At 61.3% G+C, this 57671-nt stretch carries 47 protein-coding genes (1 of these 47 running past the window's edge); 12 read left to right on the plus strand and 35 right to left on the minus strand.

The window, feature by feature from the left end; genetic code table 11:
* The 5 genes from WKF55_13795 to WKF55_13815 all read right to left on the minus strand — a co-directional run.
* A partial coding sequence (locus tag WKF55_13795) for a cation-translocating P-type ATPase (protein MEJ7760652.1) occupies nt 1-1657 on the minus strand: 1657 nt, incomplete at its 3' end.
* Nucleotides 1654-4794, minus strand: a complete 3141-nt coding sequence (locus WKF55_13800; GenBank protein ID MEJ7760653.1) for an efflux RND transporter permease subunit — start codon at nt 4792-4794, stop codon at nt 1654-1656. The genes WKF55_13800 and WKF55_13795, both read right to left, overlap by 4 nt.
* Before the next feature lie 9 nt (nt 4795-4803).
* On the minus strand, nt 4804-6318 hold the full coding sequence (locus WKF55_13805) for an efflux RND transporter periplasmic adaptor subunit (protein ID MEJ7760654.1): 1515 nt from the start codon (nt 6316-6318) through the stop codon (nt 4804-4806).
* Entirely contained in the window at nt 6315-7622 is a 1308-nt protein-coding gene (locus tag WKF55_13810) for a TolC family protein (protein ID MEJ7760655.1), read from the minus strand. Before WKF55_13810 ends, WKF55_13805 begins: the two co-directional genes overlap by 4 nt.
* A 195-nt stretch (nt 7623-7817) precedes the next feature.
* A complete protein-coding gene (locus WKF55_13815; protein MEJ7760656.1) occupies nt 7818-8201 on the minus strand; it encodes a hypothetical protein in 384 nt (127 codons plus the stop codon).
* Between the two features lie 246 nt (nt 8202-8447).
* Here WKF55_13815 and WKF55_13820 point away from each other — a divergent pair, with 246 nt between their 5' ends.
* Entirely contained in the window at nt 8448-8615 is a 168-nt protein-coding gene (locus WKF55_13820; protein ID MEJ7760657.1) for a hypothetical protein, read from the plus strand.
* A 40-nt stretch (nt 8616-8655) separates the two neighbouring features.
* Complete coding sequence (locus WKF55_13825) at nt 8656-9660, plus strand: DUF4396 domain-containing protein (protein MEJ7760658.1); 1005 nt, start codon at nt 8656-8658, stop codon at nt 9658-9660.
* 15 nt (nt 9661-9675) lie between these two features.
* On the opposite strand, the gene WKF55_13830 is transcribed toward WKF55_13825, so the two are convergent.
* From WKF55_13830 to WKF55_13890, 13 genes are all read right to left on the minus strand, one after another.
* A complete protein-coding gene (locus WKF55_13830) occupies nt 9676-10530 on the minus strand; it encodes a DUF4198 domain-containing protein (protein MEJ7760659.1) in 855 nt (284 codons plus the stop codon).
* Nucleotides 10531-10618: 88 nt separating this feature from the next.
* On the minus strand, nt 10619-12112 hold the full coding sequence (locus WKF55_13835; protein MEJ7760660.1) for a copper resistance protein CopC: 1494 nt from the start codon (nt 12110-12112) through the stop codon (nt 10619-10621).
* Complete coding sequence (locus WKF55_13840) at nt 12113-13729, minus strand: hypothetical protein (protein MEJ7760661.1); 1617 nt, start codon at nt 13727-13729, stop codon at nt 12113-12115. It lies immediately after the preceding gene.
* A 46-nt stretch (nt 13730-13775) separates the two neighbouring features.
* Nucleotides 13776-14645 (minus strand): hypothetical protein, encoded by an 870-nt coding sequence (locus WKF55_13845; protein MEJ7760662.1) that lies wholly within the window; start codon nt 14643-14645, stop codon nt 13776-13778.
* A 102-nt stretch (nt 14646-14747) separates the two neighbouring features.
* Nucleotides 14748-15773 (minus strand): M56 family metallopeptidase, encoded by a 1026-nt coding sequence (locus tag WKF55_13850; protein ID MEJ7760663.1) that lies wholly within the window; start codon nt 15771-15773, stop codon nt 14748-14750.
* Entirely contained in the window at nt 15770-16237 is a 468-nt protein-coding gene (locus WKF55_13855) for a BlaI/MecI/CopY family transcriptional regulator (protein MEJ7760664.1), read from the minus strand. Before WKF55_13855 ends, WKF55_13850 begins: the two co-directional genes overlap by 4 nt.
* A gap of 285 nt (nt 16238-16522) precedes the next feature.
* Complete coding sequence (locus WKF55_13860; GenBank protein MEJ7760665.1) at nt 16523-17101, minus strand: VTT domain-containing protein; 579 nt, start codon at nt 17099-17101, stop codon at nt 16523-16525.
* A 266-nt stretch (nt 17102-17367) separates the two neighbouring features.
* On the minus strand, nt 17368-20520 hold the full coding sequence (locus WKF55_13865; GenBank protein ID MEJ7760666.1) for a CusA/CzcA family heavy metal efflux RND transporter: 3153 nt from the start codon (nt 20518-20520) through the stop codon (nt 17368-17370).
* A gap of 6 nt (nt 20521-20526) precedes the next feature.
* Nucleotides 20527-21879, minus strand: a complete 1353-nt coding sequence (locus WKF55_13870) for an efflux RND transporter periplasmic adaptor subunit (protein ID MEJ7760667.1) — start codon at nt 21877-21879, stop codon at nt 20527-20529.
* On the minus strand, nt 21876-23255 hold the full coding sequence (locus WKF55_13875) for a TolC family protein (protein ID MEJ7760668.1): 1380 nt from the start codon (nt 23253-23255) through the stop codon (nt 21876-21878). Before WKF55_13875 ends, WKF55_13870 begins: the two co-directional genes overlap by 4 nt.
* Before the next feature lie 543 nt (nt 23256-23798).
* Complete coding sequence (locus WKF55_13880; protein MEJ7760669.1) at nt 23799-24605, minus strand: transglycosylase SLT domain-containing protein; 807 nt, start codon at nt 24603-24605, stop codon at nt 23799-23801.
* Nucleotides 24606-24816: 211 nt separating this feature from the next.
* A complete protein-coding gene (locus WKF55_13885) occupies nt 24817-26946 on the minus strand; it encodes a TonB-dependent receptor (protein MEJ7760670.1) in 2130 nt (709 codons plus the stop codon).
* A 574-nt stretch (nt 26947-27520) separates the two neighbouring features.
* A complete protein-coding gene (locus WKF55_13890; GenBank protein MEJ7760671.1) occupies nt 27521-30247 on the minus strand; it encodes a DUF5916 domain-containing protein in 2727 nt (908 codons plus the stop codon).
* A gap of 167 nt (nt 30248-30414) precedes the next feature.
* On the opposite strand from WKF55_13890, the gene WKF55_13895 reads away from it, so the two are divergent.
* The 4 genes from WKF55_13895 (at nt 30415) to WKF55_13910 (ending at nt 37318) form a co-directional block, all read left to right on the plus strand.
* The gene (locus WKF55_13895; GenBank protein MEJ7760672.1) at nt 30415-33480 is read left to right on the plus strand and encodes a protein kinase; all 3066 of its coding nucleotides are present in this window, start codon (nt 30415-30417) and stop codon (nt 33478-33480) included.
* 427 nt (nt 33481-33907) lie between these two features.
* On the plus strand, nt 33908-35500 hold the full coding sequence (locus WKF55_13900) for an ABC transporter substrate-binding protein (GenBank protein ID MEJ7760673.1): 1593 nt from the start codon (nt 33908-33910) through the stop codon (nt 35498-35500).
* Entirely contained in the window at nt 35491-36462 is a 972-nt protein-coding gene (locus WKF55_13905) for an ABC transporter permease (GenBank protein MEJ7760674.1), read from the plus strand. The genes WKF55_13900 and WKF55_13905 overlap by 10 nt, the downstream gene beginning before the upstream one ends.
* A gap of 4 nt (nt 36463-36466) precedes the next feature.
* Nucleotides 36467-37318: an ABC transporter permease gene (locus WKF55_13910; protein ID MEJ7760675.1), complete on the plus strand. Its 852-nt coding sequence runs from the start codon at nt 36467-36469 to the stop codon at nt 37316-37318.
* 54 nt (nt 37319-37372) lie between these two features.
* Here WKF55_13910 and WKF55_13915 read toward each other — a convergent pair whose 3' ends face one another.
* The 15 genes from WKF55_13915 to WKF55_13985 are packed head-to-tail and all read right to left on the minus strand — an operon-like array spanning nt 37373 to nt 48340.
* Nucleotides 37373-38395, minus strand: coding sequence for a hypothetical protein (locus tag WKF55_13915; protein ID MEJ7760676.1), 1023 nt, complete (start codon nt 38393-38395; stop codon nt 37373-37375).
* The gene (locus WKF55_13920; protein ID MEJ7760677.1) at nt 38392-40437 is read right to left on the minus strand and encodes a PA domain-containing protein; all 2046 of its coding nucleotides are present in this window, start codon (nt 40435-40437) and stop codon (nt 38392-38394) included. Before WKF55_13920 ends, WKF55_13915 begins: the two co-directional genes overlap by 4 nt.
* The gene (locus WKF55_13925) at nt 40434-40838 is read right to left on the minus strand and encodes a hypothetical protein (protein MEJ7760678.1); all 405 of its coding nucleotides are present in this window, start codon (nt 40836-40838) and stop codon (nt 40434-40436) included. Before WKF55_13925 ends, WKF55_13920 begins: the two co-directional genes overlap by 4 nt.
* Before the next feature lie 45 nt (nt 40839-40883).
* Nucleotides 40884-41219 carry an AAA family ATPase gene (locus WKF55_13930; GenBank protein ID MEJ7760679.1) on the minus strand — a complete coding sequence of 112 codons (336 nt, stop codon included), beginning with the start codon at nt 41217-41219 and terminating at the stop codon, nt 40884-40886.
* Nucleotides 41219-41602, minus strand: coding sequence for a hypothetical protein (locus tag WKF55_13935; GenBank protein MEJ7760680.1), 384 nt, complete (start codon nt 41600-41602; stop codon nt 41219-41221). The genes WKF55_13930 and WKF55_13935 overlap by 1 nt, the downstream gene beginning before the upstream one ends.
* Nucleotides 41595-42110, minus strand: a complete 516-nt coding sequence (locus tag WKF55_13940) for a hydrogenase maturation protease (protein ID MEJ7760681.1) — start codon at nt 42108-42110, stop codon at nt 41595-41597. The genes WKF55_13935 and WKF55_13940 overlap by 8 nt, the downstream gene beginning before the upstream one ends.
* On the minus strand, nt 42110-43006 hold the full coding sequence (locus WKF55_13945) for a Rieske 2Fe-2S domain-containing protein (protein ID MEJ7760682.1): 897 nt from the start codon (nt 43004-43006) through the stop codon (nt 42110-42112). Before WKF55_13945 ends, WKF55_13940 begins: the two co-directional genes overlap by 1 nt.
* Nucleotides 43003-43560 carry a hydrogenase maturation protease gene (locus WKF55_13950; GenBank protein MEJ7760683.1) on the minus strand — a complete coding sequence of 186 codons (558 nt, stop codon included), beginning with the start codon at nt 43558-43560 and terminating at the stop codon, nt 43003-43005. Before WKF55_13950 ends, WKF55_13945 begins: the two co-directional genes overlap by 4 nt.
* An 11-nt stretch (nt 43561-43571) precedes the next feature.
* Nucleotides 43572-45470 carry a nickel-dependent hydrogenase large subunit gene (locus WKF55_13955; GenBank protein ID MEJ7760684.1) on the minus strand — a complete coding sequence of 633 codons (1899 nt, stop codon included), beginning with the start codon at nt 45468-45470 and terminating at the stop codon, nt 43572-43574.
* 46 nt (nt 45471-45516) lie between these two features.
* The gene (locus WKF55_13960; protein ID MEJ7760685.1) at nt 45517-45780 is read right to left on the minus strand and encodes a hypothetical protein; all 264 of its coding nucleotides are present in this window, start codon (nt 45778-45780) and stop codon (nt 45517-45519) included.
* Between the two features lie 10 nt (nt 45781-45790).
* Nucleotides 45791-46099, minus strand: coding sequence for a hypothetical protein (locus WKF55_13965; protein ID MEJ7760686.1), 309 nt, complete (start codon nt 46097-46099; stop codon nt 45791-45793).
* Nucleotides 46096-46416, minus strand: coding sequence for a hypothetical protein (locus WKF55_13970; protein MEJ7760687.1), 321 nt, complete (start codon nt 46414-46416; stop codon nt 46096-46098). Before WKF55_13970 ends, WKF55_13965 begins: the two co-directional genes overlap by 4 nt.
* Nucleotides 46413-46745: a hypothetical protein gene (locus tag WKF55_13975; GenBank protein ID MEJ7760688.1), complete on the minus strand. Its 333-nt coding sequence runs from the start codon at nt 46743-46745 to the stop codon at nt 46413-46415. The genes WKF55_13970 and WKF55_13975 overlap by 4 nt, the downstream gene beginning before the upstream one ends.
* Complete coding sequence (locus WKF55_13980; protein MEJ7760689.1) at nt 46738-47049, minus strand: hypothetical protein; 312 nt, start codon at nt 47047-47049, stop codon at nt 46738-46740. The genes WKF55_13975 and WKF55_13980 overlap by 8 nt, the downstream gene beginning before the upstream one ends.
* On the minus strand, nt 47036-48340 hold the full coding sequence (locus WKF55_13985) for a hypothetical protein (protein ID MEJ7760690.1): 1305 nt from the start codon (nt 48338-48340) through the stop codon (nt 47036-47038). The genes WKF55_13980 and WKF55_13985 overlap by 14 nt, the downstream gene beginning before the upstream one ends.
* Before the next feature lie 312 nt (nt 48341-48652).
* Between WKF55_13985 and hypC the strand changes: the two genes are divergently transcribed.
* From hypC to WKF55_14015, 6 genes are all read left to right on the plus strand, one after another.
* On the plus strand, nt 48653-48922 hold the full coding sequence (gene hypC, locus WKF55_13990) for a HypC/HybG/HupF family hydrogenase formation chaperone (GenBank protein ID MEJ7760691.1): 270 nt from the start codon (nt 48653-48655) through the stop codon (nt 48920-48922).
* A gap of 131 nt (nt 48923-49053) precedes the next feature.
* Nucleotides 49054-50592: an ABC transporter substrate-binding protein gene (locus tag WKF55_13995; GenBank protein ID MEJ7760692.1), complete on the plus strand. Its 1539-nt coding sequence runs from the start codon at nt 49054-49056 to the stop codon at nt 50590-50592.
* Nucleotides 50593-50596: 4 nt separating this feature from the next.
* Nucleotides 50597-51571 carry a nickel ABC transporter permease gene (nikB, locus tag WKF55_14000; GenBank protein MEJ7760693.1) on the plus strand — a complete coding sequence of 325 codons (975 nt, stop codon included), beginning with the start codon at nt 50597-50599 and terminating at the stop codon, nt 51569-51571.
* The gene (nikC, locus tag WKF55_14005) at nt 51540-52385 is read left to right on the plus strand and encodes a nickel transporter permease (GenBank protein ID MEJ7760694.1); all 846 of its coding nucleotides are present in this window, start codon (nt 51540-51542) and stop codon (nt 52383-52385) included. The genes nikB and nikC overlap by 32 nt, the downstream gene beginning before the upstream one ends.
* Nucleotides 52382-53950: an ABC transporter substrate-binding protein gene (locus tag WKF55_14010; GenBank protein ID MEJ7760695.1), complete on the plus strand. Its 1569-nt coding sequence runs from the start codon at nt 52382-52384 to the stop codon at nt 53948-53950. The genes nikC and WKF55_14010 overlap by 4 nt, the downstream gene beginning before the upstream one ends.
* 27 nt (nt 53951-53977) lie before the next feature.
* Nucleotides 53978-54661 (plus strand): nitroreductase family protein, encoded by a 684-nt coding sequence (locus tag WKF55_14015; GenBank protein ID MEJ7760696.1) that lies wholly within the window; start codon nt 53978-53980, stop codon nt 54659-54661.
* A gap of 46 nt (nt 54662-54707) precedes the next feature.
* Here WKF55_14015 and WKF55_14020 read toward each other — a convergent pair whose 3' ends face one another.
* Both WKF55_14020 and WKF55_14025 read right to left on the minus strand, forming a co-directional pair.
* Nucleotides 54708-56804: a cation:proton antiporter gene (locus WKF55_14020; protein MEJ7760697.1), complete on the minus strand. Its 2097-nt coding sequence runs from the start codon at nt 56802-56804 to the stop codon at nt 54708-54710.
* Between the two features lie 160 nt (nt 56805-56964).
* Nucleotides 56965-57671 carry the 3' portion of a RagB/SusD family nutrient uptake outer membrane protein gene (locus WKF55_14025; GenBank protein ID MEJ7760698.1) on the minus strand. Its footprint extends 649 nt past the window's final position, so 707 of the gene's 1356 nt are visible here — the last part of the coding sequence; its start codon lies beyond the right edge, outside the window; the stop codon is at nt 56965-56967.

A 57671-nucleotide genomic window follows, 5' to 3' on the forward strand; every position in this document is an offset into this window, starting at 1 on the left:
CCCGGCGCGCGAGTGCCCGCGCATCGGCGATCTTGTTGATGTCGTCAGTCATAAGCGCGATGTCCGCCGCCTCGATCGCCGCCTGCGTACCGGCTACCCCCATGGCGATTCCCACGTCCGCCGCCGCGAGAGCGGGCGCGTCGTTTATTCCGTCGCCAACCATCGCCACGAGCGCGCCGTTCTTCTGCAGATCGCGAATCACGCGGACCTTGTCGTCCGGCAGCAGGTCGGCCTCCACGTGATCAATGCCCAGCTCCGAGGCAATACGCGTGGCAGTTGCCGCGTTGTCACCCGAAAGCATGACTATCCGTTCGATTCCGCTCGCCTTCAGCCGCATCAGCGCGGCTTTCGCATCGGGCCGAATGGGATCCGCCAGATGCAGTACTCCCAGCACCTTGTCATCCGCCGCAACGATGACAACGCTCAGGGCATCGCCATCACTCAGCGCTGGAGGTACCAACCCGTTGTCAATCATGAACGCAGCGTTTCCGGCGAGAACCCTGCGGCTTCCGATTGTCGCACTCACTCCCCGCCCCGTTACAACGTCGAATTCCGATGGCTCTGGAATATCGACCCCGGCTGCCTCCGCGCGCTCAACGACGGCTTTCGCAAGCGGATGGCTCGAGCGGCGCTCGGCAGCGGCGGCCAGTGACAGAAGCTCGGCCTCAGTTGTAGCCGCATCGAGCAGCTCAATGCGCGAAACCTCCGGACGGCCAATGGTAAGGGTGCCTGTCTTGTCGAACGCGATGATTCGCACCTTCGCCAACTGCTCCAGATAAACGCCGCCTTTCAGCAGAATGCCAGCCTTCGCGGCCCGCGCGATCGCAGCAATTACCACGAGCGGTGTCGCCAGACCGAGCTCCGCGGGAGACGTAAAAATGAGGAGAGTGATGATCATCCTGAGGTCGTGGGTAACGAACCATACACCGAGCAGAAAAACGAGAACGACAGGGATAAGCCAGGCGGCCACGCGATCGGCCAGACGCTGCACCGGCGCCTGTGATTCTTCCGCTGTTTCAACGAGCGCCACGATGCGAGCAAACATGGTGTCGCCACCAATCTTTACTGTTTCGATGTCGAGCGCGCCAAGTTCCACCACTGTTCCGGCGAACACCTGTGACCCGTCATTCTTTTCCTGCGGCACGCTCTCCCCTGTAATCGGGGCCTGGTTTACCGAAGCAGTACCGCCACGAACGACGCCATCGACTGGAATCTTTTCACCAGCGCGTACGATCACCAAATCGCCCGCCTGTACCTCCGCAACGGGGATAGTGACGTTGCCCGCGTCACGCCGCACGAGCGCAGTTTGTGGCACGCTGCCGATAAGCGCTTTGATCGATGCGCGCGCACGTTCGGTGTTGAGCTCGGCGATGAACTCCGCGATCAGAATGATGACCATGAGTACAGCCCCGGCGATGTACTCCCGGCCGAGCATCGCAATCGAGGTCGCGATGGTCACGAACACTTCGGTGCCGATTTTGTGCTCGTTGATCAGATCCTCGACGCCCTTTTTTGCCAGCGGGTAGAGGCCGAACGCTACCGCTGCAAGAAGGAGCCAAAGCGGCACTCCAGCGAACCTGAACAGCATGATCACGATACCAACGGCTGCGATGCGGCCGAGCTCGAACCACCGACCCGCTGTCATGAGGGTCATCATGACGACATCTGTGCTGATGGCACGGTTCCCGGCGGGGGCCTGATGGCCACTTCCTCACGCACCTCGACAGTTCTGCCACCGAACATCCAGTAAAGCGCCGGCAGAACCAGCATGTTCAACGCCGTTGCGGTAAGAAGGCCACCGAGAATCACGATTGCCATCGGCGTCTGCAGCTCGTTCCCCGGCTCTCCGCCGCCAAGGGCAAGAGGAATGAGCGCGAGCCCTGCCGTCAGCGCCGTCATGAGAATCGGCGAGATACGCTCGAGCGAGCCTCGCTCAACGGCTTCGCGAAACGGAAGCCCTTCGCCAAGAAGCTGCCGGTAATGCGACACGAGGAGAATTCCATTCCTGGTGGCAATGCCGAACAGGGTTACGAACCCCACGAGCGATGCGATGCTGACGACGCGCCCCGTAAGCATGATGGCTATCACCCCGCCAACGAGGGCAAGGGGCAGATTGGCCATCACCAGGGTTGCTGTTCGCGCCGATCGAAATTCGGCGTACAGTATCAGAAAAATCGCCGCTATCGAAATCAGCGATAACGCCGCAAGTGTGCGGGTGGATTCGGCCTGTGCCTCGAACTGCCCACCGTACTCGACGTGGTAGCCCGAAGGCAAGGACACACGTTCATTGATTGCCGCCTGGATGTCGGCAACCGTGCTGCCAAGGTCGCGGCCGGCGACATTTGCCTGCACAACGATTTTGCGTTGCACGTTTTCGCGCGACACCGTGTTCGGTCCTCTGTCTGTCACAATCTGCGCAAGCTGCGAAAGGGGAACGCGCTGCCCGGTTGGAGTATCGAACATGACACCGCCGATCGCGTCGGCATTGGACCTCAGCGATTCCGGAAAGCGCACCACCAGATCAACACTTCTCCCTTCCTCCAGCACCTGCGAGACTACCTCGCCATTGAAGGCAACGTCGATAGCATCCCCAAGCCCACCGACGGTCATTCCGTAACGCGCGAGAGCGCCGCGGTCAGCCTGAATGCGAAGTTGCGGGACATCCATCTGCTGCTCGAGCTGCAGATCGGCGACGCCCGGCACTGACTGCATTGCGTCCCGTACCTGCGTACCCACCTGCCTCAGCTCATATAGATCGGGGCCGAATACCTTCACTGCGATATTAGCCCGCGTGCCCGATAGCATGTGGTCGATCCGATGTCCAATCGGTTGTCCAATGGTGACGTTGGTTCCCGGGATCGCCGCGAATTCGTTTCGAAGCTCCTCGAAAAGCGCTTCCTTCTCGAAATCCTTCCGGAGCGTCACATCGATTTCCGCGGCGTTTACGCCCTGCGCGTGCTCGTCGAGCTCGGCGCGGCCCTGCCTCCGGTCGGTGTTCTTCACCGCGGCGTTAGCGAGGAGGATCTGCTCCACCCGCTTGCCAATGCCATTCGACTCTTCGAGTGAAGTGCCCGGAACCGTCACCACGCTCACGGTGAGTGCGCCTTCGTTGAACTCGGGAAGAAATGCTGATCCGAGTAGCGGAACCATAGCTAGCGCCATTACCAGGGTAGCCGCCGCACCGGCAAGAACGCGTTTGGGGTGCTCAAGTACTGCGGCGAGAATTCCCGCGTATTGGCGCTTGAGCCACTGCACGAGGCGGCTTTCCTGTTCTGTCTGCACCGCCTTCGCGTTTGGCAAGAGATAGCTGCAGAGCACCGGCGTCACCGTTACCGCGACGAGCAGCGACGCGAGGATTGAAACGACGTAGGCGAAGCCGAGCGGGCGCAGCAGCCGCCCTTCCACGCCGCCGAGGAAGAAGAGAGGAAGGAACACGACGATGATGATCAGCGTGGCATTGACGATCGACGAGCGAATCTCGCGCGACGCGTCGTACACGACCGCAAGCGATCCGCGCCGTTCTGCCTCTGGCAGATGATGGTTCTCCTTGAGGCGCCGGAAGACGTTCTCCACGTCAATGATCGCGTCGTCCACGAGCGCGCCAATGGCGATCGCCATTCCGCCAAGCGTCATCGTGTTGATAGTGATGTCGAGAAGCTTCATCGCGAAGATCGCGACTACAAGCGAGAGGGGAATCGCGACTATAGAGATCGCCGTTGCCCGCAGATTCCACAGAAACAGAAAGAGGATGATGACAACGAAGATTGCGCCGTCGCGAAGGGCCTTTATCACGTTCGCGACAGCGACGGTGATGAAGTCAGCCTGCTGGAAAAGCTCGGCTTCCACTTTCATTCCCCGCGGCAGAGTGCGCTGGATCTCGGCCAGCTCGCTCTCGATGCGCTTCGTGAGCTCGAGCGTGTTGGCGCCCGGCTGCTTCTGTATCGCGAGCACAATTGCCGGCTTGGCGTTGACTGATCCATCTCCGTACTTCGGAGCCGCTCCTGTCCGAACGTCAGCCACCTGCGCCAGCGTCACCGGCACACCGCCGCGCATCGCGACCACGGTTGCCGCGATGTCTCCGGCGCCCTCGACGCGGCCAATGCCGCGGATCACATACTCCTGTCCCTTGTCCATGTACACGCCGCCCGACGAATTCTCATTCGAGCCTTCTGCGGCGCGCATCACGTCTTCAAGGCTCACCCCCGCGGACGCCATGCGAGCGGGATCGGCGATTACCTGATACTGCTTTACTTCGCCGCCAATCGGGATTACCTGTGCGACACCCGGGACTGCCAGAAGCCGGCGACGAATAGTCCAGTCAGCGACGGTTCTCAGTTCCTGCGACGACTGGGTTCCGGTGAGCCCGATCATCATGATCTCGCCCATCACCGACGACACGGGAGCGAGAACGGGGGGCGACACACCGGCTGGAAGTGACGCAGCCACGGTCTGAAGCTTCTCGGCTACGACCTGACGGGCTCTGAAGATCTCCATTCCCCAGTCGAACTCGACCCACACCACGGATATCCCCTGGGCCGTCGATGACCGGACGCGCCTGACCCCGGTAGAACCATTTACCGCCGTCTCGATTGGAAACGAAACCAGCGACTCGACTTCTTCGGGCGCCATTCCGTGAGCTTCCGTTATCACGGTCACTGTAGGCGCGGTGAGATCGGGAAATACATCCACCGGCATGCGGTAAGCGGTCCATGCGCCTGCCGCGAGCATCAGCGCCGCGGCAGCCAGGACGATCACACGATTGCGGAGCGCCCACGCGATAAGGTTGTTGAGCATCGCGTTGACTCAGTGCTCGTGTCCGTGCGCCGGCACGGATGTAGAAAGCGATGCCAGTTTCACCTGATATGGCGCGCCAGTGACCACGCGCTCTCCTTCTTTTATACCGGATAAAACAAGAACGTTCTCCCCTTCACTGCCTCCCAGCGTCAACTCGCGTTTCTCGAAACTCTCGCCATCGGGCTGCACATAGGCAACCGGGCGCCCGTTCTCGTCAAGAATCGCGGACTTCGGAACGGTTACTCCAGCCACTGTTTTACCCGTGCCCACCATGACCCGCGCATTGGCGCCCACTCTTATCGACCCGTCGCCATTCGCGATCTCGTAGATCACCGGCACCGTGCGGGAGAGCGAATCGATCACACTGCCCGTCGAGACCATCCGCTGGGCGCGATAAATCCTGGGGGAGCCTTCCGGCTGAAACGTCCCGACGGAAGCCTGGCCGACAGAAGGTGCCTGCGCTGCCGGAACGTTCGCTTTGAGCCAGACGAGCGCTGGATCCACAACCGTAAAGAGCAGTGCCCCGGCGTCTACCCGGCTTCCCGGTGTAATGCTTCGCGCAGTGATGACTCCGCTGATCGGAGCTCTGATCGCGACCTTGCCAGCGGTAAGCGCGCCCCCGCCGAGGCCTGCTAGCGACTCGCGTGCAGCCTGAAGGCGGATCTGTGCTTCGCGTACTCTTCGTTCCGGAACCGCTTCGACAGCAAGCAGACGACGCGATCGATCGTACTCATCCTGCGCTTCCCGCAGTCGCGCTCGTGCCTCTGCATATGATGCGCCCCCTTCGCCAAGCGACGGTGCGAGCAAGGCTATCGTCTCACCGCGGCGCACCTGCTGCCCGGGAGCCGGAGATCGTGCGACACTGCTCGCGTCGATCAGGCCACCGATGGGGGCGGCAACATCGGCTACTCTCCCCGCGGCCGGAATGATCTGTCCCGACACTTCGAATGACTCGACCACGTTTCCGCGTTTCGCGAATTCCGTTCTGAAGCCAACGGTTTTCCATTGCTGTTCCTTGAGGAACGGTATCCCGCTTTCCTCGCCGGCTTCTTCCTTCGGTGCCTGCTCCGCGCTGGCGTATACCTGCAGGCCCGGCACGGTAATGCTGTCGCGCGCCTGCGGGCTCTGAACTATCAATGTTAGATCATAGATACCGGCGCGCGTGAATTCGGGTGATGGTCCATAAATTCCTGGCGCCCGTGGCGTATCCTGGACAACTACTACCGGCTCTCCGCCCGCGCGCGGCCGGAATCGGAGCGTGATCCTGCCCGACCGAAGCGGCGCGAAATCCGTAATGTCCGTCAGGTGCACCGCGAACTTGTCGGGCGCGCCGACGATCAGCGCCGGGTGCTCCATGAAGAGCTCGGTCGAGTCAGTCCAGATGGTGATTGCGCCACCGGCGGGCTCGGGCGCAGTGGCTGGTTCGCCGTCCGATTTGCACGCCGAGAGAATCGCGACAAGGAGACCCAGTGCCAGACGGTGAGTTCCGTTCTTTCTGCTGGGTAATAACGATATCGTTTTCATCTTGCATCCTGGATCAATGTCGTTCCGACGGCTCGCGCGAGCGCCGCGGCGCGTACGAGATATTCGGACTGAAGGTTGGCGAATCCTGATTCGACTTCCTGAAATGCTCGCGCTGCGTCGAGCCATTCGAGCAGAGAGATTTCGCCTTCGGCGTATGCGGCCTGCGCCGCGCGAAGTGTTGCGCTGGCGTCAGCACTGACTTGCGGAGTCAGCCTCTCCAGCTGCTGCTCCGCTGTCCGCAGAGCATCAGCGGTTTCGGCGACTTCACGCTGCACGCGGCGGTTCGCCGATATGAGCTCGGCGGCCGCGCGACGGGTTTCTGCATCGGCGGCGTCGACCGCTCCGCGCCGCCTGTCCCAGAGCGGCAACGGCAATCGTAATGCGGCGACAATTCCGCCCTGCGAGGAGGCGTTGCCGACCGATTCGCGTTTGACCCCGGCCGCAAGTACCGGTATCGGGGTTCGTTCACGGCGGGCGATGGTCGCGTCGGCAGCGACGGCACGCCCCTCTAGGGCCAGAGCGACAATATCGGCGCGGCGGCCGAGTGCAATCGATTCAAGAGAATGGGCCGGCATTGCCGCGAAAGCGGCCCGGATCGCGGGCAGATTCAATTCGAGCGGGCGCGATCGATCCGTGTCACGCGGCAGCAGCGCCGAGAGCGCGAGTCTGGCGGTGCGGCTCGCGAGCAGAGACTCCGCGCGAAGTATCGAGTACCGGTTTGCTTCGAGGCGGATTCGGCGGGCGGTGAAGCCGGATACATCGCCTGCGGCGAGCCGCCTGGAAGCAACCCTCTCCGCCTCTGCGAACGACTCTCCCACCTGCGATGCCAGCACCGCGCGCCGCTCGGCGGCGATTGTGTTTGCGAACGCAACCGTCACCTCATACGCCACCTGGTATTCGGCGACTCTGACTCTCGCCTCGGCCGCCTCACGCCGGAGTCGCGCAGCTTCTGATCTTCCGCCGCGCAGTCCGCCGATCTCGAGGGGCTGTTCGATCTCCAGAATATTCTGCGAGTTCGCGGTTGACCCACTGCCCGTCTGTTCACGGCTGTACGACACGGATGGATTGGCTCGCGCGCCTGCCTGGCGCTCGCGTCCGCGGGCAGCGGCAGCGGCTTCGCGGGCTGCCACGATATCCGGGCTTGCGCGAACGGCTGTCGCAACTGCTTCAGCGAGAGTGAGAGGCGGGGTGGCAACCGGGGGCGCGATCTGCGCGTGCGCAAATACCGGAACGCCATGCAGCAGAATTGCCGCCGCGCCGAGGCGAGTGATGGCAACCACAAATGCATTGTGGAGCGAGTGCATAGTCGGATTGTTGTTGCCGGACGACGCAATTCACCGCGAGAGTGAATTGAGCCGGTCCCGGCTGAGTTTATGTGTTTTAAGAATATTCGGCTCTGGCATCAGCCCTTTCGGGCGTGTTACAGCGAGCCGATCTACAACGTCCCGGCGAACATCACGCGGCGCCAGTCAACGGGCACGAGTGGTTCGCGGGCGGCTTCAGGCGTCGGGAGGAGGAGAGCGCGGCCTGGAATCGTTGGGGGCAACGCGGCCGGGTGGCGGACGGGCCTGGAGGGAAAAACGCGTGGCGGATACCTCAAGAAGCCGCGTCGCCCACTCGACTGTGACCGCGACCGATCGCGCAGCCGGTGGTGTCGTCTGGAGCCGCTGTGCAACCAGCGGACTCGCGACCGGATGCGGATGGCCGGCCGGATGCTCCGCTTCCGTTATCTCAGGGATGCCAGACGCGCCATCGTCCTGAAACTGGGAAGCACCGTGAGCGAGTTCGTGATGCGCATGCCCATGAGCAACCGCGTTCGCCGGTACGAGGAGTATTCCGGCGAGACTGAGTATTGCCGCGACGCGCAGCATGGCTCTGGGCATCTGCGCAAACTATGCCCGAGGCCGCAAGGAGGGAATCCCATCGAGCGGTTTCGTGAGTAGCGGTGCCCCGTTTTGCCGCTGAATGCCACCGATCGGGGCGGGCACCCTTGAAGACCGGCGCTGCCCCCGCCCACTGCCGTCCGAGTTGAACGAGTCAGATCTTTTATGCGGCGTAAAACTTGCCGCTGAAATTGGCAGTTAACGCGAGCGAACGTCTGCCCGTCTCCAACCAGAGAGGCTACAAGGATGTCACACACTTCGCACCACGAATCCGGTCACGACGGCATGATGCAGGGCATGCAGAGTGCATCGACCTCTGCGGCGATTGCCGCGAAAGTTGCGATGAAGGCGTGTGCAGACGTTTGCGACCGGTGTACCGAGTCGTGCGCAAGAATGGCGAGCGCCGCGGCCTGACCACGGTGGCGCTGGCGCCGCGTCGCCGTCCGGCCTGCGGGTGAACCAGGCAGCGTTGCTCGACCTCGCATTGGTGATCTGGTTCGCGCTGACTGCGCTGTCAGTGATCTACGTAGCCTGGGACGCCTTCACCACAAACCCCGAGATGAGGGTCATGAAGTGGGGATTTCTGCTCATCACCCTCTTCACCGGGCCTGTCGGCGCCTGCGTGTACGTCCTGTCGTGCAAACCACCTGTACCCAGGGAACATGCGCAGTTCGTCAATTCGCTCTGGAAGCAGGCGGTCGGATCTACGGTCCACTGCGTAGCCGGGGATGCGACGGGAATCATCGCGGCGGCAGCCGTCACGATGGCGCTCGGTCTGGTGATGTGGCATGACATCATTGCCGAGTACGTTTCTGGATTCGCTTTCGGGCTGCTGATTTTTCAGGCGCTGTTCATGAAGCAGATGCTCGGCGGGTCGTACGTCGCTGCAGTAAGGAAATCGTTCCTGCCCGAGTGGCTTTCGATGAACGCTGTAATGGCCGGCATGATCCCTGTGATGGTCGTGTTGATGAGTCGCGACATGACCTCGATGCACCCTGCATCGCTTCGATTCTGGGGTGTCATGTCGCTCGCTACGATGGTGGGTTTCGCGTGCGCATACCCTGTCAATTACTGGCTCGTCGCGGTCGGCCTGAAACACGGCATGGGCACAGTGCTGGCACTTGGCGATGGCGGGCATTCAGTGAGCGCGGAGACTGGCGAGACGCAGCAACAGAGTGCGCTGCCATCCGGGCACGCGATGCCGGGGGACAGCGCGATGCAGCCGGGACATGAGATGGCGCACGGCACTCCGGCGCGGACAAATCCCGAATTGCCGGAGACAATCCATCAGTTGCCTGGAACAATCGCCAGCTCGCGCCCGCAGCGGGTGGCGATGAGCCTGCTTACCCTCCTCGCTCTTGCGGGCGGTCTGCTGATAGCGGCTCTGGGCGGAGATCTCGCAATGAGGGGTAATGCATCCATGCCGCGTGACGCAGCCGGCATGGAAATGCGAATGTAGCCGGGGCCGGTTTTGTCAACGCTGACGTGCGCGGAACACAAGCGACACCCAGTGGGTTTCCCACGCCGCCGGCGCCGATTGAGTGACGTGAATGGCGCGGATATACCAGAGTCCGCCTTTCGCGACCGGGATTCTTATCATCCCCTTGGCGTCAGACTTCAAATGCAGGTCAGCCTCCGCCTTCACTGCGGTATCTGCAACTGATTCGGGCGTGGCATGCGCTGATAGAGCAGGCAGCGGCCGACCCTTGAACATCGCTCGCACAGTCAACGTATCGCCCGCGGAAACGGTTGACGGATCCCGCTGAGGAATGAATTCGATCGTTTGACCGCTGCTCCGCCTGAAGACGCGCGGACCGCTGCTCCCGATGTCAATCAGCGTCTTGGCATGCTTCACGTCTGTTCGGGTGATGCTGTCAGCGAGAGGCAACTTGCCACCCTGACGGATCTTGCCGGCGGCATCCGCCGCTCCCTCGAGTTCGAGCCATCGTAGAAATGCCTCGCCGGTCTGACGCGCCGAACGTGGAATGAGCGTCACAGCGACTATTCGCTGTCCGGGAGCGTCGGGCCTGGTCTTGAGGACGAGAGACGTGCCGCGGTGTGACAGGTCGGTAACTGATGTTTCGCCGTTCGCGCCGATGATCACCGCGCGCGCAACGCGCGCTAACGCGATGGGCGCCACGCTTGACGGAAACCGTGAGCTGGTTTGCGCCATTACTTCAACATCGCCACGCTCTGAGAACGAGAAGGCGCCTGGTACGAGGAAAAAGTCGTGCGCGGAAAGCCACGATGCGCTTGTGAACACCAATACGGCGGCAACAACGGCAAGCGCGAAATGGCGTCCACGGTGTCGCGAGCGGTCGATCAGCAATTTGGAAACTCCGTTGTGAACATGGGTGGCACGAAGAAGAGCAATACTCCCAGCACCGGCAATTGGGAAGCGTCGGAATCGGTTCTCGTCAAGGCACCGCGAGCGCATCGTTTGTCGTTGACTCGATCACCATTCCCGCTTGGTCCATCGCTGGCGGGGTCGCAACCAGGATCGCGGTGATGAGCAGAACAACCGAGGCGACACCAACTTCGAAGGTCGCGGAACGTTTGATTTTCTTCACCCCTTCGAGCTCACCCAGCCGCGGTTTCACATACCGGAAATTCCAGGCTCCAATGCCGGCGACGATTGAAAGAATTACAAGCTTTCTGAACAGCATCGTTCCGTAATCGGTCTGCCAGAGCGCCGAAATGCTTTCGAGATGCAACCAGGCTGCAAACACGCCCGTGGACGCGGTGAGGCCGGCAAACACCAGGGCTGTCGGGCTGAACGCATTCACAAGTCGAGCAACGGCTTGCCCCCGGTCATCCTTGTCGAGCGCCATCGCCGCCGGAATTCCCGCCACGAGAAGCACCAACAGGCTGCCGAGCCAGCCCGACGCGCCGATGATGTGAATGCCGTCGGCCATGATGGCGAGCGGGCGCAGTGCTGGTGCGGCAGCAGCATGTCCCGAGAGGGCGGGCGCGAACGAGCCAAGTACTGCACCAACCGCCGCAATTATCCATCCTTCAGCCCGCTTTCTCCGCGCCAGGACGAATCCGGTTATCGCAACGACCGTCGCCACAACCTGCAGCAGCCAACCCCAACCCCAGGTTGTGAGACCGATCATCGACCACATCAGAGCGGGCGCGAAGCCGGTACCCGGGGCATGCATCGCATACGACTGCGCCAGCAGTCTGACTACCGCGACCATCGCAAGAAAAAGCGCTGCATATAGACCGACCAGTGCCGCACGCTGACTGGCGGGAAGCAGCATCGGCACATCCGGACCGTGCTTCTTCCTTATCAATCCGAGAACGAACACGTGGAATGCGACCGCTCCCGTCATGATGAGGATCGCGCCGAACTGGAGCCATCGGATGACAACGTAAAGCGGCGATTCCGCGTTGAATCCGCCCGCATCGGGGAATGTCTGAGCGTCGTGATGTACCCGCGCGGTTCCCTCGCCTGGCGCACCGCCGGAGCCGGCAGTGCCAGCCGCAGCCTGCACCGCTGAATCCCCGCCGCCCGGCGCTGAAGAAACCGTGCCCAAGCCCGACGCTCCAGCCTCGACTGAGAACGCGAAGTTCCCGCGAATCGGATGGCCATCCGCGCCTGCCATTTGCCACGTTACTGTGTACGGACCGGCCACTAGCGGCCCTTCGATACCGGCTTTCACCGCGCGCTTATCGCTGCCCGCGAACACCAACCCGGCCAGCGAGACCTTGCCGTCCGGTCCGGCAAGCTCCACTCGGGTGAAAACAAGCTCGACCGGCTCGTTGAAAACGAGAGCAATCTCTTTCGGCACCGCCGTGAGTTTGGTGTTCTTCGCCGGCGCCGAGCTCTTCAATGCGCCATGTGCATGCGCGGCGGATGGAGCCAGCAACATGCACACGGTAACGATTGCCGCCAGAACACGACCCATTTACATCTTCATCTTCGAGTGATCCATTCCCGCCATCGGATCCTTTTTCGGTGCGGGCTTTTTTGCTGCGGTCTTCTTCGCCGCGGGCTTCGCGACCGGTTTGGCCGCTGGTCTCCCTGCCGCAGCCTTCGCGGTCGCCGGCTTCCTGACGGCCGAAGGTTTCCTCAACGTGCTCGATCGGGACGACGCCGCAGCCGGCTTCGACTTCCGCATCATCATCTGGTGCTCGGCGGGCATCGCTTTCATCGCGTCATTCATCATGCGACGCATTCCCGGGTCCGCCATCACTCGCTTCATGATCACTGGATCGGCCAGCATCTCCATGTGCAGCTTCATCATCGGATCCCCCGACCCGTTTGCAGGCATTGCGGAATGATCCATCCCTGCCATGTTCGTTTTTGAATGATCCATACCCGCCATGCCATCAGCTTTTGCCCCTTGAGTTTTTCCGCCAGCGGCGGGCATCGCCATTTTCGAATGGTCCATGCCGGCCATCTTTCCCCCGGCCGCCATTCCGCCGGTCGCCCCATGGTTCATTCCCGCCATGTGTACCGCACCGCGCGCAACGGTTGGCGTCGGCAGCTCGGCGAGAAAGTTGACCGCTGCGCCGCCCATGTTGTTCACGCCCATCATGTTCGTCATCTCGAGCCACTCGGCCCTCGTCATGGCAAACGACGTGTTGTCCCTGTAAAGGGCCGCCGCTTTGAGGATCTCAGTGCGCTTCCGGTTCATCGGCACCTTTGGCGACGCGAGGACGTCTGACACGACGTCGTGCATCGAGTGAAGATTGTCGAAAATGATCGACGCTTCCGGATACCGTGCCGCAAACGCGGGGGCAACGGCGGCCGTCATCGGCATGATTCGCGGCATCCCGCTCGGCGGAGATTCCAGCATCTGGCGGAATCGCGCGACTGCGGCCAACACTCCGGTCTGGCGCTCTGCCTGCGTCTTCCCCGTTACCAGCGGCTCGTACAGGCCCACCTGCAGCCAGTGATACGCCCATATCAGGCCATTGAACTTCGGGTACTTGTCGCGGAACGCGGTCGAGTAGTACTGCCCTTCCATCAGCTCCATCGTTTTCGGTACCGAGCTGAACGCGAGCTCTGGACGCTTCTTGTAGTAGCGAATCAGCTCGGCGATCTTCGCGTCTTTCTGCGGAAGCGCCATGCGCTCGTCTGCCCACACATCGTAGATCTGCCGATGAAGAAGGTGAGCCCAGTCGAACATCATCTTCGCTTCGGGGGCCAGCTTCGCGTAGGCAACCTCAATCGCCGCTTCCTCGAGCGGCACATGAGGCGGATTTATAAGCAGCTTGCCAGTGATGAAATCGTATTCCTTGTTCTCCAGCAGCGAGGCTGGCGCGGTCGGCTTTGTGTAAAGCTTCTCGTAGAGAATCGCATGTCCGTAGTCGAACGCATTGAAAAGCCGGTCAGCTGCGGGGTATCCCTCGCGGAATGCCCAGTTGAATGATCCGGGGAGGTAGAACTGCTCATAGGTGGTCGACCACTGCGCCGAAGCCGGCGTAGCACCCACTGCCGCAAACGCGGAGGCGGCGGCGACAACGCCAAACCACCGGCGCGTGTTTCCCATCTTCGAGTTCTCTTGTTGGTTCTTCATTGTTGTTCTCAGTAAATTTTTCACGATCAGGGCCGGCGGGCGCCTGTCAGCGATCCCCGCCAGGAAAAAACGAGCGAATCGCGAACGCGTACGCCGTGCCGAAGGTCACGAACCAGCCTTGATCAGGGCCGTTAATTCGGCGGCCGAGGCCGCCATCGATGTTGAATTTCGGATTGACCTGATACCGGATTCCGGTGCCGATGTTGTAGTCGACATCTTCTGCGTCGGAGATCGGCTGGCGAACGAAGAAATCGGCGGTGACGAGCATCGCCCGTATCGGAAATGTCTTGTCCACCGCAGCTCCGACCAGCCAGCGGCTGACCTCCACGGCGCCAGCAGCCTCGGCAGTTCCATCAGGAACAGGCGATGTCAGTATGTCTTCGTCCGAAGATCCGAAAGTGTACTGACCGTTCACATGGAACCGCGCGATACTCAATGTCCTGGTGGCGATGCCCTTGAGCGATGTGTATGTCCGGTCCGGACCAAGCGGTCCCACCGGCAGCAGAACGTCAGCCCGTAATCCGAGCGCCGGCAGCGTTTGCGTCTCGGCATTGAGATTATGGAATGCCGAAAGCTCGACTCCCGCGATGCCCGACCTGCTCTGTCCGCCGCCCAGGTCGTTGTACGCCAGCGGAAGCCCGATTTCAATGTGCGTGCGCGGCAGGATTCCATATGCGATTTCGGGCTCGACCCCAAAGTTGTATACACCGCCGATACCGCGTTCGAGCCGCAGGGGCGCGAGCTTCAGCTCAAATGCGTAACGCTCCGTAGCGTACGCGTCCTCAATCTGTACCGGGCGTCCGGCATCGGTGTTGTAATAGTCGGTCTGGGCGCCAAGGAGCGGGGCGCTCAGCAGGATTGCCGCGACAATCCCCAGTGAGAGGCGGATGGGTGCCGCGCCGGCGGTTGGAGTCATGGATATTTCGTAAGAAAGTGTTGAGACCGGCACCAGTGCCGGTCCTGCTTTATTGTGCATAAAATGTGTGCACGTAACATACACTGATTGGTGCCGGATGTTTCACATCGCGTGGCGGCAGTGATCTGACGGATTCGACAACAAACACCCGCCGCAAAACAAGTGAGACAGCGGCGAATCTCCGCCATGCTCGCAATGCTCGGCGGACGTCAACGCGAATGGCGATTTACCCGGTCCGCCGGCAACCGCGCCCGAAAGAAGAACCAGCGCCAGCGCCGTTCCGGCCCACGCTACCGATAGTCGAGTCACATGTGTCGTCACCGCAGCCTCCTCGCCCGCCAGACGGCGGATCCTCCTATCGAGAAGGTCCGAGTTGCAGAAACCTGTCGTCCCCTTGGCACAGCGGGTTGGCGGCGACTCCGCCAGGCGCAGGATTGCCGATGCAAGGACGAGTGGACGCCCCGCTGCCGCGCGATCGTCCGCAACTATTTCCGCTTCGTCACCCATGTCCTCCGCAAGGCGACGCAACGCCGGAATCCAGAAGAAGGTGTAGCCGAGAAACCGGTAAATCGACAGCCTCAAAGGATCGCGCCGTGACACATGCGCCGCCTCGTGCGAGAGCACGCACTCCAACTCACCTGCCGTAAGACGAAGCGGAAGATCCTCCGCTACGTAAACTCGCGGGCGGACCATTCCAGCGGTAAACGCGGGGTTAGGGAGCCCGTGAACAATCCGAACGAGGCGCGGGTTCAGCCCCGCGGCGATCGCTGCCCGCCAGACAGGACTGCCCGGGATTGGCATTGCAGAATCCAGCGGCGTCATCGCGGCGCTGAGCCGCGACGACGCGCGCCACCTGTCCCACGTTGCGTAGGCCGCGCCGGCCCCAAGAGCCAGATGGACCGACCAGTGTACTGGTGCCAGAACATGCCTTAACGCCGTCATGCAAAAGGCGCCGAGATGCTGCATGCTCGCAAGAATCTCCGTGCTGGCGAGCGGCAGATGATGTCCAAACACCGGCAGGGTGCTCAGCAGGATGAGGGCGGCGATTGCCAGAACTGTAGTGCGTCGATGGGACCGCTCCCGCATGGCGAGCCGCGCCGAGCGATAGCCTGCTCCCTCGGGAATCACAGCTTCCCCTCCGCTTTCAGCCTGCGCCTGACGAGGCGTCCCAACTCGGCGAGCTGCTCCGGATCCCGCTCGGCCAGCACATCCACCAGCGACGCAGACACAGCCTCGGCGCCAAGCGACAGAATACCTTCGACGACTCTCCTGGATGCCATCGCCATGAACTCGTCCTCAGCGAAGCGCGCCGAGTAGTGAAGCAGATCGTCCTGTTTCGCCCGGCTGAGAATTCCCTTGTTCACCAGTTTGTTCAGTACTGTAATCACCGTCAGCAGCTCGACCTTGTGATGGCGAAACACGCGGGTGTGGACTTCACGGGACGTCGACGGGCAATCGAGCTCCCACACCGCGCGCAAGACACGGGCTTCGAGGTCGCCGAGTACCTTGGCGAGGCCTTTTGCCGAAAGTCTCACTGTGTCCTGCAGCCCGGGGGTGTGGCCCGGGGTGGCATCGCGCCTACGAACCGTCAAGCCGGCTCCTGAATTCGGGGTGCACAAATCGCTATCTAAGCGTAGCTCGACTTTTATACACCGTAAAGCCCGTTAATGGTAATCCCGTTTCTCCTTCCCGACTATTGACGGGTCACCACGCCTGACTGCATTTTATGCTGCGCAAAAGAGAGCTTTATGCTGCGTAAAGGCACACCTCACGTTGCGACGCCCGCCTCCGTATCATTCTCTCGTGATGCGGCTGCGGGCGATGGAGTTCCTGCGATGCGACTTCTCTGCACGCGTGATAAACGTGCTGGAGCGAAGTCACCTCGTGAGAAAATAGAGCAGCGTTCCAGCACCCAGCACAATTGCAACGGGGATCCAGCCGTATCGGCCAAGAATCTGTCGCACGGAAGGGCCAAAAAAGCGCGCAAGGAGCGCGATAGGCAGATATTTCAGCGCCCGTCCGACTAGCGAACCCACGATAAATCCAGGAAGCGGAAGACCGGAGGCCCCGGCCATTGCCGTGTAGAGCATGTAGGGAACCGGGGTGTAACCGGATGTCAGCAGCGCAAGCATGTAGTTCCGGAGATATACGCGCTGTACGAACTCGATACGCGATAGCAATCCATAGGAGTCAAACATCGGCTCCACGAGCGTCGCGTAGAAAGCCGAGCCGAGCCAGTAGCCGAACAGGCCTCCGACGACCGATGCGGCCGTGGCTAAGCCCGCCAGCAACCACGCCCGGCGAGGGCTGGCAAGGATCATCGCAATGAGCAGCGCTTCCGTCGGCGCGGGCAATATCGTGGCCTCGAGAAGAGCGAACACCATCAGTATGAGCAGGCCCCAACGGCCCGCGGCGAGGCGGACGAGCCTCGTTTCGGGCTCAGCGCTCGTTGTCAATTAAACCAGGATTGGTTGCGGCAACTGTGCCGAACGATTGGTTGATGGAGAGGCTGTCACATCAGCCATTTCCATTGCCGGCGGGGACCGCGGTAATCAGCAGAACAACGCAGCGACACCAACCTCGAAGGTCGCAGATTCGCCGCGGGCTTCGCGACCGGTTTGGCCGCCGGGGGTGTGGCCCAGAGTGGCGTCGCGCCTACGAACCGTCAAGCCGGCGCCTGAATTCGGGGTGCACAAATCGCTATCTAACCGTAACTGGCATTTTATACACCGTAAAGCCCGTCAATGGCAATGGAGTTTTTTGCCGCAAGGCTCCGCTCCTTCCACAACGAGTAAATCGCTGGAATCACCACCAGCGTCAGCACCGTACTCGAGACCATTCCACCTACCATCGGCGCCGCAATCCGCTTCATCACATCCGCCCCCGTTCCCTGACTCCACAAAATCGGCACCAGCCCCGCCATGATCGCCATCACCGTCATCATCTTGGGGCGCACGCGCTCGACCGCACCGTGCTCGACCGCCGCATCGACGTCGGTCCGATTTCGCAGCAGACCGGCCTCGCCCCGCTCCCGGTATGCCTGGTCAAGATAGATGAGCATGATCACCCCGGTCTCCGCTGCTACCCCCGCGAGAGCAATGAAGCCGATCGCCACCGCCACACTCATGTTGTAGTCCAGCAGCCACATCAGCCATACGCCGCCCACGAGGGAGAACGGAAGCGAAAGCATCACGATCGCGCTCTCGGTGACACTCCGGAAATTGAAGTAGAGCAGCATGAATATCAGTGCGAGCGTGATGGGAACGATCACTCTCAGCTTCTTGCCCGCCCGTTCCATGGCCTCGAACTGCCCCGACCATTCGATGCGATATCCCGGCGGCAGCGCCAGTCGTTGTCCGAGGAGCACTCTGGCTTCCTCGACATAACTGCCCACGTCGCGGTTCTGGACATCGACGTAGACAATATTGTTGAGCAGCGCATCCTCCGATTTGATCAGTGTCGATCCTCGTTGCACCTCGATCTTCGCGAGCTCGCCGAGTGGTATCTGAGCGCCAGATGGAGCGGCGACGAGAATGCCCGCTATCATCTCCGGGTTGTCGCGCAGCTCACGCTGATACCGCACCATCACCGAATAGCGCTCGCGGCCTTCAATTACCTGCCCGGCTTCCATCCCCCCAACCGCGGTCGCGAGTGCCATCTGTACATCTCCGGCCGTCATTCCATACCGGGCGGCGGCTGCACGGTCGATGGTGACATCGAGATACTTGCCACCCACAGCGCGCTCGGAAAAAACGGTATTGGTCCCCTGCACGGCCGGCAGAATCCCTTCAATCTTTTTCCCGATCGCATCGAGCGTATCGAGGCTGCGACCAAAAATCTTAATACCCACCGGAGTCTTGATTCCGGTTGCAAGCATGTCGAGCCGGTTCTTGATCGGCATGCTCCACATATTTCCCACACCGGGCGTTCGCACCTTGCTGTTGGCTTCACTGACGATTGAATCGTACGTCACTCCCGCTCGCCAGTCTTTTTTGTCCTTCAGTATCGCAATGGTTTCGATCATCGACATCGGCGCCATGTCCGTCGCCGACTCTGCGCGACCGATCTTTCCCATCACGGTCTGAACTTCGTGAATGCTCGCTAGTTGAGCGTCGCGTTGCTGCAGAATCTTTTTTGCCTCAGCCGTGCCCACGCCGGGGAACAGTGATGGCATATCCATGATCGATCCCTCGTTCAACGGCGGCATGAACTCGCTGCCAAGTCTCGACCAGGGAATGAATGTCACCACCATCACCACCAATGCGGAGATGATCGTTGGCCACCGGTGCCTCAATACGAGTTCTATGACCGGGCGGTACATGCGGATCAGAAGACGATTGACCGGATTTGCTGCCTCCGGCTTCACGCCTTTCCGGATGAACAATCCCATCATCACTGGTACGAGTGTGATCGAGAGCAGCGCTGCCGATGCCATCGCAAGTGTCTTGGTCCATGCGAGTGGTTTGAACAATCGGCCCTCCTGCGCTTCGAGAGCGAATACGGGCAGGAACGATATCGTGATGATAAGGAGCGAAACGAACAACGCCGGGCCAACCTCCTTCGATGCGTAGGCCACCAGATCCCAATGTTTGCGAGGGCTTTCCTCCGCCTCGTTTCGCTCCATGTGCTTGTGCAGGTTCTCCACCATCACGATAGCGGCGTCGATCATCGCGCCGATGGCGATTGCAATGCCGCCGAGGCTCATGATGTTGGCGTCCAGTCCGAGCAGCCGCATCGCCAGCAACGCCATCAGAATGCCGAGTGGCAGCGTGAGTATCGCGACGAGAGCGCTCGATGCGTGCAGCAGAAATACCACCGTCACGATGGCAACGATGACGGATTCTTCAATGAGCTTGCTCCTGAGCGTATCGATTGCCTTTTCAATCAGACCCGAGCGGTCGTAGCCCTCGACGAAGACGACTCCACGAGGCAGCGATCGCTCGAGGTCAGCCATCTTTGCCTTAACCCCTTCGATAACGGCGAGCGGGTTTTCGCCATATCGCATCACCACCCACCCTGTGACGACCTCCCCTTTCCCATTCAGCTCGGCAATGCCCCGCCGGATCTCCGGCCCGATCTGTACGTTGGCCACATCACCGACGGTAACCGGCACGCCACCCGGCCCAGTTTCCAGAGCAACATTGCGGATATCATCCAGGCTCTGAAAACGGCCTCGTCCACGTACGACATACTCGGAGCCGCTCATCTCCAGCACCCGACCCCCGACATCCTCGTTTGAGCCCTCAACGGCCGCCGTTACCTGCGTGAGGGGAATGCCAAAGGCGAGCAGCTTCGCCGGATCCACCTCGATCTGATACTGCTTCTCGAAACCGCCGAACGATGCGATCTCGGCCACGCCAGGCACCGAGGTGAGAGCGGGGCGAATCGTGAAGTCCTGCAAACCGCGCAGTTGTGCGAGGTTGAGTCGGCCAGTTGTGTCCGCCACGATGTATTGCATCACCCAGCCTACGCCCGTGGCGTCGGGCCCCATCATCGTTTCCGCGCCCTGCGGAAGCTTCGCGCGAACACCGTTCAGATATTCCAGAACGCGCGATCGTGCCCAGTACAAATCGGTGCCGTCTTCGAACACGATGTAGATCGCCGACAGGCCGAACTGGCTCATGCCCCTCACAAATTTCGTGTTGGGGACCTTGAGCATTTCGGTCGAGAGGGGATACGTCACCTGATCTTCGACCGTTTGAGGCGGCTGGCCCGGCCACTCCGTCATCACGATCACCTGTGCGTCGGAAAGATCGGGAATTGCGTCCACCGGTGTGGTGAACATCGCCCAGATCCCGGCAACCGTTATCGCCGCAGTGCCGAGTAGTACGAGAAGCCTGTGAGAGACTGACCAGTCGATGATGCGTTTGAGCATGACTGGCTACCTCTGCGTGGGAGCGCTGCCCGGCATTTTCATCCCCGGCATGTCCTTCATTCCACGCACGTCGGCACCCTTGTCGTTCATGTCGGACATCGGCTCGGTTTGCTTTGACATGCCCGGCATGTTTTCCATTCCCCGCGTGCCACCGCTCGAGCCCATGCCGATCATGGATTTCATGATCTCGCCAAGGTTCGCCTCGGAATCGAGTAGGAACTGCGCCGACGTTACCACTCTCTGGCCGGCGTCGACACCGCCCAGGATCTCGATGTACTCTCCGGCAGTTTGCCCCACTCGCACAACGTGTGGCATCAGACGTCCACCACCCATGTCGACGAATACGACGTCGCGTTCGCCGGTGCGGAGCACAGCAGAGCCCGGAACAGTCAATACCGAACGCGTCGGCGTCGTAATCCGGGCGGTCGCGTACATGCCTGGTTTGATGATGCCGTCGCTGTTGGATACGACAACGCGCGCTCGTATCGCGCGCGATGCCGAATCGAGTGTCGGGTACACGTAAGCGACGCGTCCCTTGTAACTTCTGCCGGGAATCCCTGACAGCACGATGTCGGCGCCGGAGCCCGTTCGCACCGTTGCTGCATCGCCGCCACGCAGTTGAAGGTCTACCCACACTTCTGACAGGTCAGCTATGGTATAGAGATCCATCCCGGGCGTTATTGCCTGACCCTGCACCACTTTTTTCTCGACCACGATGCCTTTTGCGGGAGAGTAAAGCGTCAGTGTCCGCTGTACTCGTCCGGTGCGCATGACGCGCTGGATCTGCGCGTCCGAGATATCCCACAATTGGAGCCGTCGCTTCGCGGCAGCCAGCAGATTCATGGAGCTGGCTGGCACGCCCGGCACGACGCTCTGACCAATCGTCCGGTCGAGGTTAATGGCGACAAGAAGATCCTGCTGAGCCGAGACGAGCTCCGGCGAATAGATCTCGGCGAGCGGCTGGCCGCGCCCAATGAGCTGACCCGTGGTCTCGACGTGCAGCCGCTCCACGAAGCCACCGAATTTCGGGGTTACTTTGGCAATTCGAGTTTCGTCGAAGGTCACTACGCCCGTGGTGCGTATCTCCATCGTCAGTGGCCGCACCTCGGCGGTGCCGAAAGTCACGCCGAACTGGCGGATCTGATCGGCGGTGAGGTGAGCGGACCCATCCGACGACATCGACATTCCTTCCATGCCGGCCATGCCTTTCATATTCTCACCCGCCGGCGTCGAGTCGGCACCGCTCGGCCGGCTCGCGGTTGACGAGCCCCGTCTCGCGAGGGCATACGCGGCGCCGATGACGAAAACGGCACCGAGCAGCGCTCCACCCAGCACGAATTTGCGCGATCGGTAGTTCATCGGAGCACCTCCGCGCCGACAACGCGCTCGAGTTCCGCAAGGCTTACCGCAAAATCCGTCAGATCGCGAAAGTATGCAGTCTCGTACTTGAACACCGATGCCTGCGCGTCCACAACCGATGCAAAATCGACCTTGCCTGTCTGGTAGCTCGCCAGTGCCGATGCCAGGGTCGCACGTGCCTGTGGCAGAACTGCTTTTAGTGAAAGGGCAAGCTGGGTTCGCTCGCGGTCAACGTCACTCGCCAGGGTTGCCACGCGCCGCCGAACTGAATCGACCGCCGATAAATGACCGGACTGCGCCGCCTCCAGCTCCGCACGTGTTCCGAGCACCTCCTGGTTCTGCTTTCGGCCGCGCTGCAGGCGGAGCGGAATCGACACGAAAAGAGACACGTAATCCGGAAACCGCGGGCGATGATCGTACTCCAGTGCAACGTCGAAATCGGGAAGATGAGCCTTGCGCGCAAGCGCCAGCCGACGCTCCTGAGCAGCAATTTCCGCCTCATGCGACCGAAGCATCGGACTGTTCCGCTCGGCGAGCGCCACGAGAGAGTCCAGTGGCAGAATCGGGGAATCTGCCGCCGATGAGCCAAGCGCGGGCGAAGTGAATCGAACACGGGATGCAGATTCGGCGATCGCAAGGCGTGCGATCCGGTTTGGAATCGTGGCAGATGGCACCGGCATGATGCTGGGACGGTTGAGCACTGCGTTCAGCCGGGCAAGTGCCGCTCGCTCCTCTGCAGCGAGAGAAGCGGCGGCGTCACCCAGGTGGGCAGCGTCTACACGAGCACGGAGCACATCCGCCAGCGAAGCGGTGCCGACTCCGTACCGCGCCTCAGAGACACTGATGAGTCCGCCAAGCACTTTCTGGTTCTGCTCGACGATCTGGCGAGCGCTCCGCACAAATGCGAGCTCATAGTAAGCGGTCTTCACGTCCGCGATGGCCTCGAGTCGCGTTTGAGCGAGGCTGGCCGAAGTTGCGGACACTTCATTCCGCACCACCTGTTCAGCGAGCGACAGCTTGCCGGGCCAGGGGACCGTCTGCGTGAGCCGCAGAATGTTCATCGTGAAGTCGTCGTAATAACCGGGTTGTTTGTAGGGAAGATTGAGTATCCCTGCCATGAGCATCGGATCGGGGCGTGCGCCCGCGGGGCCGATACGCGCGTGCGCTGCCCTCACCCGGGCTGCGGCTGCATGCACTGCAGGATTTCTCAAGAGTGCCTCGGAAATCAACGAGTCGAGGCCGGGGCTTTGAGCGGTTGCCGTTACGGGCGCCGTTACCGACATCAGCGCCAGCAACCCAAAGCCCGTCATGCCGCTTCGGCTACGTGAAATCCGGCCGCCCGCGCGCGCGCCGGCTGCTTCATTAGTGAAAATCATCGAGTTGTTCCAGTCCAGGACCACGCGCCTTGAGGACAACGAATTGTCCTTAAAAGCGCTCGCCGCGAGAGACATTCTCCGGGGTGGAGAATGCCTGCGACTACGATTGAGTTTTGTCCGGACTTACGCTCGAGGAGGGGGCGGCTCGGGCGGGAATGATCGTGATGTTGGGATCAGCACTACAACCTGCTGCGGTAGCAGGGAGTGAACCGCGGGAGAAACAGCACGCTCGCGCACGCTTTCGAAAACGCCGGTTACGCAGGGCGCCATCAGGTTGCACGCGGCTGCCGTTACGGGGGATTTGCAGGGCGTCTCTTTTTGCTCCGCATCAACTGGAGCGCCTCCACCATCGGGCATCGTCATGCCTGCCATCGCGTCCGCCGAACCCTTCATAATGCCTGCTTCACACGCAAGATCAGCGGCGCCCATTTGTAAATGGAAGCCGAGAATCGTGGCGACAAGCAGACTGGTCAGGCGCGAGCGGGTCATTCTTATTGCGAACCCTCTGCGATTTGGGGAAACCGGATCGAGCGTCGACTCAAACTACTCAACAAGAAGCTCTCGCGGCAGCAAAATGTTCCCGCGCCGTACCAGCGGAGCACCGTTGCGAACCTTGCGCGGCCCAAGTGAACGAACCGAGAACGGCATCAGATCCGGCGGGGTCCCGCCAGCAGCAGCACCCAGCCGGGCAAGACGAAACACCTTGCTCGGGTAACGCCAGCAGTCGGGCGTGTTGGTGCCCCGAACGCAGCCGTTGTATCCCAGCAACGCTTGGGGTAAGGTTTTCGCCTGACGAATATTCTGAGCGAGAATCGCGACGCCGTGGCACATGTTGGACTCGATGTCGAACAAATCGCTCGATGCACAGCCCCACTGTCCGGCATGGAACGGCATCACCTGCATCAGACCTCGCGCTCCAACAAAGCTCTTCGCGCGTGGGTCGAGCCAGGGATTCTCGGTGAGCAGAACGCCAACCAGGAGAGTAGACCCGACGTTGCGACGCCTTCCCTCCCGTACGAGAGCGGTTGCGATTCGATCTGCTCGGCGAGTGTCCTTGGTGTAGCGGCGAAGTACGCTTGCGACACGTTCCTCTTCACTGCCAAGCGGCAATGATGCTCCCTTGCCGGTGGCGAGGTAGCCTGCCGTCCCGCGGTCGCCGAGAATAATGTCGAGCAGTTCCGACACAGAAGGCGGGGTTGCGCGCACGACGGCAGCGGGCATCCGGATCGGCGCCACAATTCCCTGGGTCGATGGCGCGCGGCGCGCGTCAAAGCCGGAATGGCCCGCAACGATCGCAACCGCGACAACCGTCAGCGCTCCGTATGCGAGCGCCGCTCTGACTCGTTTCATGACTCTTATACTAACAGATGATGCTATTGTTTCTGCAGCTTGACATTTCGCGAGTTGAAGTTGCCAGTTTCAGTGATGACGCCGCTGAGACCGACTTGTCACCGCTTAAAATGCAAACCAGTAGGTGGCCTTCACCAGAAAGATGTTATCGGCCAGCACTTCTCCGGCTCTGAGAACGGGGATGGCGGCGAGGTTCGTTCCCACCGACTGATCAGAATCGGTATTCGAGCGAGACGCGAAGCTGTCGCGGTTCGACGGGGTGGAAGTGGACGTCTTCGATTCCGCCGGCCGGCTCGTTCTGGAGGCGGGACGCATAGAAATATTGAATGTCAGAGTCGCGCGAGTCGAGCACGTTCAGCAGGCTCGCCTGAAGGCGAATCCCTGACCTGAAATTGTAGCCGGCGTCGGCGTTGACAAGTGTGGTAGCATCGGCACGCACTTCATTGCTTTCGATAAGCGGGTACTCGCCAAAATGACGAAGTCGCAGCGCACCGAACGCGCCGAACTCGGGGCTCCAGGCGACGCCGCCCGCAAAGACGTTTTCGAGGGCGCCGGGAATCCGGTCAGCGCCCTCGGCCTCGTCCGCGAAGCGTGCGCGGGCGAAAGACACATCCGCGTCCAGCGAGAGGGACGGGATTGGGCGGTAGAAATTGGCCCACGTGACCCCGCGTCGCTTGCTGGTACCCGATGCTTCAGTCGCGCCCGCATCGCCAACGAACAGCAGCTCGCTATCGAGGTCGAGAGCCCAAAGCGTCAACGTCGACCGCAGGCCAGTTACCGGGCTGGCCCGAACGCCGATCTCACCCCCGCGCGAGCGCACGAGCGGATCGACCCGCTCGGCCGGCTCGGCCGGCTCGTCAGTGGCTGGGTCGATGGTGATCGTAGTGCCGCGCGCGTCATTACTGTGAAAGCCGAACCCGCCGCTAAGATAGAATTCCGTATCACGCGAAGGGGCGAACACGAGCGACGCCTTCGGGCTCACGATCGCCGCGCGCTCGTTTCCCGAATTTTCCGGCCGGTCGCTCTCGACGTCGAAAATGTAGCCGTCGCCCCTCACGCCGAGCACGCTCCGGAACCACGGGCTCCATCTGGAGACAGCTTCGGCAAAGAGGCCGGTTCCCCATTCCGTCACATCGTCCTCGCGCACCGTCCTCAGCCGTGAGCGCGCTTTGGTACGATAGAGACCGAGACCGTCGATGAAGTCAGCACGCGTCTGCACACCCAATGTCAGCGCGTGCTCCACGCCAAGGGCTTGCACTGCCTGTACCCGCTTGGCGTTTCCTCCAACGATGACACGCTTGTCACGCTGGTTGAACTGATCGCCGTTGACGGGGTCGTCGAGGAAATAAGTGAAGTTCGAATAGAGGTCGAGATCGGAGTAGATCGCGAACAGCTGCGCGTCCTGAACGGAGTTCCGGCCGGCCCGGTTCCATGATCCCGACAAGCTAAAACGCTGAGAATTTCCGCCATCGGTCGAGTCAATCTGTCCGAGCCGGTCGATGAGTCCGGATTGTACGGACCGATCCGGGATCTGGTCCGTCGAATTCCACTTGTTGCGGTAAGCCATCGCGAGGAGTGAGAACCGGGAGGCACCACGCTCGAACGAATAGCTTGAGATGCCGCTGAGCTTGCGGATTTCCTGGCCCCTTACCCACGGTCCATTGTATGATTTTGCCTCAGCGGCGCCGAGTAGATCTCCACCGTTCAGCCGCGTCGAGCCTCCAGCGACGAAGCGCGCCAGCCCGTTCTCGCCGCCGCCGAGGGTGACGAACGGCCGGTTCAACCTGCGCGCCAGGTGAAACTCAGCGCCCCCAGCGCTGCCGAAGTCGCCGAGCGAGGCGTGATAAACGCCGAGCCGGTAATCGAGATACTCGACGAGTTCCGGAATGAGAAAGTTGAGATCGGTCCAGCCCTGCCCATGCCCGTGGGTAGGCATGTTAAGCGGCATTCCGTCGATGCGCGTCTGGAAGTCGGTGCCATGATCCAGGTTGAAGCCGCGGACGAAATACTGATTCGCTTTTCCCTCGCCGGAATGCTGCGTAACAATTACGCCGGGGACGGTTTCGAGCAGCTCTCCCTCGCGCGATATCGGACGTGACCGCAGATCGGCGGCGCCAACGCGGCCTTCGGAGGCGGTGCCTGCAACCCCGATGAGATCGTCGATGCGCCCGGTAATCTTGACCGTATCGAGCCGGCTGCCCCGGGTCGTGTCCGATCGCACCGGCTGTGAAGGAACTGTCTGAGCGCACAGAACCGCGGGAAGGCATGTCAGCAGAATTACCGCAAGCGGGGTCGCGCTAAGTGCGATACGGACGAACGGACACAGCATTGGACGGGGCATTGGACGGGTTCAGTTGGAGGGCGAAAAGGCCGAATCGATATACGACCCGGTTAAGAGACCGGATCTCCCAGGACCGGACACCGGCGTCGAATCATGTCATATTCCTGAGGGCACGAGCGTGAAGACCGCTATGTCCATCGGTTCAGAGCGATGTTGCAACAGGCGAGCCAGTGACGCTGGAGCACTGGGCTCAGCCGGCGCCAGTACCGGCATGGCGTGGGCGTCGAGCGGGCTGGCGACATACAGGCCAGCCGGGAGCGGGGGTTAGGCGCTGTTCCATATGAAGGATTGCAAAGGCTGCCAGCAGAATCAGAAGTCGATGGCACCATGCGACGTGCCGCGCATTAACTATGCGGCATGTCCGTTTCCATTACACACTTCGCGCTGCTGTTCGGTGAACGCTTCAATCTCGAGGCACGAGCCATCAGCAATCAGATCTCACACACAGAAATCTGACAGCCTGCAAGCTGAAGGCTGCAGTCGTTGTTCTCCGCATTCAGCGTTCGCAGTATGTCCGCAGTCCGCCCGTTTTTTGTCCTCGGTCCGCACCAGTCCGCACTCCGCAGTCGACGCGTCAGAACGCGAACCAGTATGTCGCCTTCACCAGAAAGATGTTATCCGGCCGCGCCGAGAACAGCGCCTCCCTGTCTCTCGCAAAATTGAAGTTTCCTATTGGGTCGGTGTCAGACCTGTTCTGCTGCCAGACAAAGAAAAGCGTCGAACCCGGGCGATATTCCCAGCGCACCACAGCATTTCCACGTAGCGCACGAAAGTTGAAGTTCGGATCGAAGAATGAAACGGCCTGCGCCGGCCCTGTACCATCCGCATCGATACGATAGAGCTTTCCTCCGTTCACGATGCTCGACGTCACCTGGGTTCCAGGAGTGAATGTCCGGCGCGCCGACTGTCTGGGCGCAATAAACTCATTGAAGCTCGCGTAGTCGCCACTCGCAATCAGCGGCTGAGCGAACACCTCCAGCGTGAGACCCGGTGTGAACGTGACGTTTGCACGGGTGTTGAGCGACACCGACCTCTGGTGCAACTCGGCGAATATGTACCGGCGGCCGGCGAAATCGGTCGCTGTGGAATCTGTCCCTGACGTGACGAACTGCGCCGGATTAGCGGACTTCGAGAACGACGGCCCGAGAGAAAGCTGCACGTTGGCAGTCGGCTTATAGGTAATGCCGCCGTTGATATTGTAATTGTCGAGACTCTGATCACGGTTGGTGTAACTCGACTGGAAGCTCGCTGACACTGACTTCCGCGCATCACTCGCGACAAAGAACTGGCTGTGCCGGTAGCCAAGGCGGCGCAACGTCGGCCCCCCCCGAGTTAACCGGTCATCGTAAACCTCCGGCGCGCGGATATGGAACATGTTCAGCTGCCAGAAATTCTTCAGCTGTCCGAAAAGGCCGGACGAGAACTCGCGGTCGGTCAGGTCACCGTCGTAGTTGAATTCCTGCTGCATGCCTAGCACCGCGAAGTAACTGCGGTAAATCCTGCCCGGTTTCGTGACTGAGCGTGCGATGTTGGAATTGTGGTAGAAATAATCGGCTTTCGTGATGAACGCGATGTCGTTGACCTCGAAACCGGGGCTTCTGTAATTCACCATGTGCTCCCAGTTCCACAAACCTCCCTCCTTGGCGACTCGTGCATATCCCCCATATCCGGCAAGACTCGTCGCCGCGGGGTCGAGCTCGTCGGAGAACAGGCCGTTACCGCCCGCCTCTCGGTCGGGACGCTGGAAGTATCTCGCGCTCGACCGTTGAAGACGCAGCAATGCAGGCGCTGACCCGCGAACGTCGGACACCGCGTATTGGCCCATGAAGCTGTATGCACGGTTTTTCCAGGAGCTAAACCAGTCGATGCCCGCGCCGCGCGCGTGGCCCGGAATCCGTGCCTGCGCAAGCGAGTCGTCGGTAAACCTGTCTACCGAGGTAACGATTCCGCCAAACGAATGCGCGCCGCCCTTGAACTCCTTGCGCGCTCTCCCAACGAAATAGTTCGTGAACGGCTCGGCCTCGGCCCTGAACTCGTCGCGGGCGCCGGTAACCCGGTTGACCGCAACGATGCTCGCCCTCTCCTGACGGGTTACCGCGTTGAGGACGCCGACCGTAATGTTGCTCTGCGTTTTGCCGGTAACCTTGCCTGCAGCCAGAATCGTCGCATTCTCGGGCTGATCGACATATGTCCCGGAGGGTGACAGCTGCGGCGATCGTCCAATCCGCCTGGTGTAGAACAGCGACAGGTTGCTGACATTGCTACAGAAAAAACAGCTGAAATTGCCGAAGCCGAAGGCATTGCTGTTCTCGATGAAAAACGGCCGCTTCTCCTGAAAGAACGTCTCGAACGCCGACAGATTCACGACCGCCGGGTCGACCTCTACCTGCCCGAAGTCGGGGTTGAACGTCGCATTCAGCGTCAAATTCGACGTCAACCGGTATTTCAGGTCACCGCCAACCCGATAATCCGTTTCACTTGCCTGCGTAAACGGATTCGATGCATCGGTGGGACGGACGTATCGCGCGCGGCCGACAGTATAAGGAAGGAGCTCCATACCCCGGGGACGCTCAGTGATCTTTATGCCCTCGAGATGCCCATACCGCTGCGGCCCGCCCGGCTCGTTGTTCGGATGCCAGGCAAAATGAGTACGCTCGTTGAGACGGTGGGTGAAACGAATCACCTGAACTCCCCACGTCTGATCAGTGGCGCGTGAAAAATTGAGCTGATTGTACGGGATGCGCATCTCGGCAGTCCAGCCAAGTGAGTCAATACGTGTCGCTGTTTCCCAGACCGGATCCCATGAGGGGTCACCAGTTCCGTCGCGCTTCGATCCGGATGGATTCACAGAAAAATTGAATCGCGAGCTATGGTCGTGGTAGCTGTCGAACACAATGTTCAGCAGGTCGCTGTCGGTCTCGCTCAGGGCGTCGCGCCGGAGTAGTCGTGTTTTTACGCCCCTGGCACCGAGGCTGTCGAACATTCTAGCGGCAACGTAAACGGCCTCGTCATCGTAAGCGAACCGCACCTCGGTGCGCTGTGTGCCGGGCTTACCCTCATCCGGCTGTGACTGCCGGAATTCGGTGATCGGCTGCGCAGTACGCCAGACTTCCTCGTCGAGCCTGCCGTCCATCGTGACCGCGGCATTGAGCCGTGCCGCGTTGGCAACCGGCGCGGGCGTGCTGTGGGCGCCGCCGCTGCGCCCTTGAGCGGCAGCCGTTCCGCCGATGAAACTAGCCAGAACAACCAGCGACACCGCGGTGATCCTGACGGATTGTCTGACGACACAAGGGATTTGCATGCTGAAGGTGGTGGTGATGGTGGTCTGAATTGCCCGAAGGCCTGGCTTTCCCAGCGTGCAGATTAGATGCAGGAACCCGCGTAAGGGTTTGCATTGATCGATAACCAATTACGGGGGCAAAACTTGTTCGGTTTCGTAACGGTTATTGTCAGAATCGTGTAAGGCGTATGGCCAATCGGCGCGCATGCACGACTGCAACTCTGGCCAACGACGGCGCCGACAGGTATGTTGGCATTCCATTCGCCTGTCGGGAGAAGGCAGTGTCCAGGACTCCAGCGGGCCTCGCAGGCGTCATTGACGGCCGCTATGCGATCGAGCGTGAAATCGGTCGCGGCGGGATGGCGGCGGTTTATCTTGCCCGTGACAACCGGCACGGTGGCCGCGTTGCAATCAAGGTGCTCAGCGCCGATATCTTCAGCGCTGTAAGCGCCGAGCGGTTCACGCGCGAAATCCGGACGACGGCGAGTCTGCAGCATCCCAATATTCTCCCGGTATTTGACTCGGGGCAAATAAATGGGATCCCATATTATGTAATGCCGTATGTCCAGGGCGAAACCGTCGGCGAGCGCCTCTTGCGGGAGGGGCCTCTCCCCGTTGGTGACGCTCTCGACATCGCCTGCGAAATCTCCGATGCGCTTTCTTGCGCACACGACCAGGGTTTCGTGCACCGGGACATCAAGCCTGGCAACATTCTCCTGGCTCACGGCCACGCGATTCTTGCTGATTTCGGTATCGCTCGCGCGATGGAAGCTGTGGCCAGCGATAGCGAACTGACCGGTACAGGCATCGCGCTCGGCACCGTAGCCTACATGAGTCCCGAGCAGGCCGCGGCAGGTAAAGTGGACGGACGCAGCGATATCTACGCGCTCGGCTGTGTGCTGTACGAAATGCTGGCTGGCCATCCGCCGTTCGCTGCGGCCACCCCGCAAGCGCTCATGGCGCGTCATTGGGTCGACACGCCACCGAGTATCAGGACAATCCGACCATCGGTCAGCGCGACTGTCGAAGCATTGATAATGAAAGCGATGGCCAAGGCACCGGCCGATCGATTCCGCGACGCACGTGAGTTCCGAAACACAATCAGAGATGTCGACACTGGGGAACGGACGGCTGCAACTCCGCTCGTTGCAGCGTCAGCCTCCGGTGCTCTCGTATCCGGTACCGCGATCGGCATCGACCCCAGAACGCCGAGTAGCAGCGACCCTGGATCCACCGCCGTTGGCAGGGCCGCGCGGCTACCGCGATCGCGATTCCGCATTGCCGGGCTCGCTGCCGCCGCAGTGATCACTGTCGGGGCGCTCGCATGGCAGTTCGGCAGAAACGGCGATGTTGTCCTGGATGACAATCGCGTCATGGTCTACCCGCTCGTCGTTGCAACCGATTTCAAGGGTTCAAGAAGCATCGGCGAGGATGTGGCTACGATGATCGGCAGCGCTCTCGACCAAAGTGGACCACTCAAGCTCATCGATGCCTGGCCACTCCTGGCCCCGAGCCGGAGACAGGACATCCGGACATTGTCGGTCGACGAAGCGAGAGATCTCGCCCGGTTGAAAAAGTGTGCATACTACATGAACGGCCGCATCGTGCCGCGTGGCGATTCCGCCGAGGTAATCCTCGAGCTGAATGATGTCGCCGGAGATTCACTGGTCGCACGAGGCACAGCTTCGGGCAGGACGGTGGACGCGTGGCGAACGGGACTTCGTGCACTGAATGCGATGCTTCCCTCTGTGATTCCAGGTGGCGCTCCGGGAGCGATCGCTGAATGGAACGATCGCGATCCGGGCGCAATCGCGAGTTTTCTGCAGGGTGAAGCTGCATTCCGGCGCACTCGCCACAGTGAAGCACTCGAGCATTTCCGGAACGCGGTAAACGCCGACTCGACTTTTGCACTCGCCGCGATTCGCGGAGCGCAGGCCGCAGCAGGAAACCATCGCCTGATCGAAGCGCAGTCGCTTATTGCCACTGCGCTCCGGCAGCGGATGTCGCCGCGCTATGTGCATTTCGCCCGCGCCTATGAATCTTTCCTGCTGGGCAGGGCCGACTCCGCGATAGCGGACCTCAACCGCGTATTGTCTGCCGACCCGGAAATGTCGGCTGCATGGATGCAGCTTGGAGAAGTGTACATGCACCTGCTCCCATTCGGGGGCAGCCCCGATCGCCTTGCCAGGTCCGCATTCGACTCGGCGCGCCGGCTCGACCCCGGAGCGCCGAACCTCCTTTACCACTCGATCGAAATTCGGCTGCGCGAGGGCGATCTCAGGGAGACGCCCCCGATGATGCGACGCTTTCTCGCGGCGCGGCCTGACTCGCTGTACGCGGAGCAACTGACGTTGATGGAGTCGTGCGTCAGGAACGGTCCGGCAAACATGAAGTGGAGCACGTCCGTTCGAAAAAAACCCTTCCCTCTGCTCGCCGCCGCCAACGCGCTTAGAGGCGGCGGAGCGCAACTGCCGTGTGCAAAGCTCGCGTACGACGCGGTGCTGCGGGGAGCCGAGGGCAATGATGAAGCGATCGAGGCGTTGCGGTGGAATTCGATCATCGGGTTGCAGAGCATTCTGCTGGCGGAGGGAAGAACGGACGAAGCCACACGCCGCATCGACGAATGGATTGCCCGCGGACAGGGCGGGACATCGCTCTATCTGCTTGACGCACCGTATTATCCAGACCTTCAGCAGCGTGCGAGACAGGTAGCGGAGGAGGACGCGATGAAGTTTGGCGCCGCGTACGAGCGTTGCCCGTTCCCGTTGCGATTATGGCAGCTCGGAGTCTGGGAAGCGCGATCCGGTCGTGTTTCCGTCGCGGAGGCGATCGCGAGAAATCTCGAAGCGCGCGCGGCGAAGAGCGGCGAGATCCACGAACGGCTGCTCGCGAAATCGATGGCGTCTCATGCAGTCCTTGCTCGCGGCGATAGCGCGAACGCACTGCGAATGCTGACTGAGCTCGTCGGCGAGGAGCTTCCGAGCGCAGATCTGAGCTGGAATGTCGCGACTTCGCGCGGTACGGATCGTATCGCGCTTGCCGAGCTCCTCCTCGCTCGAGGCGACTACAGGAAGGCGATCGATGTTGCCGATGTGTTCGACTCGGCGTGGCCGCAAATCTACATCCTATATTATCCCGCAAGTCTTTCGGTGAGGGCCGATGCTGCCTCGGCCCTCGGAGACAACGAAGCGGCAGCGCGTTACAGAAACCGTCTGGCCACACTTCGCAGTGGTCGGCCGGTTGCGGTTCGGTAGAAACCCTGAACAAGGAGATCGGCCATGGCTGGACAAGGAGGAAGGAAAGGCGCATCCGGGGGCGGGGCCAGGAAACCCGCGGGTTCGGCACGCAAATCAGGGGGAGCTGTGACTGGCGGAACCCGGAAGTCGGGCTCGCGCGCCGCCGCCGATATCGTGACACCGCCGCGCCCGCGACCGCCGGGAACAAAGCCTGCTCCGCCCAAACGTGACAAACGCTTCGCGGAATCCGAGGGCCCCCCTCCTCTACAGGCCGGGATGGATGCGCCGGCTCCCCCGCCGCCAAAAGGTGGCGGCACCTGAGAACAGCTGCCTGCCAGCGGCTGTCGCATCATCGGGGCGGAGAGCGGTCCGCCTCGATCCGCCTGGACGATGCGCCGCACGATCCTCCGACATCAGACAGGCACGACATCCCGGCGGTGCACCCGTGAAGGGTGTCATCGCCCTGATGTTCGCTCCCGTGGTGATCTGCTCGAACGGCTGTACCAGCGAACGATCACAGCGGAATGACGGCACTCTCGTTGCCGCGATCAGCACCGATCCCGGACATCTGAATACGGCGATCACGACCAACGGCAGCGTGCACAACGCGGCCGGACTTCTGTACAACGGACTCGTTTCACTCGATGAAAACCTCAAGCCAGTGCCGGAACTGGCCGAGCGCTGGGAGGTGGAGGATGGCGGCGCTCTCTACCGCTTTCATCTGAGAAAGGACGTGCGATGGCACGACGGACGTCCGTTTACCGCGGCCGATGTGAAGTTCACCTTCGACGAGCTGCTCGTAAAATTCCATGCGCGGACGCGCGCCTCGGTCGCGCCGGCGTTACTTCGCATCGATATCCCCGATAACTACACGGTCGAGTTTCGGTTTCGTCGTCCATATGCGCCGTTGTTGCTTCAGCTCGATGTGGAAGAAGCGCCGATCATGCCGAAGCATGTGTTCGCCGGCACAGACCCGCTTCAGAATCCGGCAAACACGGCGCCCGTCGGCACAGGTCCATTTCGATTTGTGTCCTACCGATCGGGCAGTGAAATTCGCTACGCCGCCAACCGGCAATACTTTCGTGGCGCGCCCAAACTAGCGAACGTGGTGATGCGAATCGTGCCGGACGCCGGCACCCAGATTATCGCATTCGAAGCGGGCGAAGTCGACTGGTTGTTCGGGGTGCCCGGTCCCGAACGGGCGCGCATCCGTCGCGATCCGCGCTTCAAACTGATTCAGACGTCTGGGGTCTCCGGCGGAAGCAACTGCGTCACGACGCTGGGCTTCAACCTCGACCGTCCGTTATTCGGCGACGTTCGCGTTCGGCGCGCCATCGCACATGCGCTCGACCGTCGCCAGTTTCTCGACCGCGTGCTCTTCGGCGAAGGCCGCGTAGCGGAAGCGCCTGTTTCCTCGAGGATCGCGTTTGCGCATGCATCGGGACTCAGGATGCCGGCGTTCGACACTGTGCGCGCAGCCCGACTGCTCGATTCGGCCGGCTGGCGGCGCGCCGGCAACGGCGTCCGTGCGGCCGGCGGGGTGCAAGGGGTGAAAGACGGAACGTCGCTGGTAATTGGCTTCAGTGCGATGCCGAGCCAGGGAACGTACGGCGATCTTCTCCGCGCACAGCTTCGAGCACTGGGCATCGATCTTCGGGTCGAGCTTCTCGAACCCGCCGTATTCGGCCAGAAAATCTTTACCGCGCGCGACTTCGATACGGCAATCGTGGCGTACTGCAATGGAACCGATCCGGAGATCGGCGTGCGACGCCAGTACGTGTCGACGAACATCGCGCCGGTTCCCTTCTCCAATCTGGCTGCCTACCGTAACCCGGTGATGGACAGCCTGTTCGATTACGCCGCATCCGCGCTGGACGTTAGCGAGCGCCGGCGCGCATATCGCGAGATTCAGGAAATCGCGGTACGCGATCAGCCATATGTGTGGCTCGTCGAGACTCTGTCGAGCTACGCCTACAACGTGCGCTGCACTGGACTCTCTACATCGTCGCATTTCGCCGCGACGGCACGGTGCATGTGAATCCTGGCTTCGTGCTTCGTCGCCTGCTCCAGGTAATACCGACAGTGGTCGGAATCGTGCTGGCGGGGTTCCTCCTGATCCATCTGGCTCCTGGCGATCCGGTGCTGGCGCTCGCTGGGGAGAACGGCGACGCCGCGTACTATGCGTTCATGCGGACGCGTTTTGGATTGGATAAGCCGCTGCCCGAGCAACTGATCACGTACTTCGCCCGCGTTGCGTCAGGTGATCTTGGTGTGTCGTACGTGCATGGCCGCGGCACGCTGGAGCTCATCGCGGAGCGGGTGCCCGCAACTCTGCTTCTCACCGGGACGGCGTTGCTGCTGGCCATTGTTGTCGCGATACCCCTCGGAGCGATTGGTGCGCAAAGGCCGCATGGCGCCAGAGACGTCGGCATCAACGCGGTCACGCTGTCGTTGTTTTCTGCGCCGGTATTCTGGCTGGGGCAGCTCGCGATTCTCGGCGTTGCCCTCGGGCTCGGCGTTCTGCCCGTTCAGGGCATGGCGACTGCGGGGAGCGGAGCAACCGGCTGGCGGTATGGCCTCGACGTCATGCGCCACCTCATCCTTCCGGCGTTCGTCCTGGCGTCGCAGGAGCTCGCGGTCCTCGTCCGCCTCACGCGAAGCGGTCTGATCGACGAGCTGGCGCGGGACCACATCCGCACTGCACGGTCGAAAGGCATTAAGGAAACAATGGTTGTCGTGCGCCATGCCATGCCCCGTGCGCTGATGCCGGTCATCACCGTTGTCGGGTCACGAGTTGGGCAGCTGATCGCCGGGGCGGTCGTCACTGAAATCGTTTTCGGCTGGCCCGGGCTGGGACGGTTGCTCCTCACGTCGTTGCAGACGCGGGACACACCATTGCTGCTTGCGCTGTTCATGGCGATTGCCTTTGCGGTAACGCTGTCCAATCTCATCACCGATCTGGTCCATTCCGCCGTCGACCCCCGCATCCGTCTCGGCTGATCGCATGAGGTCTGAGCGCGGGCGCACGTCGCGCGTTGGCTGGCGTCCCGCCATGAGCGGCACCGCAGGCAGGCGTGCCGGCGCGTTCGGATTTGCGCTGCTGAGCGTGATGCTCCTCGCTGGACTGCTCGCGCCGGTGCTTGCGGTTGCTGATCCTTTCGCCCTTACCGGACCGTCACTGTCACCGCCGTCGGTGGATCACCCAATGGGAACCGACGCGCTCGGACGCGACCTGTTCAGCGGCGTGCTTTATGGGACGAGGACATCGCTGTTAATCGCGGCTGCAGTCGCACTTCTCGCGTCAGCCTGCGGCGTCACTGTCGGCATTGTTGCCGGTTACCGAGGGGGCCTGGTTGACGATCTGCTGATGCGCATTACGGAATTGTTTCAGGTGATGCCTCGATTCATCCTCGTCGCCGTGATGATTGCACTGTTTGGACCGGGTCTCGACCGTGTCGTTCTGACGCTGGGGCTGACATCATGGCCGACACTGGCGCGCGTCGTCCGGGGTGAGATTCTCGCCACGCGTAACCTCGAGTTCGTCCTGTCCGCCGAAGCACTGGGAGCGACGCGGACCCGCATTTTCTGGAGGGTACTCCTGCCCCAGGTTTTGCCCAGCGTGCTCGTGCTCGTCGGCCTGATGCTGGGGCAGGTATTGCTTCTCGAAGCCAGTCTGGGCTTTCTTGGACTTGGTGACCCGAACACGCTGACCTGGGGGTCCCTCGCCGGGCAGGCTCAGGGATACCTTCGGGTGGCGTGGTGGCTCCCGCTCTTTCCCGGGCTCGCAATTACGCTGACGGTGCTCGGCTTCAATCTTTTCGCGGATGGGTTGGCCGCATTGACGCAACGGCGTTGAGTCACCTTCGGCCCGCGGTTCGACGATATCTATGTGGGGGCAGAATACCGGTTATCAGTGTCGCTCTTTCTTCACGCCTCCAGAGTTCTCCGCACGATCCGAAACCCCTTCCACCATGGCCTGGTCCGCCTCGGGCCGCGCCTCTCCCCAGATGAGCAGCAGACCCATGATACCATAAATCGGGAGATGCCCGACGAGCTCTGACCAACCGAGCAAGGGGAGCGTGAGATTGAACGGCAGCCACAGCGCCAGAATAATCAGGCGAACAAAAACGCCGGACATGAGCAGCAGCCCAAACGTCAGCTCCACTACCCCCGCAATGAACAGGAACTCCGGATCGCCAATCGCCGACAACCCTAACGCGGGAAAAAAGTTGAACGGGTGCTCGGCGAGAAACGCGAGCCCCATCGCGGGGTTCCACAGCTTTTCTGTGAATGCGACCACAACGATGCTCAGCCCCGTGAGAACGCGGAGGACCGTGACCGCGTGAGGCATGAGTCGCTCCACCGGCTTGTGTAGCCGCTCAAGCGACATGTCGAACGCCAGCGGACCACGGCCCGCGGCGAAAAGGAAAAAAGCTATGCCGAGGAACAGCGAGTGCTCGAGCAGGCGCACCGGGCCGAAGAAAATTGCGCCGGCCAGCCAGACTCCGGCGAGCGCAACCGCGCCGAACCGGGTGAGCGCACCATATATGAAGCTCAGCGCAATGGCAATCTCGGCCAGACCCAGGATGGCACCGAGAAAGTTTGCGGGCAACTCAAGGTTGGGGACGAAAAGCCGCAGACCGATTCCGCTTACGAGCAGCGTTACGGCGGTATGAACGCCGATCACGAGCGGCATCCATGAAAGCAGGTCCTGATAGTTCTGCCATTTCATGCCGAGCTCGATAGGCCCTGGGACCAGGGGCCGCCGGCCCCGCGCGCGCCACACTACAACCGCGAGTGCCGTGATGCCAACGGCGACGGCGAGCGGAAGCCACGTCCTTGGCGTTAACGCAAGGTCGTATTGAACCGGAAACCTGGACTCCTCAGTAAACCAGCGCTCATGCAGGAGCATCAGCGCTACGGGTCCGCTCACCTCGTGTTACGAAGCGCGATGATGTTCTCTCGCCGCGCGGCTGGCCGCGTCACAACCCACGGTGCCTCGAGCACGTACAGGCCGGAGTTTACGTCGCTGAGCACGACGTATTCCTGCGCGCCAGCTCTACGGTTCCCGCCTCGCTGAGGCAATATCGCAACGCTGACGACGTACGCCTTGGCCGGCAGTACACCCGTCGGATCGGCCACATCAGGCGGCACGAACGATCCAACTTCGCGGACGCCCCCCGATGAAAGATCGATCACTCGCGCGCCATCCGAGTTCCACGGCACCACCGCGATGTTCCCTCTCACTGCAGCGCGCTGCGGTGAGAAAACACTGAGGTCGCTCGGCGGAAAAATGCGCGAGCGCGGGGTTCGGTGCACGCCGACCTCCCGCGGCGACGCGGGATCCGTAACGTCGACCACGCGTAACGCGCCCCATTCTCCGGGAGAATCCCGCATCGTCGCTGTCACGCGTGCGCCGGCAACGCAACGTCCTTTCACCACCGACGGACAAAGCGCTGAGCGCAGCGCGTCACCGTCTTTCTTGTCGATCATCATCACCGGAATCGCGATCCCGTCGGGATCGCCGTCAGGTGAGAATGCCTCGGGTGCCGTTGTGCTCGTCTGAAGCATTACCACGGCGCGTGCGCCCGCCGCCTGAGCAAGGCGCACGCGGTCGGCTACGGAACATCCGGCGGTATTTGCCGGGGCTGGCTGGGTGGGTTGGCGGCCGCGGTCAACGACAGCGATCCTGCCCCGCGTGTTCGACAGATACGAACCGGTATCCATGGACATCGATTTCGTCTTTGCCGCCGATGCCACGCCGTGTTGCATGGCACCCATGTCGGCGTGCATATCCGCAGCGCCAGCGGGACAGCCCATGCCAATGTACGCGAGCTCGCCGCTCACACCGCCTGGCTGCCGGTAAAGTTGCGCCTTGTTCTGAGGATCATAGAGCGTGAACACCGCCTCGCATCCGAACTTCGATCCCGCAACGGCTGCCGGTCCTTCTACGACCAGTGTCGTGGTTGGCGCAATGAAATCCGCCTCGGAAATCAGCGCCAGATCACGGCCGTTGACGCGAGCTGCCGCAACGTATGCCGCGCTCCCTTCGAACTGGCGGTCGGTGGGATACTTGAACTGCCCCAGCTTCGCGGGCTTGCCTGAACGAGGCAAATCGACGACAAAGAGTCCGCCGTCATAGAACGCAAGCATGCCCCGCGTTCCGTCATGCGAGAACCCTGCTCCATGGCCGGCGCTGAAGGGACGGCATCCATTGGTGGAAAAAATCGGCATGCCTGGCGGGGGGAAAGCGCCAACCTGCACCGGCCAGCGGGGATTCGTGACATCAACGACGCGCAGGTCTCCCGACGCAAATTTGCCCGCCGACGCTCCCGGCTCGAGCGACAATGAGAAGACGCGCCCGTCCGCGCGTTGAACGAGTGAAACGGAATGCTGCGACGATGCGCAACGAGCGGAGCTCTTTGCCGGCGGCAGCCCACACGGCGGGATGCTGTCCGCGTGGACGATGTCGGCGTCGGCCTGATAGCGGCCCAGAAAAACGGGTACGGCTGGCGTGGTGACATCGTAATACGCGACGCCGCGCTCGACTGTGCTGCCACCCGCACCACAGGTCTGCAACGCGACAGCAGCGAGATCTCCAGTGAACGCCGCCGTGCGAACGCGAGCAGCAGCCACACCGTGCGCAGCTACACCGGCCGGCACCGGTATGGTCGCAACCACCACCGGTGTTTGCGGCCGCGAAAGATCAACGATCTTGATCGTTACAGCTTTGCACGGATAAGGGTTATACAGATGCGCGTGAACTCCGGCGGCGGGCATCAACCCCGCGCCGACGATACCAGTTGTGCCGACTATCGCGATGTCGCCGTTAAGTCCGCCGCCGCCGAGGTTGCTCTGGCCCACCAGGCGCATTGTCTGAGCGCCGAGCATCATTGGACAGGCCAGCATGATCGAGAAAGCGATGTGCGCGTATTGCCGCACATGATTCACTCGGCCAGAATGCGATGTTCTCATGGAGGTATCGGTGCGCTAAGCGTCGCGGCAAGCTGCTCGATTGCCTTGACCGCCGGCGCGTCCGGATTGTAATCGACTGGCGTTTTACCAGCGCGCTCGGCCTCCAGCAGCGATGGATCATACGGGATCTCGCCAGCCAGCTTCAGCGAATGCGCCTTGCAGAACTCGGCAATTGCTTTCCGGTCACCATCGTCCCGCACCTTGTTGGCAACCGCAAGCACTTCGCCGATACCGAGTTCCGCCGCGAGTGCCGCAACCCGTTTCGCGACCTCCATCGATCGGTAATACGGTTCGATCGTGGCGACAAAACGCGACAGGCTCCTTCCGGTTCCCCGGGACAGATGCTCGAGTCCCGCTTCCATGTCGACGATGATATCCCGATCATCGTCGTCTTTTCTCACCAGCTCACCAATCAAGCCGCGGACCGCGGCGTGGGCGCTGCACAGTCAACCAGCGCCGCCATGGTTCACCTTACCCATCACCAGCAGACGGATGCCGTCGGGCCCCGGCGCGGAGTAATTGGAGATGATGTCGTCGGAATTCGCGGTGAAAACCGTTTTTGTAGTACCGTCCTCCTGCTGCTGACGCTCCATCATGTTGCGCGGGAGGTCCATCATCTCCTGCGCCTTTTCCGGAGGAACACCAAGCGTGACGGCGAGGTTTGGCGTAGTATCGGCATCAATTGCCAGCACCTGCCTCCCCTGCCGCGCGAGAACCCGGGCAAGAGTGCCCGAGATTGTCGTCTTTCCAGTCCCGCCTTTTCCCGCAATCGCTACTCGCATCAGTGTTTGTGCCCTCCGGCAGCGCGGACCGCGTGACATTCGGCCGCGCCCGCTGGGTTGTCGTGACAGTCGCAGCCGGGATCGCTGCATTCGCCGTGCCCCTGAGACAGCAGCTCGGAAAACTCATCCTTGAACCGGCGCGATGCTTCGCGGCGTCCGACTTCGGTCAACCTGTACTCGGCGATGCTTCCGCCAAGCTCGACCACGTAATTGCGTTCCATCAGATCGGTCAGCGTCGCGCGCACAAGTGCCTCTGGATGCGCAAGAAACCGCGTCATGCCAACCAGGTTTGCGCTCGCCTGCAAGCCTTCGCCTTCGAACCAGAACAGCAGCTCGAGCATTTCATCGCGCCGCGCGATCTCCAGCCCCGCGTCATCACTCATGAACTCCAATCTCCTCTTCCGCGGTCGCCGAAAAAACTTTCTCACTCGCCAACAGATGATGGATGCGGCGCACGGCAACGTCAACCGCGGCCCGCACCGGAGGCGTGAGCTCGCCGGTAAGGTCGCAGGTCATCTCATCGACTTGCATCGGTTCACACCCCACGAGAATCACCCTCGGCGGCAGTACGTTGAGCGCCTGCGCCACCGAGAGAGCGTGGGACGGAATCGCGACATGCATATCCACCCGCTGGACCTGCTCCACACCGTCGACTTCAAGCACATACACCGTGCCAGGCTCGCCGCCGCGCGTCATCGCGTCCGCAATAATCAGCAGGTCGCACGGCGTGAGCAGGTCCTGCGCTAGACGTATCCCGGCAGTGCCGACCTCCATCAGGTCAACACCCGGCCCGGCAACTCCTTCGTCCCCGAGCCGGCGCACTACTTCGACACCAAAGCCATCGTCACCGCGGAGAGTGTTGCCGAAACCAGCTATCAAAGTCCGCGGCATCAGGAGGTCCCGGTTCGCGGTACTGGCTCGACACCCACGGCGACCTCGACATTCCCCGCTTCGACTCTCACCGGATAAACGCGGATTCTGTCCCCGCCAGATGAATCTGCCCGCGCCCCGGAGCGCACATCGTACCGGCAACCATGCCAGCTGCAGACGAGAACCGCATCGTCGAGCGAACTGTATGCCAGCGGCAGCGGACTGTCTCCGCAGTTGGCCGCAAGTGCATAGTATTCGCCGCCAACGTTGGCGATCAGAATTGATTCAGCACCGGCTTCGATTGCCCGCGTTTCGCCGGGCTCGAGATCCGTGGCGGGGAACGCGGAGTGGTAAACCGGCCGGTTGGCTCGGCGCAGCCCGCCCAGTTTCACAAGCTCCGCGGCTTTCGGCGCACGCTGCCGCTCGCCAATGACGAGAATCTGAAAACCGATCAGCCCCTCTCTGAGAGCCGACTCGATATCGCGTCGAACCGCGTCGACGGAAAGCCCGCTCTTCTCTACTCCGTGCAGCTTCACGAAGACTTCGCTGCCCCCCACATCCAGCAGCTCGACGTCGACTCCGTGAGAATGCAGGTGGCCGCGCACGGCATCGAGCGCTTCCTCGGTGTTGATTCGCCGATCCACCGCCAGCAGATCGTACGACATGAAGAGCAGCCGTATCGCCGGGTCCGCGGTCAGGCGGTCCATGAACTGCTCCCCCCCCATTCCCACGATCGCGCTGAAAAGGTGCGTGAGCGCTGTTCTGTGCACAGCGTCGATGCCTTCCAGCAGCGCCGTCACCTGCGCCCGCACGTCAGGGTCAGCGTGACCCTCGAGCGCCGCGATAATATCCGCGATATAATCGAGAAGATCGTCGTGCGGCTGGACGACGTCGGGCTCGCTGCCTGTCCCCGTCATCCGAATCTGAATGCCGGCACGGCTGTCAATACAAGGGATCCCATAGGTAATTGGGCGGAGGCCCCGTCGTCAGTAGCGAGGGACCATACGAGATCGCAGATATCGTCGAACGCCGCTGCCACTTCACCGCTCAGGGCCGCGCCGAACTCGTGAGTCTCCGGCTCCACCTCCACCACGACGACATCGTCCGGCAACGCCTTGAAGTAGCGCGCGATCACTAGCGTATTCTCGAGCGCGATTATTCCGGTCACGGCATCGGTGACCATGCGCTGAATCTCTTCGTCAGCGGGCAGTCTGCCGTCCCATCGATAAGCGCGGACAGTGCCGGCCGGCCGATCTCCCCGTTTGACTGCAGAGACGACTACGATCCGGTCGAAGCGGGTTTCAGGTTGCTCGTCCTGCAGCCGCTGAATAATCGCGATCGGGTTGTAGCTCAGATCCTCGACTACGACATTCGCCGGAGCGTCACGCCCGGACAGCCGCTCCTGAACCTCGATCCCGATCGAGTAATCACACAGATCGGGATAGGCGACACCCCCCACCAGAACCCGCACCGCCTACGAGCTCAGTCGTCGAGGCCGCAGGCGCAGGTGTTCACTTCACGCGTAATGAGGCCGCCCTCCGACTGAATGTGGGTCGTGCACGGCATGCACGGATCGAAGCTGCGAATTGCACGGAGCACGTCCAGCCCGCGGAACTTCGCCGGATCATTGGACTCCTCCAGCAACGGCGTGTTCAGCACCGCTTCTTCGTACGGACCCGGCTGTCCCCAGCGGTCAGTTGGCGATGCATTCCAGGTCGACGGCGTGACGATCTGGTAGTTGGACACTGCGCCGCGATCAAGCGTCAGATGGTGGGTCAGATAACCCCGGCCCGCTCCCCAGAATCCAACCCCCTGCTGAGTTCCGCGCTTGGGGATCTCGAACTTCGTGCTCGTCTTCGTGTCACCATCCTTGAGCCTTTCCATGGCACCCCGCCATTGCTCGAACGCAATGAGCGTCGTGAACGCCATGCAGTAGGCGCGCGCACGATTCCGCTCAAACGCGTTCCACACCTCGGGCACGTGCCACTCGAGCTCGGTCTCTGGCAGTGCTCCCGCCGGCATCCGCATCTTCAGCGAGTGCCCGGTGGATTCCATGAAGGGACTGTCGGGCATCTTCTGGGCGACGGCGGAATTCCAGAGCCGTGCGTACGCGCCACCTTCCATTGCCTGCCGATCCCACCGTGGCGTTGTATCCCAGGTGTACTTCTCCTTCCAGTTTTGTCCCTGCGGACGCGGACGCGTGACCTTGTTCCACGGATGGTATGGCGACAGGGGGTTGCCGCTGGGATCAGTCGGGAAATGCTGCTGCTGTCCCTCGCCGGTCCAGTCCTCGTAATAGGAATGCTCGACGAATTCCTCGAGGCCGATGTTGATCGTCTTCAGATCGGTGGTGACGAGCTTGCCATCGACGATCGCACCCGGAGTCGCCCACCGGCGGTTCCCCCACTCATTGCAGTTTTCGTACGTGGCGTCATACGCATCAGGATGATCGAAGATACCAGTGTCGATCATGTTCGCCCGGCGCGCGCCAACTTTCTTGTACTCTGGATTGGCCTCATAAAAAAAGGTCGTGATGTCATCCCAGATGAGCGCGAGCTTCTTGGAGTAATCGAAGAACTGCGACAGGCGGACGAACATCTCGTTCATCACCGTCAGGTTGATCGTCGAGCTCATGCCTCCCGGCACGATGGTCTGAGGATGCGGATACTTGCCGCAGATCAGCACATATGCCTCGCGCGCGACGCGCGTCATGTGGAGCGCCTCGAGGTAGAGTTTACCCGTGAGCGGATTCAGATCAGTCATCAGATCGGCAATCGTCCTGTAGCCATGGATCGCCGTGTGATGAGCCTCGGTCGTGGTGGCGCGGGCGTAGAGTGACGGGTTGGTGGGCTCGACGATCACCTGCGAATAATCCGGGCCCGCCAGAAGATGCAGGTGAAGCGGATGGTCGTACAGAAACTCGAGCGCCAGCGCGAGGTTGCGGATGAGAACGCCAAGCGGGGGCGGGCAGCATCCGATCGCCATCTCGATGGCAAGCGCGGAACACGTTGAGTGGACGCCGCCGCAAACGCCGCAGGCCCGGCTCGTTATGTAGATGGCGTCGCGCGGATCCCGGCCAATCATGATGACTTCATAGCCGCGAAAAAGCGTTGCGACAGAACGCGCCTCGATGATCTTCCGGTTCTCGAAATCGGCGACGGTATGGAACGCAAGCGCACCGGCAACGCGCGTGACTGGGTCAAAATCCACATTCTTTATGTGGCCGTTCCGCTTGAGCAGGTCCTCGATCTTGTCCGAGGTCAGCTGTCTCGGTCCCTCTGGCGGCGTCGCGGTCGCCGTAGCATATGGATCGCCCACCCCATTCCGCAGGAACGGCTTGCCGCTGGCGTCGAACTCTACCGGTAGATTTTTAAAGCACATGTCGGTTCGGATTGGTTAGGTGAGCCTGACCACAGTTGGCGCGTGACTAAGTAAGCCTGAAAACGGTTGCCGCGCGGCCGAGATGCCCGTCGGCGACGCGCAACCCGCCAAGCAGCGCAACGAGGGCTCCGTTGATCGTCGTCAGCTTCTCGGGCAGAGGCGCCGTGTGACCGGCCACGGCTTCGAGGCCGTCGGCAATCGCGGCGACGCTCTTTTTCGCGGAGAGCAGAGCCCACGCAATCGCAATGAGAAAACCCGCGAGCGCGATAACGACGAGCGCTACAGTAATCAGGGTAAGTGTCAGCAGCATTATTGTATCCTCACCCGGCTCTCTGCTCGAGAACGTTGGCGACGGTGTCGAGTTTTCCCGCTACGTTCCCGGCGGTTCCGAGAATCTGTGTGGCTACTTCAATTGTTGCATCCAGGGCGACGATATTTGCCGTATTTCCGGCGATACCACCCGCCGCCGTCAACGCTTCTGCCGCGAAGTGCTGGATAGACCTCGCCGCACGCCATGTGCGATGCAGATAATAAACGGCCAGCGGAACGAACAGACCGAGTGTAAGAATGAGTCCCGTCCACCAGATGGCGAACACGGCGTCAGGAAACATCTCCGCGGATGTCGTCATTTCGCCCCCTGCGCCGACACCGCTGTGATCACTCCACCCAGATTCCTGTCGATCGCGCCCATGCCGTCGCGGACCGCCGTGAGCCCCCCGTTCAGCTTGATCACTTCCGGAGCGAGACCGCCCGTCTGGACCTCGATCGCTCGCACACCGAGCCGAATCTTCGATAGAAAGCTGGCAGGATTTCCGTAACCGGCCTTCTTGCTGCCGCCAATCTTTTCGAGCTCGGTTGTAATAGAGCTGAGAAACAAAACAAGCGCGATGAAAAGCGCGGCAGCCGCAACAAGCGAGATCAGGGCAAGCAGCGTCATCGTATTCATCGGAGCCACTCCGGTCCAATCACACACGTGGGACACATCGAGCATTCCTCGGCATGCGAGTGCACGCCCGCCGTGGCATTCACCACCCCGACCGCCGACCCGAGAATCTTCCCCGCGACGAGATTGGTTCGCTTGAGCAGCGCGATGTGGATGGTGTTGTTGGCGATGCGCTGCCCCACGTTCCAGATCGCGGACACTCCGCCGGTGATGTCGCGGGCGGTGCGCAGTATCAGCGTGAGCAGGATCGCTACGACAACGAGAACCGCGACGAAAACGCCAAGCGTTATCATCCAGATCGTCTGAACTGTTTCCGGGGTTATCTCAGACACGGGAAGGCCCTCCACTCGCTCCCGCATGACTCTCCAGGGCCGCCACCAGCGCACCGCCCTTTGCCTCTATGCTTTGTACTGTTTCGAGAAGCTGACCCGCCACCTCGTTAGTCGTCTCGAGTGCCCAGATCGGCATCGTGCTCTCGCGAATTTTCTCCGCCGCCGCCAGCGCCCGCCGCGCGTGAGCAAGAATGCTGCGCGCGGTGAGCCAGATTGTTATCAGCAACACTGCGGCAATCAGAATCACCACCACCGCCAGCGCCATCCAGAGTCCCCACGATCTCCACAGCTCAGTGTCTGTCACGGGTGTCCTCTATCGTGGAGTTGTCATCCAGATAATCGCTCTTCGAACCCGGTCGGTCACCGCCCCAGAATCTATCTTCGGTACCCCTGGGACGGCCCGGCGCCTTCGCCCCCCAGAACTGCCATTTCTTGTAGAAGAACTCCATAAGCTTGAGTGACGGAGTGGCGGTATTCACGTTTGCCCACCCGCTCGGCACTGCATTGAGCTTGTCCCAGCGCACTTCTGAGTTCGCGTGCCGGTTGCTCAGCCGCCGCGCGCGCCGGATCACCGCCCCCACCCCACGCGACATCGTCGTCGAGATAAGTCCGCCCGGGGGCTCCTTATAGAATGGCGAAAACTTGTCGGGGAACCCCGGCATCGTGCAGGCAATGCAGACCCCGCCGGCCTCCATGCACCCTCCCATGTGGTTCAACGCGCCGCGCTTCACGATGTTGCAGTTGACCACCGGCCCCCAGCATCCGAGCTCGATAAGGCACTCGGGGTCGCCATAGTTCTTGGCGAACACTCCTTCCTCATAGTACCCGGCGCGCGTGCAGCCGCGGTGAACACTCTCGGTGAACAGCCACGATGGACGGCCAAGCTCGTCAAAGGAAGGAAGCGGTCCGAGGCCCTGCAGAAAAAGCAGTACGGCAAAAACCGTCTCGGTGAAGTTGTCGCCCTGTGGCGCGCAACCCGGGATGTTGATCACCGGGAGGCCGAAAGCGCTTCTGTAGTCCTTACCGAGAAAGTCCATCAGGCTCATCGAGCCGGTGGGATTCCCGACCGCGGAGGGGATACCTCCCCACGTGGCGCATGTGCCGATCGCTATGGTGGCAGCCGCGCCGGGAGCGAGACGGGAGATCCACGTTGCCGTGGGAACCGGTCCATGGCCATCGGTTCCTTCAATTGCCTGGCTACCCATCGCCGAGAAATAACCCCCGGTGCGCGCAGCGATGCGCTCGTCCGCGATCGAGCCTTCAGCTACGATGACATACGGATCCTCGAGCTTCCCTTCCCACGCATCCAGCATCGGCTGGATGAACGCCTCGCCGTGCTCGACCGAAAGCACCGTGTGGTGAAGCAGGACCTGAGGCATCGTGGGCACCGTGCCGAGCAGCAGCCCCTCGATGCCCGGGTTCGTGGCTCCGGCGACGGCCACGGTGCATCCGTCGCAGCTCATTCCGGCTATCCAGAAAACGTGCACAGTCTTGATTGGGCCGAGCGGCAACCGTTCGGGCCGGGGATGAGGGAGCGTCGCCGGAATAGGTGGCTGCGTGGTCTTGATTGTATCCTGTTCAACCGCTGTCGCCATGACGTGCTCCTTTCGCAATCCGGGAAGTATACGCCGCCGCCTGCCGCCCGGATCTCGGTTGGGCAGCCGACGCGGACGCCGTTTAGCTGTTTACAAGGGTTACAAAACAAATACCTTCAATTCACATGCCGTTGACGGCCGCACACACGTCCCGCACACAATGCAGGTTGCGCGTTCCGATACAGCGTATATATCACTTAGTCGACAACGGTGAAAGGACGAACTGGCCTGAACCGGTGAAACGACCAGTCGCTCGAACCCGCAGCGGCTTGTTCGGCTGCGGCCGTTTTCCACTCCAGAAGGGAGGCAAAAGTGTGTCTAGCGATTCCTGGACAGATCGTCGACTTCGTCGACGGCCATCCGCATCTGGCGGTCATCGAAGTGTCGGGCGTTCGTCGCAAGGTGAACATCGACCTGTTGCGCGAGGATGGTCTCACGCTGTCGGACTGGGTTCTGATTCACGTCGGGTTCGCCATGAGCAAGATCAGCCCCGAGCATGCGCAGGAGCAGATCAGCCTGCTGACCATGCTCGGTGAAGAGGGTGAAGCGGTCCGCGAGCTCGAAGGCTATCAATTTGGCTAGCGGCTGTAAATGAGCAGTTTGGAGGACATTCGCCACAGGAGATAGCGCGTGCATTCCATCGGGGCCTCGCTCGCGGAATCGCCAGTGGGATTGAATGGCTGGCCGATAAGTATGGCGCGGCAACGGCCGGTTTGCTGCTCGCACTCGCCATGCTGTCCGCGTGCGGGCCCGCCGAGCAATCGACCGGGAAATCGAGCGACGCCGCCGCGGATTTGCAGGAGTTGAAGGTCGGCGCCCTTGAAGATGAATTCGGTCTTCAGCTCAACAGGCCCCGGCTTGGTATGTATCCTCTCAATACCGGCATCTGTGAGCCGCTGTTCAGGCTCACTAACGACCTGCAGGCCAAGCCATGGCTCGCGACGAAGGTCGAGTACCGCGGCGATAATACCTTCCGTTTTACCCTGCGCCAGGGAGTGGTTTTCCACGACGGCAGCCCACTCGATGCAAATGATGTGAAGTTCACGCTCGACCACGCTGTGCGTGTAAAGACGCAATACAGCTTTCTGTCCGACCAATCCGTTCGCGTCATCGATGACTCGACGGTGGATGTGCGGCCATCCGTTCCGAATCTGCGTCTGGCAGACCAGATCGTGCATTCTCTCTGGAGCGTAATCGCGACGGGCAACGATCCGACCACTCGACCAAACTGCACCGGTCCCTTCCGATTTCTGGAGTACTCGCCACAGAGCCACTTCACGGTCGTTCGCAATGATTCCTACTGGGGCGAGAAAGCGAAACTGCAGCGGATCACGTTCCGCTTCTTCCAGGACGACAACACCCGGGCGCTGGCGCTCCGAGCCGGCGAAGTTGATGCAATCTTTGACGTCAACCGGGGGACAATCGCCAGCCTTCGCGAAACGCCTGGACTGAAGATTCTTGCGGCACCGCCGGGTTCGACGATTCTGATGTACATCTCGACGCGTGGTGCACCACCGTACACGATCATGGCTGATCAGCGAGTCCGTCGCGCAGTGGCCATGGCCATCGACAGGAAAGTTCTGGTCGATCGGGTGCTCGGCGGATACGCCGCCCTCGTCAACTCGGTCAACCCGCCAGCCGCACTTGGCAGGCACGCGGCGGCAATCAATGGGGTCCCATACGATCCGGCAGGAGCCCGACGACTGCTCGACGCAGCCGGATGGAAATTATCGGGAGATCGCGTGCGGATGAATGGCAGCCGGCGGCTCGCACTGGTCATGATCATGCAGCCCGGCAACGTCGATCGAGTGGTTGGAGAGTTCATTCAGGCGCAGCTTGCTGCTGTAGGCGCCGAAGTGCGAATCGAGCATCTGGATCCGGGCGCGTTCTCGGCGCGGATCAATTCAGGCACGTTCGATCTGGATATTGAAGTCCCCAGCCAGAATGACGCGAACCCCGCGTTTCTTCTGTCACTTCGCTGGTACTCCCGATCGCCCATCGCCAGTGCCCGTTTCATGCCGGTCGGCCCGCGCTTCGATTCACTGGTTACTGCCGCGCTCACGAGCGAATCCCGCGACGACACGCAGCGACGCGCGTCCGAGGCAATGCAGGTGCTGGTGAGCGATGAAGTGGCGGCGATTCCCCTGGCGGGGATATATCGCATCTACGCGATGACGGACAAGGTGAGAGGGTTTGACCCTCACCCATCGCGCAACAATCAGTGGTGGAACACAGTCTGGCTAGCGAGGTGAGCGTGTGTCGCTGCACCTAGCCCGCTTCATTTCCCGCCGCCTCCTTTATCTCGTTCCCGTGTGGCTCGGCGTTTCCCTTCTTGCCTTCAGTCTCGCGAACCTCGCTCCCGGTGATCCAGCCGAGCTGATGCTCGTCCGGCAGACGGGACAGTCGCCCAGCGCGGAGGCAGTCGCTCAGCTTCGTGAAGAACTCGGGTTGAACGGTCCAGCGCCGGTGCGCTACGTTCGGTGGCTCGCGAAGGTCGCAGCCGGTGATCTTGGCGAATCCTATCGCACGGGCGCGCCAGTGCTGGAACTGCTCGTCGCCCGGTTTCCTTCCACGCTTGAGCTGGCGCTGTCGGCAATGTTGCTGGCCATCCTTATTGCCCTTCCTCTGGGCGCTGTCGCCGCCATCAGACAGGATTCGATTACCGATCACTTTGCGCGACTCGTCGCGCTGATCGGGGCCTCGGTTCCAGGGTTCGTGGTAGGTTATCTGCTGATTCTTCTTTTTGCTGTGACACTCAGGTTGCTTCCCGTGGCTGGATCAGACGGCTGGCGGTACCTCGTCCTGCCGGTTCTTACACTCGGTATCGGGGAGGCAGCAGCATTGGTTCGTCTGACACGGGCCAACATGCTCGAAGTTCTGACTGAAGATTATGTGCGCACTGCCAGGGGAAAAGGCGCACCCAGTCACACGGTGTTCGTACGACACGCACTGCGCAACGCGCTCAACCCGGTCATCACACTCTCGGCTGTTCGATTTGGACGCCTGCTTGGCGGGGCGGCAATCGTCGAGACCATCTTCGCGCGGCCCGGGGTCGGGAAAACCGTCGTCGATGCAATCCACGACCGCGACTATCCCGTCATCCAGGGGTTCATTCTCTTTGCCGGAACGGTATTTCTGCTTGCCAATCTGCTGGTTGACGTCATGTACCCGTTACTCGATCCGCGCGTAAGGCTGAGCGGTGCAGAGAGAAGATATCGTGCATCGCTCTGACCGCCTTGCCACGATTGGCCTTGCACTTGTGGCTGTCTTCGCATTGGGCGCAGTGGCCGCACCGATTATCGCTACTCACGACCCGACTGCGATCGACGCGGCGCGCCAGCTGGAAGAACCGGGCTGGGCGCACCTGCTGGGAACGGACAACCTCGGCCGTGATATCTACAGCCGACTTGTTTACGGGTCTCGCTGGTCGCTTGGCACCGTAGCCATTTCCACCGCCCTGATAATGTCGATTGGAGTGGCCGTCGGAACAGCGGCAGGTTATTTCGGCGGTTTGATCGACGAAATTCTCATGCGGGTCGTAGACGTTCTGCTCGCGTTCCCAAGCCTGCTGCTCGCCCTCGCCATCGCGGGCATGATCGGGCCGGGAATCACCAGCGTGATAGCTGCGCTCGTGAGTGTCTGGTGGGCGAGCTATGCCAGGATTGTTCGTGGACTGGTACTGGCTTTGCGCGAGCGGGAGTTCATTACCGCGGCGCGCGGCCTCGGCGCCCGTGATTCGCACATCGTCGTGCGCCATGTGCTTCCGAACATCCTCGCGCCCGTCGCGGTACTTGCGACAGTCGAAATGGGCGAGCTGATACTGGCGGTAGCCGCACTCGGTTTCCTTGGGCTGGGCGCGCAGCCGCCTGTTCCCGAGTGGGGGACGATGGTGAATGATGCGCGACCGTTTCTTCTGTCTACGCCCCGGTTGATGATCTACCCCGGACTGGCGATTGCTCTTGCAGTGATTGGCTTCAACCTCCTTGGTGATGGCCTCAGGGACCGGCTTGATCCGCGAACGCGGCGGGGGTTTCCAGTGCAATGAAGAGGCAAATTTGCGGACTGGCGAAGCCGGCATTGCTGGCGCTCTTGGCCGTCCAATCCGGTTGCAGCGCGAACGACCTGCCCCCCGGGCAAACCGATGGACTTTCTGCCATAACCATCGGAGCGGGCGCGGACAACGGGCCGTCCGGTGCCTTCCAGGCGCGCCTTGGTGTCTATCCGCTCAACGCGAACGTTGCTGAGCCGCTCACGCATGTGGGATCCGACTTTCAACTGGAGCCGCTGCTGGCGAAACGCTGGGAGTATCGCGGCCGGAATACTTGGCGATTCCACCTGCAGCAGAACGTGACTTTCCACGACGGTCAGCACCTCTCTGGACGCGCTGTGGCAGAATCAATGACTCACGTGGCGCGCGAGAGAATGGGGAACAGCGGGCTGGGTGAGCATTCCGTCCGCGTCATCGATGATTCGACGGTGGACATCACGCCGACAATGACCAACCTGAATCTTCCGTTCAAGCTTGCCCATCCGAATTATTCCATCTTCGCCCCCGGTACCAATCCGGCAATCCGTCCGGTTGGGACAGGACCTTTTCGGTGGGTAGAGTACCGCCCTCACGATCGGATCGTCGTCGAGCGCGATGAGCGTTACCGGGGTACGCCGCCGCGGCTGTCGCGGATCACGTTCCGATTCATGCCGGACGCGAACACCCGGACCCTGGCATTGCTTGCGGGGGAAGTAGATCTGATCATGGACCTGCCCCGTGAGCAGATCACCGAGGTAAATCGTCGCGGCGGCTTTCGTATCGAGCGCGCTGCCCCGGGACAGGTTCTGGCTCTGCAGGTCAATGCTCACGGCAAGCCCCCGCACGATCTTCTGCGCGATCGAGCGCTGCGCCGCGCGATCGCGCACGCAATCGACCAGCGCCAACTCGTTCGCGAAATGTGGCGAGGCGAGGCAAAGCTAAGCCGCACCATGACAGTCCCGGCAATACTCGGAATGTATGCTGATTCGGTTCGAGGACTGGCGTTCGACATGGCGGCCTCACAACGACTGCTTGACGGCGCAGGGTGGCGACGGGGACGGGACGGTTTACGGCGCAGTCCCGGCGGGCGAGCGTTGCAGATAGAACTCGTTGCTGGAGTTGAAGTGGAAACAGCAGCGATCGAATTGATACAGGCACAGCTCCGGCGGGTGGGAATAGATGCGCGCATCACGCGACTCGCCGATGCAGGCGCCCATAGCACACGGCTTGCAGCAGGATTGTTCGACCTCAATCTGTCTACTTCCAATCAGAACGATGCCAATCCGCTGTTTCTGCCAGCGCTCGTGTTCTACTCAAAATCCGAGCGTCCGTTTGCGCGGTGGTATGCAGCCGGCCCTCGATTCGATTCAATCGTGGAGCAAGGTCTGGCCACGGCGGATCCCGAGGAGACGCGGCGGCTTGCGGCAGCGGCAATGCGGGTAGCGGTCGAAGAGGAGGCGGTTTGTATTCCGGTAGCGGCTCTTTTCCGGATCTACGCACTTCGGGAGAATCTGGTGGGCTTCGAACCTCACCCTTCGCAGACGAACCAGTCCTGGGGCGCGCTTTACCGCAAATCAAAATAGCCAGTCACATCGGTGGACGAGGCGAAGATGAATCAGCCAGACGAATCAGATCCGCCCGGCTTTATTCCGCTCCCGTTCGAGCGCGTCGGCTTATCCGAGTCGCTGGCGCGCGCACGTGAATTCTACCGGAGGATGAAAGACCGCCGTACAACGCGGCATTTTTCAACCGACCCTGTCCCGCGAGAGCTGATCGAACACGCCATCCGCACCGCTGGCACTGCGCCAAGCGGCGCGCATCAGCAACCGTGGACTTTCGTTGCCGTATCGGACGCGGAGCTGAAGCGGCAGATGCGTGATGCAGCCGAGATCGAAGAACGGGCGAACTACAACGGCCGTATGCCGCCCGACTGGCTGGCGGCGCTCGCCCCGCTCGGTACCGACGAGCACAAGCCGCATCTCACCGATGCTCCGTGGGTTGTTGTCCTGTTTCGTCAATCCTACGGGATCAGGGCAGACGGAAGCAGACAGACGTATTACTACACCCAGGAATCCTGCGGAATCGCTGCCGGATTTTTTATCGCCGCCGTACATCAGATGGGACTTGTCACTCTCACCCACACCCCGAGTCCCATGGCATTCCTGAGCGAGCTGTTGAAGCGACCGCCGAACGAGAAAGCAATGCTTGTAATGCCTGTCGGTTACCCAGCTATTGGGGCGCGCGTGCCTGATCTGAACAGAAAACTGCTTGAGGATGTCGCGGTGTGGGCGTAAGACAGTCGTGCCGGCGTATCAGCCCGGATTTCAGCCGCCGGAGTTCTCACGGCTGCCGCTCCGCTCTGCGATCGACACCGAGCAATTGCAGCGCTGCTTCGACCGCTTCGTTCGGCCCGGCGAGTGCGACCACATCCCCCGCTCGCAGAACAGTTTTGCCAGATGGCACGAACACCTCGCTCCCTTCAGACGCATTCCGTGTGACCGCCAAAACGGTTGCGCCCGTCATCCCCCTGAGGTTCATCTGCGCGAGCGAGCGGTCCGCCCCGGGGCTGCCCGGCGCGATGCGAACCGGAACGGGCTCCCCCAGTCCCGGCAACATGATCGCAACGTGCTCCATCGTGCGATTGAGATCTTCTGAATCATCCACCATGCCGATCTTTGGCGTCAGCGCGGCGACAATCACCTGGGCCCCCGCCTGTGCATGACCCTGTAGGTTCAGCGCGCTCCGCCAGAACGCGAAACTGAGGACAATTGTCAGCAGAATCAGTACGATGAACCCCGGAAATCGCGGTAGAAACGGCTGAGTTATAGCGATGAGCGGCGCGCCCACCATGAACAGCGTTCCGAGCTGCAGCATCGTTACCAGCGCCCGCCGGGGCGCGGCAGCGAAATCGACGGCCCGTCTCCCCGCGCCGGGGAGGGCGCGCATGGCGAGAATGAAACCGAGCATGCGCGCGCTTCTTACGATGCCGATCACCATCGGAACCGCCAGCGCAACAGCGACGAGTAGCACGGCGAAGGCCGCTACGCCCTCGGTGATACCGGTCCATCCGCTCAGGAGAGTCGTGAATCGGCCCCGCTCCGCCGCCGCCCCGATTATGATAGCGGCCAGGACGAACGCGTCCACGAGTATCACGCGAACGAACTTTCGGGTACGCGACGCGCCGCCCACGCGCGGCGAGTTGCGCATTCTTTCGATCCACGATCCGTACAACGCCACAGAAGTCTGCACGGGATGCGGAAGCTTCCTGTCCACCCATAGCGCCGCGGGGCCGGCAGCGCGAATGAGCCACGGAGTCGCGAGCGTTGTAATGGCCGATACCGCCACCGCCACGGGATACAGAAACCCGCGGGTCGCGCCGGTGGCGAGGCCAACGGCGGCAATGATGAATGAGAACTCGCCTATCTGTGCGAGACTCATTCCGGTCTGCATGGATGCTCGCAGTCCATTGCCGGTTATGAAAGAGCCCATGCTCACCGCAAGGAATTTCCCGGTGATGACGATCACCGAAAGCGCGATGACGGCACCAACATGGTCCGCGATGACACGAGGGTCGATCAGCATTCCGACCGATACAAAGAAGATCGCCACGAACATATCCCTGACCGGGTGCACCAGTTTCTCGATGCGGAGTGATTGACCCGATTCAGCGACAAGAGACCCCGCAATGAAGGCCCCGAGAGCGACGGAATACCCGAACACCTGCGCCAGGAATGCCGCGGCAAAGCAGATGGCGATGCTCGCTACCAGTGTAGTCTCGGCGCGGTCGAGCTGAATGACGCGGCGAACGAAACGCGGTACGATCAGAAGGCCGAAACCGATCAACGCCATGAGGAAGGTGACAAGCCGTATCACCGTGATCGCAAGGCTGCCCGCCGACAGTCCCGCGCCCTGTGCAGTCGCAGTCAGAAGTGCGATCAGAATGATCGCAATGAGATCTTCAACGATGAGAATTCCGAACACAATCTCGCGAAGGCGGCCTTGAATACCCTGCTCGTCAAACGCCCGCGCGATGATGGTGGTGCTCGATATCGCGACGATCGCACCCGTAAAAATGCTTTCGAGCGACGTCCACCCGAACAGCTGGCCGGCGAGGTAGCCCAGGCCCACCATGATGCTCGTTTCGAGCAATGCCGCGAGCCCGGACGTGGCGGCGATCTGGCCCACACGTTTGAGACGGAACTCGAGGCCAAGCGAGAACATAAGAAGAATCACGCCCAGCTCGGAAAGCGTCCGCACCATCTCCTCGTCGGCGGATAGCGGGATCGGAGTGTACGGACCCACTATCATGCCTGCGATCAGATAACCGAATATCACGGGCAGCTTCAGTCGCTGGAACACGACAGTCGTTATCGCAGCCGTGCAGAGCACGAGCGCAAGATTCTGGAGAAATGCGTGGCTGTCCTGCATTGCAGGCATGATACGATACGCGAAGCATGCCCACTAGGCGGAAAGTGCGCGTCATGTTACCCGTTACCCGTTACCCGTCGGTGCTCGCCCTGCGATGCAGACTATTGCCAGAGATTACAAAAAACCCTGCCAGAGGCAGGGTTTCGTGTTCAGCAAGCTGAATCGACCCTCAGCTTCCGATCATCGGGTTATTCAGTCGTTCGGCGAGCGGCAGCGGCAGGCAGATCTGCGTGCCGTAGGTACCGCCGAAGTGATACGCTGCTCCGACAGCCGGCTGCAACGCAATGTTGAACCGCAGAATATCCCCGAGGTGATGGCTCTCGGCAAATAACTCGCGCCGCCGTTGATCGATCAGCTCCGCGAGATACTGCGCCTGCGTCGAGCCACTGAAGACGCTCTGGCCACCCCTTGCCCGCGACGCATTGAGAATTGGAAGCGCTGTCGCAAGACTGCCGGCGCGAATATCCGCCTCAGCAATGATGAGCTGCGCTTCCTCGAACGTCGCAAGCGGGAACGGAGTGCCGGTCGTCGGATATTTCAACTGATAAAAATGCGGCACCCCCGTCGCGCTCGTGCGGGATCTTGCCATCACCGGAACCCTCAAGTCTCCCATACTGCGGTAAGGCTCGCCAACTGAAAACTCGGTGTTGGTAAAGGTATTCAACCCGGCGATCAGGTTCTGACGCCGGCCGCTCGCGTCGGAGGCGGTCACTGTGCGAAGAAATCCTGCAGGCACCTGACCCGCATCTGCCTTGGCCCCCGCGTAGTTCGCCAGGTTCAGCCTCGCCCTTGCGCGGCCAAGAAACGCCATCGTCCGAATACTGGTGTTGGTGGTGCTGGCAGGAGCAGAGGCAGTCGCAGCAATCGCTTCGTCGA

It is taken from the genome of Gemmatimonadaceae bacterium (assembly GCA_037721215.1).
In the GTDB taxonomy this organism is placed as follows: Bacteria; Gemmatimonadota; Gemmatimonadetes; order Gemmatimonadales; family Gemmatimonadaceae; genus UBA4720.

Excerpts from the sequence above, each read along its gene's own strand:
- WKF55_13870 (MEJ7760667.1), bottom strand. The coding sequence starts at position 21,879 with ATGAACTACCGATCGCGCAAATTCGTGCTGGGTGGAGCGCTGCTCGGT.
- WKF55_13820 (MEJ7760657.1), top strand. The coding sequence starts at position 8,448 with ATGTCACACACTTCGCACCACGAATCCGGTCACGACGGCATGATGCAG.
- WKF55_13955 (MEJ7760684.1), bottom strand. The coding sequence starts at position 45,470 with ATGTGCTTTAAAAATCTACCGGTAGAGTTCGACGCCAGCGGCAAGCCG.
- WKF55_14020 (MEJ7760697.1), bottom strand. The coding sequence starts at position 56,804 with ATGCCTGCAATGCAGGACAGCCACGCATTTCTCCAGAATCTTGCGCTC.
- WKF55_13930 (MEJ7760679.1), bottom strand. The coding sequence starts at position 41,219 with ATGCGAGTAGCGATTGCGGGAAAAGGCGGGACTGGAAAGACGACAATC.
- WKF55_13885 (MEJ7760670.1), bottom strand. The coding sequence starts at position 26,946 with ATGCCCCGTCCAATGCTGTGTCCGTTCGTCCGTATCGCACTTAGCGCG.
- WKF55_13875 (MEJ7760668.1), bottom strand. The coding sequence starts at position 23,255 with ATGATTTTCACTAATGAAGCAGCCGGCGCGCGCGCGGGCGGCCGGATT.
- WKF55_13805 (MEJ7760654.1), bottom strand. The coding sequence starts at position 6,318 with ATGAAAACGATATCGTTATTACCCAGCAGAAAGAACGGAACTCACCGT.
- WKF55_13895 (MEJ7760672.1), top strand. The coding sequence starts at position 30,415 with ATGGCCAATCGGCGCGCATGCACGACTGCAACTCTGGCCAACGACGGC.
- WKF55_13840 (MEJ7760661.1), bottom strand. The coding sequence starts at position 13,729 with ATGAAGAACCAACAAGAGAACTCGAAGATGGGAAACACGCGCCGGTGG.
- WKF55_13865 (MEJ7760666.1), bottom strand. The coding sequence starts at position 20,520 with ATGCTCAAACGCATCATCGACTGGTCAGTCTCTCACAGGCTTCTCGTA.
- WKF55_13815 (MEJ7760656.1), bottom strand. The coding sequence starts at position 8,201 with ATGCCCAGAGCCATGCTGCGCGTCGCGGCAATACTCAGTCTCGCCGGA.
- WKF55_13970 (MEJ7760687.1), bottom strand. The coding sequence starts at position 46,416 with ATGAATACGATGACGCTGCTTGCCCTGATCTCGCTTGTTGCGGCTGCC.
- WKF55_13810 (MEJ7760655.1), bottom strand. The coding sequence starts at position 7,622 with ATGCACTCGCTCCACAATGCATTTGTGGTTGCCATCACTCGCCTCGGC.
- WKF55_13985 (MEJ7760690.1), bottom strand. The coding sequence starts at position 48,340 with ATGGCGACAGCGGTTGAACAGGATACAATCAAGACCACGCAGCCACCT.
- WKF55_13935 (MEJ7760680.1), bottom strand. The coding sequence starts at position 41,602 with ATGAGTGATGACGCGGGGCTGGAGATCGCGCGGCGCGATGAAATGCTC.
- WKF55_13880 (MEJ7760669.1), bottom strand. The coding sequence starts at position 24,605 with ATGAAACGAGTCAGAGCGGCGCTCGCATACGGAGCGCTGACGGTTGTC.
- WKF55_14010 (MEJ7760695.1), top strand. The coding sequence starts at position 52,382 with ATGAAGAGGCAAATTTGCGGACTGGCGAAGCCGGCATTGCTGGCGCTC.
- WKF55_13945 (MEJ7760682.1), bottom strand. The coding sequence starts at position 43,006 with ATGACGGGGACAGGCAGCGAGCCCGACGTCGTCCAGCCGCACGACGAT.
- WKF55_13960 (MEJ7760685.1), bottom strand. The coding sequence starts at position 45,780 with ATGCTGCTGACACTTACCCTGATTACTGTAGCGCTCGTCGTTATCGCG.
- WKF55_13965 (MEJ7760686.1), bottom strand. The coding sequence starts at position 46,099 with ATGACGACATCCGCGGAGATGTTTCCTGACGCCGTGTTCGCCATCTGG.
- WKF55_13940 (MEJ7760681.1), bottom strand. The coding sequence starts at position 42,110 with ATGCCGCGGACTTTGATAGCTGGTTTCGGCAACACTCTCCGCGGTGAC.
- WKF55_13835 (MEJ7760660.1), bottom strand. The coding sequence starts at position 12,112 with ATGGGTCGTGTTCTGGCGGCAATCGTTACCGTGTGCATGTTGCTGGCT.
- WKF55_13845 (MEJ7760662.1), bottom strand. The coding sequence starts at position 14,645 with ATGACTCCAACCGCCGGCGCGGCACCCATCCGCCTCTCACTGGGGATT.
- WKF55_13920 (MEJ7760677.1), bottom strand. The coding sequence starts at position 40,437 with ATGAGAACATCGCATTCTGGCCGAGTGAATCATGTGCGGCAATACGCG.
- WKF55_14015 (MEJ7760696.1), top strand. The coding sequence starts at position 53,978 with ATGAATCAGCCAGACGAATCAGATCCGCCCGGCTTTATTCCGCTCCCG.
- WKF55_13910 (MEJ7760675.1), top strand. The coding sequence starts at position 36,467 with ATGAGGTCTGAGCGCGGGCGCACGTCGCGCGTTGGCTGGCGTCCCGCC.
- WKF55_13890 (MEJ7760671.1), bottom strand. The coding sequence starts at position 30,247 with ATGCAAATCCCTTGTGTCGTCAGACAATCCGTCAGGATCACCGCGGTG.
- WKF55_13800 (MEJ7760653.1), bottom strand. The coding sequence starts at position 4,794 with ATGCTCAACAACCTTATCGCGTGGGCGCTCCGCAATCGTGTGATCGTC.